48 protein-coding genes, 2 tRNA genes and 3 rRNA genes (2 of these 53 running past the window's edge) are annotated in these 57671 nt (G+C 38.6%); 8 read left to right on the forward strand and 45 right to left on the reverse strand.

Going from position 1 to position 57671, the window contains the following annotated elements; all coding sequences use genetic code 11:
- The 6 genes from alaS to gnd form a co-directional block, all read right to left on the reverse strand.
- Positions 1-953, reverse strand: the beginning of a protein-coding gene (gene alaS / locus LEGAS_RS06635; RefSeq protein WP_013231778.1) for an alanine--tRNA ligase. It extends 1729 nt beyond the left edge of the window; 953 of the gene's 2682 nt are visible here — the first part of the coding sequence; it begins with the start codon at positions 951-953; its stop codon lies beyond the left edge, outside the window.
- A gap of 255 nt (positions 954-1208) precedes the next feature.
- Positions 1209-2543, reverse strand: a complete 1335-nt coding sequence (locus LEGAS_RS06640) for an aspartate aminotransferase family protein (protein ID WP_013231779.1) — start codon at positions 2541-2543, stop codon at positions 1209-1211.
- Positions 2544-2600: 57 nt separating this feature from the next.
- Positions 2601-4031: an APC family permease gene (locus LEGAS_RS06645; protein WP_010390439.1), complete on the reverse strand. Its 1431-nt coding sequence runs from the start codon at positions 4029-4031 to the stop codon at positions 2601-2603.
- A 103-nt stretch (positions 4032-4134) separates the two neighbouring features.
- Positions 4135-5517 carry a gluconate:H+ symporter gene (locus LEGAS_RS06650; protein ID WP_010390442.1) on the reverse strand — a complete coding sequence of 461 codons (1383 nt, stop codon included), beginning with the start codon at positions 5515-5517 and terminating at the stop codon, positions 4135-4137.
- A gap of 123 nt (positions 5518-5640) precedes the next feature.
- Complete coding sequence (gene gntK, locus LEGAS_RS06655) at positions 5641-7179, reverse strand: gluconokinase (protein WP_013231780.1); 1539 nt, start codon at positions 7177-7179, stop codon at positions 5641-5643.
- Positions 7180-7287: 108 nt separating this feature from the next.
- Positions 7288-8196 (reverse strand): phosphogluconate dehydrogenase (NAD(+)-dependent, decarboxylating), encoded by a 909-nt coding sequence (gene gnd, locus LEGAS_RS06660; RefSeq protein WP_010016539.1) that lies wholly within the window; start codon positions 8194-8196, stop codon positions 7288-7290.
- Positions 8197-8397: 201 nt separating this feature from the next.
- Here gnd and LEGAS_RS06665 point away from each other — a divergent pair, with 201 nt between their 5' ends.
- Positions 8398-9246: a MurR/RpiR family transcriptional regulator gene (locus LEGAS_RS06665; protein ID WP_013231781.1), complete on the forward strand. Its 849-nt coding sequence runs from the start codon at positions 8398-8400 to the stop codon at positions 9244-9246.
- 55 nt (positions 9247-9301) lie between these two features.
- Here the strand turns inward: LEGAS_RS06665 and udk are convergent, their stop codons facing one another.
- The 4 genes from udk to ccpA all read right to left on the reverse strand — a co-directional run bounded on the left by udk (position 9302) and on the right by ccpA (position 13738).
- On the reverse strand, positions 9302-9937 hold the full coding sequence (udk, locus tag LEGAS_RS06670) for a uridine kinase (protein ID WP_013231782.1): 636 nt from the start codon (positions 9935-9937) through the stop codon (positions 9302-9304).
- The gene (budA, locus tag LEGAS_RS06675; RefSeq protein WP_013231783.1) at positions 9937-10650 is read right to left on the reverse strand and encodes an acetolactate decarboxylase; all 714 of its coding nucleotides are present in this window, start codon (positions 10648-10650) and stop codon (positions 9937-9939) included. The genes udk and budA overlap by 1 nt, the downstream gene beginning before the upstream one ends.
- A gap of 100 nt (positions 10651-10750) precedes the next feature.
- The gene (locus LEGAS_RS06680; RefSeq protein WP_013231784.1) at positions 10751-12610 is read right to left on the reverse strand and encodes an acyltransferase family protein; all 1860 of its coding nucleotides are present in this window, start codon (positions 12608-12610) and stop codon (positions 10751-10753) included.
- Positions 12611-12730: 120 nt separating this feature from the next.
- Positions 12731-13738, reverse strand: coding sequence for a catabolite control protein A (gene ccpA, locus LEGAS_RS06685; protein ID WP_013231785.1), 1008 nt, complete (start codon positions 13736-13738; stop codon positions 12731-12733).
- A 208-nt stretch (positions 13739-13946) separates the two neighbouring features.
- Here ccpA and LEGAS_RS06690 point away from each other — a divergent pair, with 208 nt between their 5' ends.
- On the forward strand, positions 13947-15044 hold the full coding sequence (locus LEGAS_RS06690) for an aminopeptidase P family protein (protein WP_013231786.1): 1098 nt from the start codon (positions 13947-13949) through the stop codon (positions 15042-15044).
- Positions 15045-15102: 58 nt separating this feature from the next.
- Here the strand turns inward: LEGAS_RS06690 and LEGAS_RS06695 are convergent, their stop codons facing one another.
- The 11 genes from LEGAS_RS06695 to LEGAS_RS06745 form a co-directional block, all read right to left on the reverse strand.
- Positions 15103-15837, reverse strand: a complete 735-nt coding sequence (locus tag LEGAS_RS06695; RefSeq protein WP_013231787.1) for a CPBP family intramembrane glutamic endopeptidase — start codon at positions 15835-15837, stop codon at positions 15103-15105.
- A 2-nt stretch (positions 15838-15839) separates the two neighbouring features.
- Positions 15840-16046 carry a hypothetical protein gene (locus LEGAS_RS06700; protein ID WP_010382901.1) on the reverse strand — a complete coding sequence of 69 codons (207 nt, stop codon included), beginning with the start codon at positions 16044-16046 and terminating at the stop codon, positions 15840-15842.
- A gap of 1 nt (position 16047) precedes the next feature.
- Positions 16048-16875, reverse strand: a complete 828-nt coding sequence (locus tag LEGAS_RS06705; protein WP_013231788.1) for a Cof-type HAD-IIB family hydrolase — start codon at positions 16873-16875, stop codon at positions 16048-16050.
- A gap of 49 nt (positions 16876-16924) precedes the next feature.
- Positions 16925-17377, reverse strand: a complete 453-nt coding sequence (locus tag LEGAS_RS06710) for a SprT family protein (RefSeq protein ID WP_013231789.1) — start codon at positions 17375-17377, stop codon at positions 16925-16927.
- Positions 17378-17453: 76 nt separating this feature from the next.
- On the reverse strand, positions 17454-17939 hold the full coding sequence (locus LEGAS_RS06715; protein WP_013231790.1) for a GAF domain-containing protein: 486 nt from the start codon (positions 17937-17939) through the stop codon (positions 17454-17456).
- A gap of 279 nt (positions 17940-18218) precedes the next feature.
- Positions 18219-18467 (reverse strand): acyl carrier protein, encoded by a 249-nt coding sequence (locus tag LEGAS_RS06720; protein ID WP_010382894.1) that lies wholly within the window; start codon positions 18465-18467, stop codon positions 18219-18221.
- A 53-nt stretch (positions 18468-18520) separates the two neighbouring features.
- Positions 18521-19567 (reverse strand): phosphate acyltransferase PlsX, encoded by a 1047-nt coding sequence (plsX, locus tag LEGAS_RS06725; RefSeq protein WP_013231791.1) that lies wholly within the window; start codon positions 19565-19567, stop codon positions 18521-18523.
- Positions 19568-19745: 178 nt separating this feature from the next.
- Positions 19746-21131, reverse strand: coding sequence for an amino acid permease (locus LEGAS_RS06730; protein WP_013231792.1), 1386 nt, complete (start codon positions 21129-21131; stop codon positions 19746-19748).
- A gap of 416 nt (positions 21132-21547) precedes the next feature.
- Positions 21548-21621, reverse strand: a tRNA-Lys gene (locus LEGAS_RS06735).
- A gap of 160 nt (positions 21622-21781) precedes the next feature.
- Positions 21782-22363, reverse strand: a complete 582-nt coding sequence (gene rpoE / locus LEGAS_RS06740; protein ID WP_013231793.1) for a DNA-directed RNA polymerase subunit delta — start codon at positions 22361-22363, stop codon at positions 21782-21784.
- Positions 22364-22388: 25 nt separating this feature from the next.
- On the reverse strand, positions 22389-22829 hold the full coding sequence (locus LEGAS_RS06745) for a YwiB family protein (protein WP_013231794.1): 441 nt from the start codon (positions 22827-22829) through the stop codon (positions 22389-22391).
- Between the two features lie 152 nt (positions 22830-22981).
- On the opposite strand from LEGAS_RS06745, the gene LEGAS_RS06750 reads away from it, so the two are divergent.
- Positions 22982-24337 carry an HD domain-containing protein gene (locus LEGAS_RS06750; RefSeq protein ID WP_013231795.1) on the forward strand — a complete coding sequence of 452 codons (1356 nt, stop codon included), beginning with the start codon at positions 22982-22984 and terminating at the stop codon, positions 24335-24337.
- 66 nt (positions 24338-24403) lie between these two features.
- On the opposite strand, the gene LEGAS_RS06755 is transcribed toward LEGAS_RS06750, so the two are convergent.
- From LEGAS_RS06755 to LEGAS_RS06790, 8 genes are all read right to left on the reverse strand, one after another.
- Positions 24404-26764: a Xaa-Pro dipeptidyl-peptidase gene (locus LEGAS_RS06755; protein ID WP_013231796.1), complete on the reverse strand. Its 2361-nt coding sequence runs from the start codon at positions 26762-26764 to the stop codon at positions 24404-24406.
- Positions 26765-26860: 96 nt separating this feature from the next.
- Positions 26861-28141: an MFS transporter gene (locus LEGAS_RS06760; RefSeq protein ID WP_010382882.1), complete on the reverse strand. Its 1281-nt coding sequence runs from the start codon at positions 28139-28141 to the stop codon at positions 26861-26863.
- 238 nt (positions 28142-28379) lie between these two features.
- Positions 28380-30911 carry a M1 family metallopeptidase gene (locus LEGAS_RS06765; RefSeq protein ID WP_013231797.1) on the reverse strand — a complete coding sequence of 844 codons (2532 nt, stop codon included), beginning with the start codon at positions 30909-30911 and terminating at the stop codon, positions 28380-28382.
- A gap of 87 nt (positions 30912-30998) precedes the next feature.
- Positions 30999-31940 (reverse strand): phosphoglycerate dehydrogenase, encoded by a 942-nt coding sequence (locus LEGAS_RS06770; protein ID WP_010382875.1) that lies wholly within the window; start codon positions 31938-31940, stop codon positions 30999-31001.
- 2 nt (positions 31941-31942) lie between these two features.
- Positions 31943-32905, reverse strand: coding sequence for a sugar kinase (locus LEGAS_RS06775; protein ID WP_010382874.1), 963 nt, complete (start codon positions 32903-32905; stop codon positions 31943-31945).
- A gap of 24 nt (positions 32906-32929) precedes the next feature.
- On the reverse strand, positions 32930-34207 hold the full coding sequence (locus LEGAS_RS06780) for a hypothetical protein (RefSeq protein WP_029510737.1): 1278 nt from the start codon (positions 34205-34207) through the stop codon (positions 32930-32932).
- A gap of 8 nt (positions 34208-34215) precedes the next feature.
- Entirely contained in the window at positions 34216-34959 is a 744-nt protein-coding gene (locus LEGAS_RS06785; RefSeq protein ID WP_010382870.1) for a sugar phosphate isomerase/epimerase family protein, read from the reverse strand.
- A gap of 10 nt (positions 34960-34969) precedes the next feature.
- Positions 34970-35227: a hypothetical protein gene (locus tag LEGAS_RS06790; RefSeq protein WP_010382869.1), complete on the reverse strand. Its 258-nt coding sequence runs from the start codon at positions 35225-35227 to the stop codon at positions 34970-34972.
- A gap of 111 nt (positions 35228-35338) precedes the next feature.
- Here LEGAS_RS06790 and LEGAS_RS06795 point away from each other — a divergent pair, with 111 nt between their 5' ends.
- Positions 35339-36325: a LacI family DNA-binding transcriptional regulator gene (locus LEGAS_RS06795; protein WP_013231798.1), complete on the forward strand. Its 987-nt coding sequence runs from the start codon at positions 35339-35341 to the stop codon at positions 36323-36325.
- A gap of 80 nt (positions 36326-36405) precedes the next feature.
- A complete protein-coding gene (locus LEGAS_RS06800; RefSeq protein WP_013231799.1) occupies positions 36406-38538 on the forward strand; it encodes a cation:proton antiporter in 2133 nt (710 codons plus the stop codon).
- A gap of 132 nt (positions 38539-38670) precedes the next feature.
- Here the strand turns inward: LEGAS_RS06800 and miaA are convergent, their stop codons facing one another.
- The gene (gene miaA / locus LEGAS_RS06805; protein WP_010382865.1) at positions 38671-39552 is read right to left on the reverse strand and encodes a tRNA (adenosine(37)-N6)-dimethylallyltransferase MiaA; all 882 of its coding nucleotides are present in this window, start codon (positions 39550-39552) and stop codon (positions 38671-38673) included.
- Positions 39545-40300 (reverse strand): glycerophosphodiester phosphodiesterase family protein, encoded by a 756-nt coding sequence (locus tag LEGAS_RS06810; RefSeq protein ID WP_010382864.1) that lies wholly within the window; start codon positions 40298-40300, stop codon positions 39545-39547. The genes miaA and LEGAS_RS06810 overlap by 8 nt, the downstream gene beginning before the upstream one ends.
- A gap of 88 nt (positions 40301-40388) precedes the next feature.
- Between LEGAS_RS06810 and LEGAS_RS06815 the strand changes: the two genes are divergently transcribed.
- The 3 genes from LEGAS_RS06815 (at position 40389) to LEGAS_RS06825 (ending at position 43158) form a co-directional block, all read left to right on the forward strand.
- Complete coding sequence (locus tag LEGAS_RS06815; protein ID WP_010382862.1) at positions 40389-40571, forward strand: DUF3042 family protein; 183 nt, start codon at positions 40389-40391, stop codon at positions 40569-40571.
- Between the two features lie 326 nt (positions 40572-40897).
- A complete protein-coding gene (locus LEGAS_RS06820) occupies positions 40898-41467 on the forward strand; it encodes a redoxin domain-containing protein (RefSeq protein WP_010390156.1) in 570 nt (189 codons plus the stop codon).
- 14 nt (positions 41468-41481) lie between these two features.
- Entirely contained in the window at positions 41482-43158 is a 1677-nt protein-coding gene (locus tag LEGAS_RS06825) for an FAD-dependent oxidoreductase (RefSeq protein WP_010390160.1), read from the forward strand.
- 134 nt (positions 43159-43292) lie between these two features.
- On the opposite strand, the gene LEGAS_RS06830 is transcribed toward LEGAS_RS06825, so the two are convergent.
- From LEGAS_RS06830 to LEGAS_RS06895, 14 genes are all read right to left on the reverse strand, one after another.
- Positions 43293-44075, reverse strand: a complete 783-nt coding sequence (locus LEGAS_RS06830; RefSeq protein WP_010390162.1) for an alpha/beta fold hydrolase — start codon at positions 44073-44075, stop codon at positions 43293-43295.
- A gap of 78 nt (positions 44076-44153) precedes the next feature.
- The gene (gene lpdA / locus LEGAS_RS06835) at positions 44154-45563 is read right to left on the reverse strand and encodes a dihydrolipoyl dehydrogenase (RefSeq protein WP_010390164.1); all 1410 of its coding nucleotides are present in this window, start codon (positions 45561-45563) and stop codon (positions 44154-44156) included.
- A 2-nt stretch (positions 45564-45565) separates the two neighbouring features.
- On the reverse strand, positions 45566-46873 hold the full coding sequence (locus tag LEGAS_RS06840) for a dihydrolipoamide acetyltransferase family protein (protein WP_010390166.1): 1308 nt from the start codon (positions 46871-46873) through the stop codon (positions 45566-45568).
- Positions 46866-47846 carry an alpha-ketoacid dehydrogenase subunit beta gene (locus LEGAS_RS06845; protein ID WP_013231801.1) on the reverse strand — a complete coding sequence of 327 codons (981 nt, stop codon included), beginning with the start codon at positions 47844-47846 and terminating at the stop codon, positions 46866-46868. The genes LEGAS_RS06840 and LEGAS_RS06845 overlap by 8 nt, the downstream gene beginning before the upstream one ends.
- Before the next feature lies 1 nt (position 47847).
- A complete protein-coding gene (locus tag LEGAS_RS06850; protein ID WP_013231802.1) occupies positions 47848-48984 on the reverse strand; it encodes a thiamine pyrophosphate-dependent dehydrogenase E1 component subunit alpha in 1137 nt (378 codons plus the stop codon).
- On the reverse strand, positions 48977-49987 hold the full coding sequence (gene lplA, locus LEGAS_RS06855; RefSeq protein ID WP_010382601.1) for a lipoate--protein ligase: 1011 nt from the start codon (positions 49985-49987) through the stop codon (positions 48977-48979). The genes LEGAS_RS06850 and lplA overlap by 8 nt, the downstream gene beginning before the upstream one ends.
- 136 nt (positions 49988-50123) lie before the next feature.
- Positions 50124-50525, reverse strand: a complete 402-nt coding sequence (locus LEGAS_RS06860) for a rhodanese-like domain-containing protein (RefSeq protein WP_010382602.1) — start codon at positions 50523-50525, stop codon at positions 50124-50126.
- Positions 50526-50578: 53 nt separating this feature from the next.
- A complete protein-coding gene (locus tag LEGAS_RS06865) occupies positions 50579-51283 on the reverse strand; it encodes an adaptor protein MecA (protein WP_013231803.1) in 705 nt (234 codons plus the stop codon).
- A gap of 69 nt (positions 51284-51352) precedes the next feature.
- Positions 51353-51787, reverse strand: a complete 435-nt coding sequence (gene spx, locus LEGAS_RS06870) for a transcriptional regulator Spx (protein ID WP_013231804.1) — start codon at positions 51785-51787, stop codon at positions 51353-51355.
- A 126-nt stretch (positions 51788-51913) separates the two neighbouring features.
- A 5S ribosomal RNA gene (gene rrf, locus LEGAS_RS06875) occupies positions 51914-52030 on the reverse strand.
- A gap of 88 nt (positions 52031-52118) precedes the next feature.
- Positions 52119-55032 (reverse strand): 23S ribosomal RNA (locus LEGAS_RS06880).
- A gap of 193 nt (positions 55033-55225) precedes the next feature.
- A tRNA-Ala gene (locus LEGAS_RS06885) sits at positions 55226-55298 on the reverse strand.
- A gap of 116 nt (positions 55299-55414) precedes the next feature.
- Positions 55415-56964: ribosomal RNA gene (locus LEGAS_RS06890) — 16S ribosomal RNA — on the reverse strand.
- Together the 16S, 23S and 5S rRNA genes with 1 tRNA gene alongside form the textbook arrangement of a ribosomal RNA operon.
- Positions 56965-57349: 385 nt before the next feature.
- Positions 57350-57671, reverse strand: the 3' portion of a protein-coding gene (locus LEGAS_RS06895) for a hypothetical protein (RefSeq protein ID WP_013231805.1). 47 nt of this gene lie beyond the right edge of the window; the window shows 322 of its 369 coding nt (coding positions 48-369); its start codon lies off the right edge, out of view; its stop codon occupies positions 57350-57352.

A 57671-nucleotide genomic window follows, 5' to 3' on the forward strand; every position in this document is an offset into this window, starting at 1 on the left:
CGACGCAGTAAACGTCGAATGACATAACCACGTCCTTCATTAGAAGGTAGTGCCCCATCGCCAATTGCAAATGTCACCGCACGAATATGATCGGCAATAACCTTAAAGCTTGTATTACTTTCTGAGTTAACAAGACTATCATACTTAAAACCATCTGACAGAGCTTCTGTTGCTTTAATAATTGGTAAAAACAAGTCTGTATCAAAGTTAGTACGCCCTTTTTGGAAAACCGAAACCACTCGTTCAAGGCCCATACCAGTATCAATATTCTTATGTGGTAACTCTGGGTATTGGGCGTTATCTGTCAAACCTGGTAGATGATTAAACTGTGAAAAGACAATGTTCCAAATTTCTAAATACCGTTCATTTTCGCCACCTGGATACATTTCAGGATCGTTGTCAGGTAAATCCTGAAAATCTTTACCGCGATCAAAGAAAATTTCTGAATCTGGTCCTGATGGTCCCTCGCCAATATCCCAAAAGTTATCTTCTACTTCATAAATATGTCCTTCTGGAATATCTGTTTTTTCTTGCCATATTTTTTTAGCTTCAGTGTCTTTAGGATAAACTGTGACATATAAAAGTTCTTTATCCAAGCCATACCACTTAGGACTTGTTAATAATTCCCACGCCCAAGGAATACCTTCTTCTTTAAAATAATCACCAATTGAGAAATTACCCATCATCTCAAATAATGTATGGTGTCGTGCTGTTTTACCGACATTCTCAATATCATTAGTTCGAATGGCCTTTTGTGCATTGGTAATTCTTGGATTTTCTGGCACAGCTGATCCATCAAAATATTTTTTCAAAGTCGCAACGCCTGAATTAATCCACAATAAAGTTGGATCATCTTGTGGAATAAGATTTTTTGAAGGCACAATTTCATGGCCCTTTGATGCAAAAAAGTCTAAAAACATTTGACGAATTTGTGAGGAATTGAGTTCTTTCATAATTAATTTCTCCTTAATTTAACTATAAAAAGACCATAACAAAGTGCGGACGCGTGACCGTGGTACCACCGCAATTTGTAATGATCTTTAATCTTTACCTTTAAATCTCATAACGCTGAGGCGCGGTAACTTTTCAGTTACAATATGACCTGAGAGCACAAAATTCACGACGTGTGTTTTACATTAACCAACACATTTCTAATTTGACGTTCTAAAAATTTCGCATATTCAGATTTCATAAATTATTATAGCACATTACCAACCAATATGATTGTCAGTTTCTGGCAAAGTCAATTGGCCGTGTGCTAACTCACTAAATGCCTGTTCCATGATATTAAAAGCATGAGTTAATTGTTTTTCTGTTATCACCAATGGTGGTTGGAAACGCAAGGTGTTACCACGTAAACTAATCATAATCGCGCCCAATTCAAAAATGCGATAAATTAACTTTGTAGTTGCCACATTATCCGGCATACCAGAACTGTCTATAATATCAATTCCACCGTTCAATCCATATAATCGCACATCGCCAATAAACGTATAGCGCTTTGCTGCTTGTTCAAAAAATTCTTGCGCTAGTAATCCTAATTTTTCAGAACGCGCCACCAGATGCTCTTCTGCAATGACATCTAGTGTTGCCAATGCCGCTGCAGCGGTAACAGGATTACCTGCGGTTGTATAGACGTTAGCTGGTGCTGACAAGCTTGACATAATCTCAGTACGGCCAATAACAGCACTTAATGGCAGGCCACTGGCAATTGATTTTCCAATGCTCATCATATCTGGTGCAATACCAAAATGGTCAATCGACCACATCTTTCCTGTCCGTCCTAAACCTTGATTAACCTCATCAACAGCAAAAACAATGCCATTTTCTCTAGTAAATTCATAAACTAATGACATATACTTTTGTGGTGCCTTAATAATACCACCATCACCTTGAATCGGTTCAATGATGACTAGAGCAACTTCATCTGCAGGTAAATAAGTTTCAAATGGTAATTTAAATTGTTTAAATAAGCGTTCCGAAAAATCATCGTCCGATTCTCCGAGTAATCTTTGCGTTTGATCTGGAAAAGGCACTTTAACAATTCCTGGTAAAAGTGGCCCAATATGACGTGCCATATTTAAACTCACGCCAGAAATAGACAATGCACCATATGTTGATCCATGATAAGCACCAGTAAAGCTCACAATATATTGTCGACCCGTGAATCCTCGAGCAAATTTAATCATCGCATCGTTTGCATCTGAACCTGAATTACCAAAGGCAACTTGTTTATCAAAATTTCCAGGTGCCAATTCAGTCAATCGCTTCGCTAGAGCGGCCGTCGTTGTATTAGCAAAATAGGCCGGTGTATACTGAATAAGTTTTTTTGCTTGGGCAGTAATCGCTGCCACAATTTTTGGATGTGAATGTCCAGTATTAGTTGCACTAGCACTGGCTAAAAGATCAATATAATCACGACCATTTGCATCGGTAATTATTGCTCCTTGACCATGATCAATGACTATATCAAAATATTTAACTCGAGTTGCATCTGCTAAATGCATTTTTTCTTCATTCAGAATATCTTGATTTTTTGACATGCAATTCCCCCCTTTTTGCTTACAATAAAAGTCCTGATTTCGCAGGACTTTTGACATTTATTTGCGTGATATTTTACTGTGTTTAGCACCGTAAACAGCGTAAATAATTAAACCAATGACAAACCATCCAAAAGCATAAAATTTTGCTTGATTGTCTAATTCATAGAAAATAAAGCCAGATCCTAATGCTGATAGCGCTGGCATTACTGGATAAAATGGCATTTTAAAGCCTGGTTCTTGAATGTCTTTGCCTTCACGCGGACGCAATGCATAAATCCCAAGTGAAACAATTATAAATGCAATCAATGTACCGGCAGAAATCAAGCCAGCTAACTCTGTAAAACTAAATACAGAACCAATCAAAATTGCAATAATCGATAATACTAACAAAGCATTGTTAGGAAGACCTCTATCATTAACTTTTCCTAAGAAACCAGGTAATAAACCATCTCTACCAAAAGCATACAATAATCGTGAACCAGCAAGCATCATACCGATAATTGCTGTAAACATACCAATCAAAGCCACAATTGATAACAAATTAGACGTAAATTCATGCCCAGAATGCAATAATGCCCATGCAGCAGGAGCCGCATTATTAGCGTATTTTGAATAATGGAACATACCAACTAAGACCAATGATACTGTTACAAAGAGGATTGTTGCAATAATCAAAGAACCGATAATGCCACGCGGCATTGTTCTTTTGGGATCCTTCGCCTCAGCTGAACTGGCAGCAATAGAGTCAAAGCCAATATAAGCCAAGAAAATTTGTGAGGCGCCAGCAAAGATACCTGACCAACCACCAAAGTCTGTCCCAGCCTTATGAGCTGGAATAAATGGTACATAGTTACCTGGATGAATGGCTGTTAAACCAACACCAATGAATATCAAAATAACTAATACTTTACCAACAACCAATACATTTTCGACACGAGCAGTTGTGTTTGTCCCGCGCCACAATAAGACAGCTACGATTAAAACTGCAAATAACGAAGCAATATCAACCACTCCGCCATGTCCAGCAGCAAAAGATCCTGCTAAAGCAGATGGTAAGACGAGATTATGTGATCCAAGAAATAGTTTAAAGTTTGCTGACCAACCAGATGCGACAAAGGCAACGGCAATAAAATATTCCGCTAAAAGCGCCCAGCCAGCAATCCAGCCAAATACTTCTCCAAAAACAACATTTGCCCAAGTATAAGCTGAACCAGCAAATGGTAGAGCGGACGCAAATTCAGAGTAAGCAAAAGCGGCCAGTCCAGACACAATGGCAGCAATAACAAACGAGATTGCAACCGCTGGTCCAGCATGATTCGCAGCCACGATACCAGGCAGTGTAAAGATGGCAGTTGATACAATTGTACCAATCCCCAGTGCCAACATTTCTTTAACCCCTAGTGTTTTACGTAGGTGTGCATCACTAATAGCAAAGCTCGATGGGCTCGCTTTATGAAACCACCCAGTTTTTGTTTTTGATTCCGACATATATTTATTCCCTCCAAAGGTTACAAAAGTTACTTGATAATATTAACATTTTCTAATCTTATTGTCAATAAAAAAACAGAATCGAAATTCTGTTTTAAGCACTTTATGCAAATATAGCCGTCATTATTAAAATAATTATTAGTCCAGTCACTGAAATGATCGTTTCAAGCACTGTCCAAATTTGAAAAGTCTGTTTAACTGATAAATCAAAAAACTCTTTAAAAATCCAAAAGCCGGCATCATTCACATGTGAAGCAATGAGTGAACCTGCACCAATAGCTAATGCCACGAATACTGGTAATAGTGTATTACCTGGATTAGCAGCTAAAATACCTGTCACAATACCTGCAGCTGTCATACCAGCTACCGTAGCTGATCCAACTGAAATACGTAAAATTGCTGCAACACCCCAAGCAAATAGTACAACAGCAATGGGGCTCATGGCGCCACCAGACTGGAATGTCGATGCAATTTTATCTGACAAGCCTGATGTCACCAATACACCACGCAGTGCACCGCCACCACCAACAATTAACAAAATACCAGCAACTGCTGCCATACCGGCATTCAGTGACTTGCCTACTTCAGTCATCGACTTATGTTGCCAAATACCCATTGTAAATATTGCAAAAATCAAAGCAATCGTCATTGCAACTGCCGGATTAGCAGCAAATTCAATAATTTGATCCATCAGAGTAGGATTTTTAGGCGTCACACCACCTGTATAAATCAATTTATAAATTGTGGCAATAATCATAAATATTAACGGAAATACCGACGTTAACACAGATAGCCCAAAGTTAGGTGTTGCCTTTAAATCATATTCTTTCACAGGGCCCACTGCGGCAATTTCAGTTTTAAATTGAAATGCATCAGGCGCATACTTTTGTGCCAATTTTGTAAATAGTGGTCCTGCAACAATGGCTGTGATAACTGAGACAACTAATCCAAAAATCAGCATCATACCAATATTAGCACCCAATGCTGATGCAACTGCTGTCGGTGCTGGCTGAGGTGGCAGAAATCCTTGTGCAGATGATAGTGCGGCAGTCATCGAAACACCCAAATAAAGTAATGGTACCCCTGATTCAATCGCAACAGCGAACACAATAGGAATTAATAATACCATTCCCACACCGAAAATCATTGAAATACCAATAATAAACGAAGCAATTAATACTGCCCACTGTAATCGCTTGACACCAAACCAATCAATCAAAGTTTTAGCAATACGATATGAACCACCGGCATCGGCAACTAGTCGCCCAATCATGCCACCAAAAATAAAGATAACAGAATTAGGTCCCAAAATATTTCCAACACCTTGTGATCCTAATACAGCATCTGGAATTTGCATAGGTTTCATCCCAAGTAGCAAAGCCAAAATAAAAGCTGTAATAATTAATGAAACGAATGTATTTAATTTGAACTTAGCTATTAAGAGCAATAAGATCAAAATTGATACAATCAACATGACAAATTCCATGTTATTTATATAACGCGTATCCTTAACAACGCGTTTTCTCCTAAACAATTATTTATTATAAGTCGAGATATAATGAATCAAAAATGAAAAGATTAATTGACTCATTTATTATTCCGTATTTATTTACTTAGCATGTTTTCTTTGATAATTTGCAATATTCTCATATTCAGTCTGTAACTGTCGAGATAAACGAATGAAAATAGGCGCTAATTCACGATAGGCATCAAAATTTTCAGGCATTGGTTGATAAGTATTTGAATGACCAACATACTTTTCAATTTCGTATAAGTCATCAATTTTTCCCAAAGCTTTTTGTGCCATAATCACTGCAGCTAACGCCCCAGACTCAAACGCTTCTGGCACAGTAACAGGTTGTTCAAAAATATCAGCAAACATTTGACGCCACAATGGTGAGCGTGCGAATCCACCAGTTGCTTGAATTGACTTGAGATCACCAACAACTTCTTCTAACGCTAAGCTAACCATATAAATATTAAATGTGATACCTTCAAGAACTGCTCGCAACATGTGTGCTCGTGTATGTGCGTGATTTAAACCAAAGAATGAGCCACGAGCGTTTGCATCCCAAATGGGTGCACGCTCGCCACCTAAATAGGGATGAAAAATCAAACCTTCAGAACCCGCAGGAACACGCGAAGCAATCTGTGTCATTAAATCGTAAGCATCCGTTCCAAGCAAAGCAGCCGTTGATTTTTCGGCATCAAACATATTGTCGCGCGCCCATCGAAAGACATCCCCACCATTGTTAACAGGACCGCCAATTACCCAATGGTCCTTATCCAAAGCATAAGTAAATGTCCGACCTTTTGGATCAATCACCGGTTGATCTGAAACGACGCGAATAGCACCCGACGTTCCAATCGTAATTGCTGCAACACCAGGTTTAACCGCATTAACACCTAAATTAGATAAGGGGCCATCACCTGCACCATAAACAAATGGTGTACTACTTGGTAGGCCCGTAATCACAGCATACTCTGTCGCCATTTCAGTTTCATATTCATATGGCTCAACTGGTGTTGGTAATTGTTTTTTATGCACACCAGTAACTTTTAAGGCTTGTTCGTCCCAATCAAGATTGAAAATATTAAACAAGCCAGTGCCTGAAGCCAAAGAAATATCCATTTTATTTGTACCAAACAAGCGGTGGAACAAATATTCTTTGATCCCTAAGTAATGTGCGGCACGATTATAAATATCAGGGTGTTCTGCTTGCAACCATAGTATTTTTGATAAAGGTGCCATGGGGTGAATTGGTGTCCCGGTTTTTTTATAAATTTCGTCACCAATACCCGATTCTTTTAATTTTTCTGTGTACTTTACAGCACGTGTATCAGCCCATGTAATAACACGAGTTAATGGTTGCCAATTCTCATCAAATGCTATCAATGAATGCATAGCCGATGAAAATGAGACGGCAGCAACCACATCCTCCTTCTTAAAGTGGGCTTCACGCACAATGTCATGCAAGGCATCCATTAGCGCATCAAAGATTTCATCTAAATCTTCTTCAGCCATATCTGGTAAGTCACGGTATAACGGATATGCTTTGCTAACAGTTGTCACAACTTGATTCTGATCATCAAATAAAACTGCTTTTGTCGCTGTTGTACCTAAATCGACGCCAATCATATATTCCATAATTTTTCCTAACTCTTTGCTAACCGCTAAACAATATTCACTCAAAACAGAAAAGGCTCCCTTAGCGGGAGCCTCTGTTCAACTATTGAACAGCATTTATATCATTAATTATTTAGAAGAATCCATTGCGTGTCCGCCAAAGCCGTTACGCAAAGCTGAAACAACCTTACCTGTAAAGGTATCATCTTGTAATGAACGGTAACGCATTGCAAGAGACAAATAGATAACAGGTGCTGGCACGCCAAGATCTAATGATTCTTGAACAGTCCATTGACCTTCACCAGATGAGTGCATACGACCAGCAATGGCGTCTAACTTAGGATCCTTGGCAAACTGTTCTTCGGCTAATTCCATCAACCATGAACGGATAACTGATCCGTGGTTCCACAATTTTGAAACTGCTTCATAATCATAATCAAATTGTGACGCTTCCAAAACTTCAAAGCCTTCAGCGATTGCTTGCATCATACCATATTCGATACCGTTATGAACCATCTTCAAATAATGTCCAGAACCAAGACGACCTGTATACAAGTAACCATCTTCTTCAGCAATTGATTCAAACAATGGTTCAATAATCTTCCAAGCTTGGGCATCATCGCCACCAATCATGAAATTACCACCATTACGGGCACCGCTCATACCACCAGATGTTCCAGCATCAAAGAACTTGATCCCAGCAGCAGTTGTGCGTTTGTTTTGTTCCAAGTTATCCTTATAGTTAGAGTTACCACCATCAATAATGATGTCGCCCTTGTCCATCTTTTCAATCAAAGTATCGATTGTTGAGTTTGTTGGGATACCTGCTGGTACCATTACCCAAACAGCCTTTGGTGAAGGTAACTTTGACAACATATCATCGATGTCTGATGCACTTTCAACTGATGATGAATAGTCGGTTGCTTCCTTAACGAAATCAGCATTCAAATCAAATGCTACAACTTCATGACCATTATCAACAGCGTTCTTAACTAAGTTCAAGCCCATCTTACCAAGGCCGATCATCGCAAACTTCATGTTTCACTTACCTCTTATTTTTTGTATTTTTGGTACATACTCATTATATGAAAACTATTTACATATTGCAACCTATTATTGTAAATAATTTTCTAATCTTGTATACTTAGTGTATTCAAACGACATTGCAAATGGTTACTATATTGTAAAAACATCGTATTTTACCCCTTTCAACTAAACTAATTTAGGAAATATTAAACTATGTCACGCAACATTATAGCGCAACTTCGTGCTCAAAAAAAACAATTCAATACAACCGAAAACAAATTAATTGATTATGTCATTCGAGAAACTAATCTTGCAGGAGAGTCAACTATTCAAGAGCTTTCTCTTGGATCCGGTGTGTCTACTGCAACTATTTCTCGTTTTGCAAAAAAAGTTGGCTTCGATTCTTTTCGTGATTTTTCTGTTGCGTTGGCAAGCACACCAGTATCAACGACATCTGACTTTTTTGGTGAAATTACTGATGAGGATGATACTGCAGCGATTGGACAAAAAGTTTTTGCTGGCGCAACTAATGCACTAAATGCGACCATTAATAATTTAACACCTGCCTTGCTAGATGATGCCAGCCATTACTTGATTCAAGCTAAACGTGTTGGTTTTTTTGGCATAGGCGGCTCGTCTATTGTAGCTTTTAATGCTTACCACAAGTTTTTACGTACGCCACTTGATGTTATAGCACATCCTGATTATGATATCCAACTGATGCAAGCAGTCAAATTAGATGCAGATGATGCTGCAGTTGTCATTTCTCACTCAGGTCGTAATAAAGATACCTTACTTATTGCTCAAAAACTAAAAGAAAACGGCGTTAAAGTGATTGCAATCACTTCTTTTGCTGATTCACCTTTATCTAAAATAGCTGATCTAGTTTTACTCTCACTTGCTGAAGAAATCAATTTTCGAAGTGAATCTATGAGTTCTCTTATTGCTCAAATTACTATTATTGATACTTTATTTACAATTGTCGGTTCACAATTATCTAAAAACACACAGAATGTTGTTGATACTATGCGCAATGTTATTGAAGAAACACGTTCACACTAAAAAAGATTGCCCAATGTGGACAATCTTTTTTTAGTCATGTCATGGCTATAAGCCATCATTTAGCATGCTTAATCATTGCCTTGGCTTGATTTGCTAACATATCAATTGCTACTAAATTTTCGCCCCCTTCTGGGACAATAATATTTGCGTAGCGTTTCGTTGGTTCAACGAATTGATGGTACATTGGTTTAACAGTCGCCAAGTATTGTTCAATCACACCATGAACAGTGCGACCTCGCTCTTCGATATCACGTTCTAAGCGACGTAAAAACCGGATATCATCATCTGTATCAACAAAAATTTTCATATCAAGTAAATCGCGCACACGCGCATCGTTAAATAGTAAGACCCCATCAACAATTACAACATCCGCCGGCCCAACACTTTCAACTTCTTGAGAACGTGTATACTGCTCATAATCATATATTGGTTTATTGATAGATTCATGCCGTGATAAGCGACGTAAATCCGAAACAAATAAATCTGTCTCGAAAGCATCTGGGTGATCATAGTTGGTTAATATACGTTCAGACATTGGTTTTTCAGATTGGTTTATATAATATGAATCCTGTTGCAACAAAATTGCAGAAGAACCATCCGCTGTTAAACGGCGCACTAGTTCACGACTAACCGTTGTCTTGCCCGAACCAGATCCACCTGTAATACCAATCACTAATGGTTTTTGAACCATTATTGTTTTCCTCCTTCACTGGCTTCAATCCCAGCATGTAAACCATCTATGTCAAGTGACATGCCTCGAAAGCCCGTATTTTCAATTGGAAAATGCTGCACAAATTCGTCAAATATTTGTAAGGTACCACTCACATTGATTGCCGAAAAATCCAAAACATGTCCCGCAAAAGATTTATCATCGGACAAAAAATGTAAATGCCAGCCAGCTGCTGTTGGTCCATTAAATATTTCAGGTGCATAATAACCCATTAAAGTACCTGATATATCTGCCACCTCAAATTCTGGTTGATTTGTGGCAACTTCTAATAGGTTTGGAAATGGTGGTACTTGTTGTGGCGCAATGCGAACGTGCATCCGCGAAAAATCAGCATGAAATTTAACTGATGAAAAAATATTTTGTAATTGTGCTGATTTTAATTTATCACTCAGTGTTTCAAAATCAACCTGATCAAAGGGTAAAGTTTGGGTTGGCTTATAAAAATGAATTGATGCAAATGGTAATAACGTGTCTAAGTCTGTAATATGATTAACTTGGCCATCACTTTGTGCCTGATAAACTTGACCTTCTAAAATAATTACTTCGCCATTGAGTCCAGTCAGTGTACCCATACCCGTGTCACCATGTTTTAAAAGTTCACCAGCTGTTATTGTTCCCTGAAGCTGTTTACCCATAAGCATTGCTAACGTACCATGTTGATATAAACTAGTCATTTTTTATTTTTTACGTGTGTATCTATCTACACACTTCCTCCATACTTATATTCTCTCTCATTCTAAGCGAATATAATCAGACTGTAAAGACCTAGACATGTTATTTAATATGATTTACGTGGCTAACTTTCTCCACTAGTAAGCGCACATAGTTACGATCGCCTACTGCGCCTGGATGCACGCCATCATCAGCGAACCAGTCAGTGTGTTGTTCAGCAAGTTCGAACCAGTTAATCACATGTAGATTTGGATAATATTTTGCAGCTTCCAATAGCATTTTGTTATTTTCATCTTGCCATGAACGGCTCTGGACAAAATTATTCATCCAATAAACTTGTCGTTTTTTACCAAAAATCTTCATTATTTGGTCTAAATCTGTCCGTTTAATGTCGCCATTTGTTCCTAATCCAATCAACATGTTTGGCGCAAGTTTCCCATTTTTAGCTAATTGCTCAATAATTTGAGGCGTCTGATAAGATTGCCGACCAACTTCGGCATCAACTACCATATTATTGTTTACTTCTTGCAAATAAGGCGCCGCATCTAGCATAACGGAATCCCCAACTGCTTTAAATGGCAAATCTTTAAAAGCAAGATATTGTTCTGATTTTAAACCATAAGTTGACACAATATTTTTTTGATCAGTTGTCAATGTTGCCTTTTTTTGTTTTTTAGAGGTAGATGTCTGCCCTTCTTTTTCAGCCATTGCATTGCGCTTAGCCACTTCAATCTCATTCTTTTTCAATGTTTTTTGTAATTTTGTTTCTGGTAACGCAATGCCCGCACGATGATCAATTATCCCATTTCCTAGAAACAACATATATATCAAAATAACAATGACACCACCAAAAAAGCGATTACGTGATGCTACAAACCAATGTGCGATATTTTTAAATGACTTGGTGTAACGGAAAAATTTCTCAACATATCGATAGCTCAACTCACTAATACCAAGAACTATTAATATCTCAATCATCATGTTTAAGAAAGATGTTTTATAGTTTGGCACAAATTTTTCATAAAAAACGAATACTGGTAATTGATAAAGGTAGATACTGTAGCTGCGTTTACCAAGATAATTTAAGAATCTGTTATCAAATATTTTTGAAAACCACGAAGCTGGATGCGCAACAACTGCGATTAAAACAGTAATCACAATAGTGAACAGATACATTAAACCTTGATAAGTCCCATTTTTTTGCCCATTTAGCCACAAAAACCCACCAATCATAATTATTAATGAAATGGTTCCTGTACTATTAAGTAAATTTCGCGCTTTATTATTTACTACTGGTCGTAATGCAGTTGATGGCCAAATAAATGCTAACGCAGATCCTAGCAAAACTGCAAATAACCGTGTATCTGTGCCATAATATACGCGATTGATTGCATCTGGTTGATACAAAACAGCCATTAAAATCGCACTTATTCCTGAAAGAAGCAACAAAGATAGAAAAACATATGTCTTTTTAAAGCGCAACTTCAACACACCCCACACAACAAACGGCCAAACAAAATAAAATTGTCCTTCGATTGATAATGACCACAAATGTGTAAACGGTGAAGCACCACCAAATTGCTGAAAATATGATTGCCCATTATTAATAGCCCAAAAATTATACACATAACAAAGATTAGTAATCAATACATGTCGCAAGTTGTAAATAAGTTGTTGATCAAACAACAAAATAATTGTAGTACTGATCAGTAACATACAAACCAAAGCCGGATAGAGACGTTTTAGTCGTCGAATATAAAATTTTATAGGTGCAATAAACTGAGTCTTGTCATATTCTTGAATCAAAAGATCTGTGATTAAATATCCTGAGAGCACAAAAAAAAGTGGCACACCCAGCCAGCCCCCAATAATTTTAGTTGGCATCAGATGGAAGAGTATCACACCAATAACTGCAATCGCACGTAACCCATCAAAGCCTGTAATGTAACGTCTTTTTCCCATTTGAAAAATAAGCCTTCCCTAGTATATTTACTCAAAATAAAAAGCAAACCACTTTTACCAGTTTACTTTTTTTACGCTTAAATGTCAATTGTTACGGTTATATTTCTCTAACGTATAATTTTAATTAAGTGTCGTGCCACGTCGTTCTAAAGTATGCGGTAGTTTAACCTGTGTGAGCTCAATCGTTTCATTATTCATTAGCTTTGTCAGCATTCTCATAGCAACAGCACCAATATCATACTTAGGTTGTCCTATTGAAGTGATTTGTGGCCGTGTTATAATCGTAAATTTAGTGTCGTTTGATGTGATAATTTCAAAGTCTTCAGGAACTTTTTTACCATGATCACGCAAATAGTTCATGATACCAACTGCAACCTCATCATCATATGTAAGCGCTGCTGTCGCACCCGTAGCCAGAATTTTTTCAGCAACCTGAAGGCCTGCCGCATAATCTTGATGCGTTGAAAACAGTAAAGAGTCGTCAAATTCTATTTGCGCTTCCTCAAGTGCCTTTTTATAGCCGACTAAACGATGCATGCCGTTAATTGCATGTTCTACTGGTCCGGTCACGATGGCCACACGATCGTGACCATTTTTAATGACCGCTTCCATGGCCTCTTTAATGGCTTCTACATAGTCAATGTTGACACTTGGTAATTTTTTTTCACTGTCAACAGAGCCTGCCAAAACAACTGGTGCATTGACTCCAGAAATTGTATTAACAACTTCATGATCCAGCTCGTTTCCCATGAAAATAATACCATCAACTTGCTTACTTGCCAAATTATTCACAGCCATTGTTTCACGTACTGGATCTTCATCAGTATTTGTTAACAGCACATCATAATGATACATATTTGCCACGTCATCAATGCCACGCGCTAATTCCGAATAATAAACATCGGTTATGTCTGGCATAACAACACCAATTGTCGTTGTTTTTTTCGATGCCAGCCCACGTGCAACAGCATTGGGATGATAACCAAGTTCCTCAATTGCATCTAAAACCTTACGCTTTGTTGAGTCTCGTACATTACTATTACCATTAACAACTCGAGAAACTGTTGCTAAAGATACGCCGACACGGTGGGCGACATCATAAATTGTTGCTGAATTTTTTTTCTGCATAATTGACCTTCTTTGTTATTTTTTATTCAATTAAAAATCCTCATAATTGACCCCTTCCTATTATATCAAAAAAAAAGCAAATTGCAAACGCTTACAATGCCATTTTTACAAGTTTTCATCATTGGTTTCTGTTTGTTACAAGAAAAGATAATTTTTATTGTAAGTGTTAAAATATACTTAATAAATAATTTAAAAAAGGATCTATCTTATGAATGAGGAAAAAATAGTAACATTAACAACTTGGCTTGAAGGAAAAGCACTTACTGGCGCTATAATAACTGATTTTCATAGCATTGCCTATTTATCCGGATTTGAGTCAGATCCTATTGAACGTGTACTGGCACTCGTACTCTTTTCAGGAAAGCCACCTTTTTTATTCGGTCCGGCCTTGGAAGTCAACAGCATGAAAGAGAGTGGTTGGCGTTTTCAAGCATTTGGTTATGAAGATCACGAAAATCCTTGGGAGAAACTTGTAACTCATATCAAAGATGCAACATCAGGTCAGTCTTTTGCACTTGAAGCCGATAACCTATCAATTTCACGCTATCATGCGCTACAATCGGCTTATCCATCAGCCTCGTTCAATAGTGATATTACTGATCAAATTAACCATCTAAGGCTGATTAAAACCCCATCAGAAATTAAGCATATGGTTGCTGCTGGTCATGATGCAGATCGTGCATTTGACATTGGGTTCCGCACATTAACTGAAGGCATCTCAGAATTAGCAGTTGCAGCAAAAATAGAATATGATCTCAAAAAATCTGGCGTCCCTGCCATGAGTTTTGATACATTACTACAATTTGGTGATCATGCTGCCGACCCTCATGGCGCCACCTCAACACGTCCCCTACAACAAGGAGATATGGCACTGTTTGATTTAGGTACAATGACAGAAGGCTATGCTTCTGACGCCACTCGTACAGTAGCCTTTGGAGATGTCAGCAGCCAGGCTAAAGAAATTCATGCAGTGACACTAGAAGCCCAGCTAGCCGCCCAATCACAAGCAAAAATCGGCATGACTGCTAGCGAACTGGATAAAATTGCGCGTGATATCATTATTAAAGCAGGTTATGGTGACTATTTTGTACATCGTCTAGGTCACGGTCTTGGATCATCTGTTCATGAATTTCCATCAATCATGGCTGGCAATGATCTTATACTACAAGAAGGCATGGTTTTTTCAATTGAACCAGGTATTTATATTCCAGGTGTTGCTGGCGTCCGAATTGAAGATTCAGGCTACATGAGCCATGATGGCTTTGTTTCCTATACTCATACATCTAAAGAATTATTAAAATTTTGATTAATCAATATAAAAGATGTCCCTAACTAAAATATTTTAGTTAGGGACATCTTTTATATTACATAGCCTTACTAATTGCCATAATGAGCAGTGGTAACATTGTAATAGCATTATTGATAAAATGAATCATGATACTATCTTGTAAGTTACCAGTTTTTTTGTATACCACCGCCAGCACTATACCCATACTCGTATAAATCAAATAACTCAATAAATCAGCCAGGTTGGTCGGTATCTGGCCCATATGTGGAAAGGCAAATAACAGGCCGGATAAAATAATGCTGGCCCACCACCATGATCGGCGAAAAAAATAATTAATGACTAGCCCTCGGAAAATGATTTCTTCAACAATAGGTGCCAAAAAAACCCCATATATAACCACACCAACCATCGTCACATTCAAATTTGAAGTTAATTTTTCAATAGCTGTTTGGTTTGCCGTTGTCGAAACACCGGTTAATTTTATTCGTAAAAGATTAATAGTTGTTTCTAAAACTATCATGACAAGAAAAGCACCCATAATAAACCAAATATGCTGCCAATATCTTATATTTGGTTTATGGAAAATAGGTTTTATCGTGGTTTTTTTTAACAAGCGATAAGCGTAATAACCAATTACACCATATATTAAAAACATTAGCAGGACAAAAAATACTTGTCGTGCAACAGAATTTTGTAATGTTGCAATACCTAATAGTACTGGCGCTATCATGATTAACAAAGTGACAATAATAAAATTTATCATTCTTTGAAAAAAATATTTTGGTTGCGGTTCGTGCGTTAAATCAAGCAAATCTACTTGTCCTCTTCTTCATTTAAGTATTGCTTACGCGATTGCCAAAAAAGCCAGGTAAATCCAACATTAACCATGACAAATAAAATGATTGTCAAACCAATTGTGACACGAGCAGGCCAATGTTGACTATCACTCAGCAAAAAAATGCCTAGAAATAGTATCAGTGTTATCACGCCAAGTATGACACGAGCAAACCAATTTTTCATATTAAATCACATAATTCTCAATAAAATCAGCAACTGCCGCATCATTGTTAGTCGTTGTTAATATAACATCAGCAATATCTTTAATTTCTTGTTTGGCGTTGGCAACAGCAACGCCGACACCTGCTGCTTTAATTTGTGCAGCATCATTTAAATTATCCCCTAAAGCAGCTGTATTAGCATGGTCAATATGTAGTATATCTGCCAATTCTAATCCAGTTACACCCTTATCGACCCCTTTAGGATTAAATTCAACATAACGGTTTGAACTAAATGTCAGCAAAACTGATAGCGCTAACTCATTTGTTACGTTATCAGCAATTTTTTGCCGTACGGCTGGCTCACTATGTTCAAAAATAACTTTCATAATTGGTTTTTCATTAGCTAAAAAAGTTAAATCATCACTCGTTATTTCAGTATATGGTACTTGTCGTTCGCTCATATATTGCTTATCAGCAGGTGAGATGTTATAAATAAATAATTTATCTAATGTGTAAATATGTGTATCAACGTCATCTTGAATTTGCCCAAGCTCAAAAATTTTTTTTGCTAAATCAAGCGACATATTGTGCTGGGCAACAACTTCTTCTTTACCATCAGGTTCAATAGCAATAATTGCCCCACCATTATATGACACAACATATTGTCTTGCCTGATTTAAACCTAACGTGTTCAACGTTCCAGTAACTGATTTATATGACCGCCCAGTATTTGGCACAAAATAACCACCATTTTGCGTAAACTTTTGAATCGCATCAATATTTTTTTGATGGATGGATCCATCATCGTTTAATAGTGTTTCATCAAGATCGGATAAAATCAACTGAATCATGTTATTCTCACTTTCGTATTTTGTCTACACTCATTATACCTGAAGACGGTCATTTATTGCTAGTTTGGCCCAGAAAGCGTATTTTTCCACCACACTGACCACAGCAATAATTTTTTTCTTGAAAACGTCGTTTTCGTGTCATATTATGTCCATTTTCACAGCAATATAGCCAAAAACATTGTCTTATTTGTTCCTGTTTTAAAGATGGCGCAAAGCGTGACCCACCCACTTGTGCAAGTAATTTTTTGAAATCTAAATCTTTATGTTGATATCCTCGTTGTTGTATGTGCAAATGATAATGAACTAATTCATGTTTAACGATACCTTCAAATTCTGGTAAATTAGCCATTTTTAAATTAAATTCCAAATCATGACTGACCAATAAATAGCGACCCCCGGTCGTTTTTAACCGTGTATTAAATCTTGCAATATGCTTGAATGGCAACCCAAAATATTTTTTTGAAATTTGCATGACAAGTACTTGCAGTTCATATTGTGTCATCACATACAGGCAATGCGTCTTATCAGATGTTTCCTGATCATTTTGCTTGATTTGTTCAACGTGATTCATCACCTAGCTAAATAGCGTTGACGTACTGTAACAATGTTTGAACAAAATGTTCTAAGTCAGTCTGTTCTTGTTTACCAAATCGACTGAGTTCTGTTGAATCAATATCCAAAACACCAATTTTTTGACCGTTTGCAGTGGTAATTGGTATCACAATTTCTGCATTTGAATCAACATCACATACAATATGTCCAGAAAAAGCACGCACATCTGGTACAACAATTGTTTCCTGCGTAGTAAATGCCTTGCCCACAACACCTTTTTCAGGTGTAATCAGAGCAGTGGCTGGTTTGCCTAAAAACGGCCCTAAAGCTAACGTATTCGTTTCTGAATGATACAAATAAAATCCCGCCCAATTCACTGCAGAAACGTTTTGAAATATAATTGCGGCAGCATTAGCATAATTAGCAAGAGTATATTCCTCACTAGTTTCACCTTTGATCCACGTGTCTAATAACTGCGAAATTAACGGCGTATTTCTTTGAATTTCTGACATATTCTAATCCTCAAATTTTTTCAAGTTTTTGTAGTTGCGCTTCAATTGATTAAAAAAACACTTCCGCACAAATATTTCATTTGTACAGAAATGCTAAACATGACATAGCGCTAATGATTTAGCATAACCGTTCAATCACAACGCCAACATGTTCATCATTCAGACGGACAGTGCTTTGTTTAAACAACATACTTTTTTGACACAATAGTTTTATTCAATGAACTTTCAAATTAGTATAAACTTATTTTTAGTAAGTGTCAATTAGGTTGTACCTATCTTTTAAATTTGATGTGCCACAATATAATCAACAGTTTGTTGCAATGTGATTAAGTTTTCTGAATCTTCGTCTGAAATGCTGATATTAAACATATCTTCAACTTCCAAAATCAATTCAACAAAATCAATAGAATCTGCATCAATGTCAGTCAAAAAATTTAAATCAGGTGTAACGGCAGAACGTTTTATATTGAAACGTTCTGCAATCTCGTCAGCCATCATATTATAGATTGCTTCTTTTTCCATAGCCATTACTGGTTCTCCAATATTTATTTAATCAATTATCTCAAGTGAATAGTATACCACTAATCAGTGAGTTGTGCATGCAGCACTTCTTTACCAGATTGGAGTTCCTCTTTGTGTGCTGTGATATACGTCTGTATATCTAGCACTAATTGATTATCAATCATTGTCTTGATTTGTCCCATAGTATTAGCCACAGCGTTCGCTTTTGCTGAACCATGTGTCTTAACCACTGGTGCTTTGACGCCCAAAATCACAGCACCACCAGCTTCATTGTAATCCAACTTTTTTTGAACCTCTCGAAAGGCTGGTTTAAGCAACGCACCGCCGATTTTACCTTTAATACCAGAGGATATAATAGCATTTTTAATTTGTTTCAACATCATTAATGCTGTACCTTCTGTTGCTTTCAAAGCGGCATTACCTGAAAAGCCATCAGCAACCACAACATCAGCGGTACCTTCAAGTAATTCACGTGCTTCGATATTACCAATGAAATTAAATGATGGTGCATTTTTCATTAACATATGTGCTGTTTTATGAATTTCATCACCTTTATCTTCTTCTGCCCCATTATTGAGCAGTCGAACACGCGGATTTTTGATACCTAAGACATGTGTTGCGTAAAAGCTGCCCAAAATGCCATATTGATATAAATGTGATGGTTTATTTTCTGCATTTGCGCCTAAATCCATAAACACAAATTGATCATGAGGCCCATCAAAACTTGGCAATGCTGATGCTAGTGCAGGACGATCAACACCTTTGATGCGACCAATCAAGAAAATTGCACTTGATAATAGCGCACCTGTATTGCCAGCACTAAATAATGCGTCTGCACGGCCTTCTTTAACAGCCATAGCAGCCTGTACCATCGATGAATCCTTCTTACGGCGCATCGCCTTCACAGGCTCGTCACCCATCTCTATGACCTCAGTCGTTGGAATCAATTCAATGCGTTCCCAATTTTGGACTAAGGGCTTAACCTTATTTTCTGTACCATACAGCTGAAATGCAATATCTTTATAGCGATCGCGTGCTTGTTCAATACCTTTAACAATTTCTAGTGGCGCAAAATCACCACCCATTGCATCTATTGCTATTTTCATAATTTTAGAAATGCTTGTCATCATCTAATTAAACAGTTATCATTCTAATTTTTGATTACCATTGTTATGATAATCAAAAATAAAGTGTACCGTCTTTATTCATAATGCCAAACATATTTCCTCCGTGTTTAATATTTACCTATTTTATCATTTATATCAATAACATGCTGTTAATTTGCTACTTATTTTTAGCATGCCTTTTACGTGTCAACAAAAAGATAATCGACATGATAATCAGAAATCCCAAACCAATAAATAGTGGTACTCGTGTATCCGGATTGATTACCATGTATACAAGCGTAATCAGCAGCATTATCATGGCAAAGTAATTTGTGTAAGGCGCTAAAGGCATTTTGAACGGATGCTCAACTAGATGTTGCTCATTTTCACGTCTAAACTTTATTTGACTCCACAAAATAATGAACCATGGTACCATACCAGGCAATGTACTAGCAGAATACACTAACACGAAAATATTTGAGCTACCACGCCAGAAAAAAGGTAATACTGCATTTAGTATGATTCCCAGAAAAATACCACCTGAAATGGCTAAAATTGGTAATGTGGGGACATGATGTTTTGATAATCCTAAAAATTTTGGTGGTAATTCTTTATTCAGTGCCAAGGTATACAACATACGACTCGAACTGAAAATACCAGAATTCAGCGCTGACATTGCTGCGGTCAACATCACAAAATTAATGATTCCAGCTGCTGCTGTAATACCAACACGTGAAAAAGTTTCCACAAACGGCGAACCGACTTGATCCAATTGATTCCATGGATATATTGTAATAATAACGAAAATTGCCCCAATATAAAAAATTAAAATTCGGGCAACAATTGATCTAATTGACGCCACAATTGCATGCTTTGGATTCTCGGTTTCACCGGCAGTAATACCAATCACTTCGATACCTTGATATGATGTCATAACAATTGATAAGGCAAACATAAATCCTTTAAACCCACCTGCAAAAAAAGGCCCATGCTGCCAAAGATTAGAAAAACCAATAGGTTGCCAATGATTACCAAAACCAAACAAAATAACCATTAGGCCAAGAACAATCATCAGAATAATCGTCACAACTTTAATCATGGAAAACCATGATTCCATATTCCCATAAGCTTTGACAGTGGTTAGATTTGCTAACGTTAGCGTTACCAATACAACCACTCCTGTTACCCAACTCGGAATTCCAGGAAACCAGAAGTCCAAGTACAAGCCAACTGCAATCGTCTCTGATATGCCAACTGTGAGCCACTGAAATACGTTTGCCCAGACTGTTAAATAGCCTGCTAGTGGATGAATGTATTTTGTTGCATAGTTTGCAAAGGATCCGACAGATGGATCAACATACAGCATCTCACCTAACGCACGCATGACCAGATAAAGCACAAATCCTGCAAGTGCATACGCCAATATAACGGAAACCCCTGTCCACTGAATTGTTGAAGCTGATCCCATAAATAGACCAACACCGATTGTCCCACCAAGGGCTATCATTTGCATTTGGTGGGACGATAAGTCTCTATTTAATTCTCTGTTTTGTTTTTCTGCCATTAGCAGTACTCCTCCAACATGTTTCTCCTATAATTTAAAGCTATCGGCGTAAAAAAAAGCGCCCCTAGAACTTAATCTAGGGGCGCTTTTGCGCGGTACCAACCCAATTTTAGACGTAAATATACGCACTCCTTAAAACAATTAGGTTAACGACCAATTACTCCGATGGTAATTTCAGCTTTTAGCTTATTCATACCAAACCTCAACGGTAGTCTTTGCTAGTTCCCTCCATCATTCTCACCATACATGATGTCTCTTATTCAAGGGTAATCTCACAAAATGTCCGTCTCAACGCCTGTATCTAATAATACTATGTTTTATCTCTTTGTGCAAATTTTTGAGAACAAAAAAAAGCAAGTAACCGAAGTTACTTGCTTTTAATGGAATATCCCAAGGTCTCCTGATTGTTAAATCAGTGCTCCCTCTCGGACTCGAACCGAGGACCTTGGGATTAAAAATCCCCTACTCTAACCAACTGAGTTAAAGGAGCAAACAATGCCGTAGCACATTTATATATATTACAGACATTCTTCTAAAAAAGCAACCTTTTTTAGAAAGTTTATTAATTATATTTGTAATTTTTAAAACAAACGCTGATGTACCAGTGTTTAATTGCAAAAAAAAAACGCTTCCGCGAATTTTCAATACAATCATTTTTCGATATCACCGTCGCTCAAATCATCTAAATCATTTGTGCCGGTAAGTTCTGTCAAATTTTCATCAATCGATTCATCATCGCCAACAGCAACATCTTCGTCATCGTCATCTTCGTCATCATCTGCAACTTCAGAATCATCAGCACCATTTTCATCGTTACTAACTTCACCGAAATCTTCATCTTCTGGATCATCATCATTGTAATCAATGACGTCATCATCTGTAGATGCATCCGCAAAAACGTTGACTTTCTTTGTAACTTTTTTACGCTTTGGTGTATCATCATCATCATCAATTTCATGAATTGATTCATCAATAGCATCAACGGGATACCAAGCTCGTAAGCCCCATTCATTGTTTCCAAGGGAAATAAATGAACCATCAGTATTTAAATCTGTATAAAATTGTGAGAGACGTGACTGGAACGTCTCGGCATCAACTGCCAAAAAATCCTGAATTTCTTGTACTAGTGAACTAAACGGCATAACGTTTTTATGTTCCGCCAAAATTTCAGAAGCAATTTCAACCAACGCTAATTCTTCTTTTGGGTGACTGCTTAATTGTGTGAGTGCCATAGTGCACGTCCTTTCGAGTTTCTAACTAATTAAGTTTACTAGATTTTTGCGTAAATTGCAACAAAATATCGTATTGCCCTATAATTGCATCGTTTGCGTAAAGATCATAGCTAATATTTGCCAAACCTGATAGCTGTATCACATCCAGTTGACTTGATAAGGCTGTTGTATATGTTTCTAACTGCATCTGTCCTGCTGGTGTCTGATAGTGCGCCGGTAATCGTTGTCCCTTTGAGAAAGAAAGCTTTGTCAACACATCACCACTCCGATTTAATCGCGCACGCTCACCTGCTATTTTAAATAACACTTTTGTTTGATTTTGACCGGCAATGACTTCCACATAACGCAAAAAAAATTCCCCATTTTTTATTAATACTTCCCCTGTTGTGTCAAATTCAAAAACTTCAGACTCGCCCGCTTGATTGATTGTTGTTTTTAAATAAATATTGACGTTATCATTTGCCATTCTATTTCTCATTTCAACTGTTTTAAAGTAAAATTCATTGTTAATGTGCCAAGTAAATACACTATTTCACTCTTCTGACGCATTAATACAACTTTTGTTATTATTTTCTTTAGAAATCAATTATAATATAAGAAAGACAAAAAGGGCAGAATATGTTAAAAGATAAATTATTGAACGAAAAAGTACTCCGTGATCCTATTCACAACTTTATTCATATTCAAGATCGAGTCATTCTTGATTTAATCAACACAAGTGAATTTCAACGCTTACGACGTATTCAACAGCTAGGTATCACAAGTGCTGTTTTTCATGGTGCTGAGCATTCACGATTTGGTCATTCTGTTGGTGCCTACGAGATTGCTAGACGTATCACGGAACACTTTGAACAATACTATCTGTCTCAAACACCTGATGATGGCTTATGGCAAAAAGACGAACGGTTAGTAACCTTAGCAGCAGCTTTACTGCATGACATCGGTCATGGTGCATTTTCACACACTTTTGAACACCTATTTGGTACAGATCATGAGGCAATTACACGCGAAATCATCACAGGCGATACAGAAATACATACAGTATTGGCCAGTGTTGCGCCAGACTTTCCCAATAAAGTTGCCAGTGTCATTGCTAAAACCTATGATAATCCACAAGTTGTGCAATTAATTTCTAGCCAACTAGATGTCGATCGTATGGACTATTTATTGCGTGATGCGTATTTTACTGGTACGAAATATGGTGAGTTTGATATCGATCGTATTTTAAGAACAATGAAACCGACTAAAAATGGCATTGCTTTTGACATTGCGGGTATGCACGCTGTTGAGGATTATGTTGTTAGCCGTTATCAAATGTACCTGCAAGTATACTTTCATCCCGTATCACGTGGCATGGAAGTGCTGCTTGAGCATTTATTGCAGCGCGCACGTGAATTATATCGTGCCAGTGGAACACATGAAAAAGACTTTGTTGGCCCACTACTGACACCATTATTTAATGATACGCCTCTAAATATTGAAGACTATTTACAAATTGATGACCATGTTTTTATGACTTATATTGCTATGTGGCGCCATCACCCAGATCCAATTTTATCTGACTTATCACAACGTTTCCTAGATCGACGGCCATTAAAATCTATTATTATTAATGATGAAACAGCCCCGCTGCTAGAAGATCTAGACCAGCTAGTTGGCATTGCCGGCTATAATGCTAATTACTACACAGCACGTAATGATGCCTTTGATCTACCTTATGATGATTACAAGCCCAACGTCGCCAAACCACGAACGCAAATCGACTTTGTATTAGATGATGGCTCACATAGAGAGTTATCAGAGTTATCGCCACTTGTTGCTGCCATTAAAGGAAAAGTGTCATTTGATAAACGATTCTATTTTCCAAAAGAGATGTTAAATATTGAACCTGACGAATTATTTGCGGATACTTTTAAAACATTTCGTAGCTATATTCACAATAATTCACTCACGACGCCAAATCCCGAGAGTTAAAAAATAACAGGTTAACTGAAATTGCCCAGCATTCACTAGGAGGTCGAGTGAATGCCGGACAATTTTTTATTGGGGTAACGTTAACTGACTATTTTCATAATCAATTGTGTAAGTAATATCCTGATTACCTCGTATCGTCATTTCAAAATCGGTGGCATAAATAATTAATCCTAATCGATGTCCCGCACGCAATGTGTACAATGTTGGTTGCAATTTAAGGGTTATTGAGACATATTCATTGGCGACTAATGCATCGTTTTGCCAAGAACTTGTGCGATTTTGCAAATTAATATGCCCAATAGTAATCATTTTGTGATTCGCATTTTGTAACTCAAATTCTTGTAACGCGACTTTGGCAAAATTAACGCCACGATCAACCATGACATTTTGATTAGTCGGGTGAGGCTTTATATAATCGTCCTCACCATAATCAATTAACATCGCACTGACCATCCCAATATTTTGCGATGATTTAACGCGCAAATGTAGAATACTTTCACCATTAATGACTTGCGTTTTTGCGATAAGATCACTTCTAAAATGTTGTTGTGTGTGTGCTAATTCTGGTACTTTTTGCAAAGTTTGATCACGCCAATGATTGAAATTCGTTGTATATTTTTTAAATAATACCTCAGGCAAATAATCCGTAAAGCTCCCTTCACCACCTGCAGGCGCTATGGTTAGTTGATTTGCTGCTAAATAATATGTCTTCTCATTTGCTGATATGCCCCAACCATTTAATTTATGCCAAGTTTGCGCTTGTGTGTTATCTTGCCAAGTCACTGTTGGTAAAATTGCTGTGGCGTTAATATCAAGATCTAATAACTTATCAGAAAACCACAAGTTGATTTGATCAGCAAAATCAAGCGACCGATTATTGTTAATGTTAATATGTTGTCCTTGATGCAAAATTAATTTATGTTGATGACCTTGTCCCTGCAGTGTTTGCCACAAACGATAAATTTGACGTGGCTTCACATTCCAATCGTTTAAGCCATGAACAGAAATGATATCTACCTTAATGTTTTTGGCCTGATTCAGATAATTTCGTGCATCCCAATAACCATCATAATTGCCATTTTGACGATCTTGAAACTGTTTCGTGTTATTCTGATAGGCATGCCAAGATTCTTGTGTGCGTGACCAATCAGCAGAATCCTGCATGCGACTATAAACTAATTCAGCTAACACATCCATGTCTTCACCTGGAAAACCACCAGGTGCAATCACTAAACCATTATCTCGATAATATTGATACCAATCAGAAATTGCCGCCTCAGAAATAATCGTTTTCAAGCCCTCAACACCCGTTGTGGCTACTGCGGTAGCTAACGTGCCTAAATAAGAACGACCAGTCATGGCAATTTTATGATTGGCCCAGTCGGCACTAATTGCAATCTGGCTTGTCCTGTCCGTGAAAGCTACACGATTGCCCGCTAGCCACTCAACGACGTTCTTCATCGACTCAACCTGTTCTGGTGAACCAGTGTCTTGCATGCCGTCAGAATGCCTCGTACCAATACCAGCAGCGTAGGCTACCGCAAAACCGCGTGATAGAAAATAATTGTTTAAGTCCCAAGCGCGACCTGCAAGATCTGTAAAGGTTTTTGTTGCAGTTGTTGTTACACCCGCAATTGCTCGTGGTAAAATTGTCTGGCTGTCTTTCAAGTCATGATGAGAAGTTGGCATGTCAGACACTTGCGTTGGTGTTTTATATGTCAACGGTTGATTAACGTCATGAATTTTCGCATCGTTTTCTTTCACCATCATTCCCTGATAATACGGTGATGCTGTAAATAAAACCGGTAATTTTTCAAGAGATCTTGGTCGTTGAATATCAACTTGCACAAGATCTAGTTGACCATCATTATCCGAATCGACTGATGTTTCTACCCAGACGGTTTCTTGAATTAAATCTGTCGTATCGTAAGTCACTAAGGACTTACCATTAAATAAGATACGCTGATTGGTGGCTTTAAAATAACCATGGCTTGCTAACTCGTCAACAAACATTAAGCCATTTTTCGTATGTGTGTTTAAAAGGACATACCACGCGTGATAAATATCTGATACGTCAGTTGTGGCAAGCCCAGTATTTTTAAAGACCTGTCGCCCATCAAAATTGGTCGCCTGCAATTCGTCGTCAAAGCCTAATAACTGTGCAGCAATTGTATAAAAAATAGGTATCGTCAACGGTTGTTGGCTTCTCAAAAAATCTAATATTGTTAACTCTAATGTGGCCAAATGATCGGTTAGCCAGTTATCTTCTATGGCATGACTATGGTACTCAGGCAAAGCCTGACGTATTAAATGATTCAAAATATCTGCCTTTTCCCATGTCTCATCATAAAAGCCAATTGTTGATAATTCAGATATTTCAGTTGCTTTATCCACTATTTTTTTGCCGAATTGTTGTATATTTGTCATTTTAACATGCCTTTCAATAATTATTCTCATTATACACCCATTAAGACGGCATCAAAAAATCCACAAATCATTTTGATTTGCGGACAACAAGATTCATTAATTTGTCTCTTGATACTGACTATTGGCCCCCAGTTTTTTAAAGTCTGGGATTGTTAGCATGAATGCCAAACTAATCAAGTACATAATTGTCAAACTCAACATAACTGCGGCGACATCATAATTATCCATGATCCAACCTATAACAACTGACGAGAAAGCGCCTAAAGCACGGCCCGATCCCATGAGCGTGTTAGCCGCCGTTGCTCTGATTTCTGCTGGGTACAGACGACTAATAACGGCACCAAAACCACCGTACATGCCATTAGAGAAAAAACCAACGATAGCGCCCAATATGGTTAGCGTCCACATATTATAAGCAAACGTAAACGTGTAAATCATGATAGCAGAACCAACCAGGAAAATAGCAAACGCCTGTCGTGGTCCAATTCTATCTAAAATATTCCCAAATGTCATCATTCCAACAGCCATTCCCAAAATAATTGGGATCATACCCAGATTCACATAACCTGCCGTCACAGTTGCAGTTATTCCCAACTGCTTTCTCATGATTGTTGGTAACCAATTCATCAAGCCATAATACCCAGACGTTTGGATAGTTAACATAATAATCAACACAAGTGACGTGTAAGCACGTTTTGGTGTATTGGCGATAAACTTAAAGCTGAATTTTTTTCGACCTGATTTATAATCTGATTTAAGTTGTTCAAACGCTGGCGTTTCTTTTAAATGACGACGAACAATATAAACGACGATTAGTGGTAGGAACCCAATCATGAATAAACCACGCCAACCAAAGGCTGGCATAATGAGCGTTGCTAAAATTGCTGCCAAAATAGCCCCAACTTGACCCCCAATTGCTGTAATTGAGCTCATTCTGCCGACACGATTAGCACGAAAACTTTCAGCAATCAATGCCATACTGACACCGTATTCACCACCAGTACCCATACCTAATAAGAAACGAGAGGCATAAATCGTGTGTGCATTATCTAAAAATGCTAGAATAACTGTCGCAAATGTCACTAACATCACGGTATATGACAAGACGCGCACACGACCAATGCGATCAGCTAATATGCCAAACAGAACACTACCAAGTAATGCACCCCAGTTAGACATGGCAGCGATAATACCACCCTGCGCGCCAGTAATGTGCAATTCAGCAATCATTGGTGCCAAGGCAAATGATAAAAATGTTGCGTCCATGTGATCTAATGTGAATCCTAGTGTTGTAGAGCCAAGGACCACTTTTTGTTCGCTAGTCATCTTGCTTGACATTAAATTGTCTTCTTTGTTACTTGTCTGACTTTGTGTCATTATAATTCCCTTTCAAAATGATTGCTCACTGGCAACCTTTATTTTGTCCGTTAAATATTAAACCATAAAAAATAGCAAGAAGCAATTAAACGTTTGACATTTTTATTAAAATACAGACATCTGTTTCTTTTTTAATCAAACTAAAACAGCTAAGTACTTCATGATTTTATCATTATCTTGATTTTTTATTTTTTTCTACAATAAAAAAAGAACCAAAATCATGGTTCCTACTTCGTGCTTATATATTATCAACTATTACTTGGTTCACTGCATTCCTTTCAGATTCGATTAGTGCCACACGACCACTAATCACACGTATATCCATTTTAATTTCACGGGTTAAGCCAGGTTGATCAATTTTTGGTTCAAAAAACAACCTAAACTCTTCTAAACGTTCAGCTGTCTTTAAAATACTAGCTACCACAGTAATATAGGTTGTAAATTCCATATCACCACCAACTTTAGATTCTAACCAATCCCAATCTTGGCGTAACCAATCCCAAGCAGCTTGTTGACCATGTGGATTACGCAAAACACTCCCAAACCATCCCCGTAAATCTTGTGGTTTAATCACATCTGAATTTTTAAATGCCGTCACTAATTGACTCATAAGTTGTGGATCTGTCACACTCGTAATCGCCGCACGCAAATCTTTTTTGTAACTTGCATCAGAGGACTTGCGATAATTTAAGAACAACGTATCAAATAACGCCTGATTGCCGTAATTTTTAACTTCATTACGGATAATAAACAACCGTATTTCTGCTTTTAAATTCTGCAAGTCGCCCTCATGTGTTTTGAATAACTCATGTGCTTGTGTAGTTGCTTCTGTATTTTCAGCAAATAACGCCGCAGCAACAATATAAGGACGCGTTAATTCATCATCAAGTGACTCATTATTTTTTGCATGCCAACCTAACCGTTCAAATTGCTGACGACTCAATTTATCATAAAACTGTTTCAAGTTTTTTTCTTCATCAGAATCAGGTGTCATAAACTGACGTAAGTCTTGTGCAACAGCATATAGCGCATCATTAACAATCTTGGATTCACTATTAGCAAAACGTAAGAGTAACGGTACAATTTCTGAAAATGCGATTTGTCGTCCCTGAGCAAGTATATGCATATCTTGAATGATTTGACGTTGTGTAATCGCATCTAGTTGGTCAACATTAGTTAAAATATCTTGTAGGAGAGTGGCGTCATATTTGACAATAAAATGTGACTCATTTCTCATGTTGAGATAAAATGCTTCGCCCGCATCTCGTCTTAACGTCACATAATCACCTAGAACAACCTTTTGTTCAGCCATTATTTTTGGCGCTACTTCATAGTTACTGTTAATAGGAATTTGCCACAAACGATTGGCAGCTTGTCCTTCTCCGATAAAGAATTGTTGCTGTGTTAAAGTTAACTGACCATCAATCACTTCGGCAGAAATGACTGGATATCCTGGTTGTTCTAACCACGAATTCATGATAGCTGCAATATTTTGCCCGGAGGCCTCACCCAAGGCTTGCCACAAATCAGCACCAGTGGCGTTATTATATTTATGTGCAGCAAAATAATTCTTCAACCCTTCACGCAAAGCATCATCGCCAATTAACGCACGTACCATGACAAGCATACGTGCACCCTTTGCATAAACAATTGCGGCATCAAACAGTGAATCAATTTCAGCTGGATGATTTACTTGAACATGCACAGCTTGCACGCCATCGGTTGCATCACGATGCAATGCTGCTGGTACATCAGATATCTGGAATAATTCCCAAATATGCCAATCAGGTTCAAGCGCGTCAATCGCAACATATTCCATCATGTTAGCAAAACTTTCATTTAGCCACAAATCGTCCCACCATTTCATCGTCACCAAATCACCAAACCATTGGTGCGCGAGTTCATGAGCAATCACTGTTGCCACAACCTGTTTAGCTTCTAATGCCGTATTGTCTGGATCAAGTACCAAATACGCTTCACGGTAAGTGACCAAGCCCCAGTTTTCCATGGCGCCCGCTGAAAAGTCAGGTAATGCCAGTTGATTTGATTGTGATAATGGATAAGGTGTTTGATAAAAGTCTTCAAAAAATTCAATTGAACGTTTAGCGATATCTAATGCAAAATCAAGTGTTTTAGGATCATGTGCCTTTGTCGCATAAACACCAACCTTAACCCCACTGTCCGTTTGCGTTTGCTTTTTTTGTAACTCACCGAATGCAAAGGCAACTAAATAAGTTGACATTTTGACCGTGGTATCAAAATAATGGATATCATTTTCAACGCGTAGTTCTGGCATATTAGCCAATATCGTTTCGTCTGCCTGTTCATCAAACTTAATGGCTAGATCAAATGTTGCTTTAGCCTCTGGCTCATCAATACAAGGAAAAGCTTGGCGTGCAAAATTAGTCTCAAACTGTGTCCCAATAATTTGCTTTTTTTCGCCGTCAATTTCGTAGTAAGAAGGATAAATACCCATCATCGTATCAGTTAACGGTGCGGTGTAGTCAATGGTTATCTGTATTTCCCCAGAGTTTGGTAATGTTATATTAAGTGCATCGCGTTCACTATCAAGCATAAAGGGTACTTGCTGACCATCAACTTGTACAGTACTAACAGACAAATCTTTTTGATGTAGGGCAATTTTTGAAGTTTGCGCTATCCCTGAAATCGTTGTTTTCCCACTGATTTTTTTTGCCGATCGATCGATATCCAAATATATATCATAGTGATTCGGTTGAAATGAATTATAAAATCGTGTTAATTTAGCCATAATTTCTCCTTGGAATTGTTAGAATAATTCCATTATACACGTTTAAAATAAAAACGTCCCTCATCAAGAACGTTTAAAAAACAAATATTAATTTAACTGATTCACATTAGCTTCTGGCATTTTTCCCTGCAACACACGCACAATATCTTTTGTTGCATCAGTTGCCATCTGCGCCTTTGTCTCAATCGTGTTAGACGCAATGTGTGGTGTTAACAAAACATTGTCTAAACCAACTAAAGGATTGGTTACCGGCAATGGTTCTTCTTCAAAAACATCCAGAGCAGCACCAGCAATGTCACCATTTTTTAAAGCAGTCACTAACTCTGACTCAACAATAATCACCCCACGAGCCATGTTTATCAAATAGGCGTCGTTTTTCATCATTTTAAATTCAGCTGAACCAATTGAATGTTTTGTTTCAGGTATTGCCGGTAAATGAACCATGACATAGTCAGCAGTTTTAAAAATCGTTTCACGATCAACAATTTCAACGTTATTTGTTGATTTTGCAAATGGATCATAAGCAATTATTTTAACATCAAATCCACTTAACTTTTTGGCTACTTGTTGGCCAATACGACCAAAACCAAGAATACCTACTGTTTTGCCTGCAACATCACGACCAGGATGCGCCTTACGGTAGTTCCAGTTGTCATCATGAATTGCTGCTGAATTTTGATACAAGTTTTTGCTAATCGCTAATAATTCAGAGACAGCTGTTTCAGCAACTGAACCAGACAAAGCTTTGGGTGTATTCACCACGTAAATACCACGTTTTGTTGCTGCATCAACATCAACCGCATCATAACCAACACCATTACGGGCGATCACTTTTAAATTGGGCATGCTGTCCATAATATCACCATCAAATGTCTGTGTACCAATCAAAACTGCAGACGCTTGCGCGCCTTCTTGTTTCATTGTCTGACGTTCACGTCCAGAACCGATGACAACCTCAAAACCGGCCTCAGTTAAAATTTTCTTACCAACCGATGGTACATCATCTGGTAAATATACTTGCTTTGTCATGTTTAATCCTCTTTCTGTTCTGATACTAAATATTGTGTTAATTGATCGCGTGTTGGATAGCCATCATTGTCACCAGTTGTTTGCACCTGTAAAGCGCCAACCGCATTTCCACGTTCAACTGCTTTAGCCATTGGTAACCCCTCAATTAGCGCCGTAATCAACCCTAGTGCAAAGCCATCCCCGGCACCAACCGTGTCGACTACCTTCTTAACATTAAATCCTTTAACTATGTAACTATCACCGGACTTATTTTTGACATACGCACCTTCTGGCCCAAGTTTTACCACTACGGTCTGCGTTCTGTCGCTATTAGCCAAGTAAAAGTCGGCAATTTTTTCGGGATCGCGTGATCCCATCAAAATTTCACCTTCATTAATACCAGGTAAAACAATTTCACCATATTTAGCTAAATCATTAATTGTTTCAATCATCACCGCCTGTGATTCCCACAGGGCTGGACGTAAATTAGGGTCAAATGTCGTTTGAATTTCATGTGCAATCAGTTGTTCAGCGAAGTAACGAAATGCTTCTCGTGCCTGCATTGAAATAGCTGGAAAAATACCTGATAAATGTGCTATTTTAACCCCAGTAAAGTCAATATGATCAATATTTGATTTATCAAAATGTGCCGCTGCCGACCGACGTCGGAAATTAAAGGTGGCTGGATCTCCTTGATCAACTAACTCTTTTAACTGAAAAGCAGTCCAGTTATCGTCATCAGTTGAAATATAATGATTACCAACATGGTATTTTGATATCTCTTTGATTGCAAACTGTCCTAATGGGTCGGCACCCACTTGCGAAATGTATTCAGTACTATGTCCTAAACGACTAGCACCAATCATAACATTAAGTTCAGCACCACCCAAAAACTTATAATAATTAATGCTATCCACTAATCCCGCATTTAAATCAGTTGATGTAAAAGTAACAATTGGTTCACCTAATGTTAAAATTTCACTCATTTTATTCTCCTTAAATTAATCGTCTTAATGTCCAAAAAAAGCAAACACTAATAATTCATTAACAATCGACACTAGCCACATCACTGGAATACCCATTTTTAAATACTCTTTTGTTTCAAGTTTAGAATACGTTAATGCCCATGTGTTCCATGATTGTGTTAAGTCGATTGAAACTGCCATAATACTTGCTGTGTACAGTAATGGTAACAAGAAAATTGGTGGAAATGTCCCAGTTGCCGCTAAGACTGCTGCTGTTGCCGCACCAGCACCCCAAACATGAAGCGGCCCACGGAATAAGGCTAATGGTGCCAAAATGCCTACTGCTATGGCCAAAACTAAGGGACTATGCGGCAAGATCACTTCAATAATGCCTTTAAAATGAGGAACATTAACCGTAGCAGCACCGGCAAACATAACCAGTGCCATCAAAAATATAATTAAACCAGAAATGTCATTAATTGCTTGTGAAACTGTTTTATTGATAAATGCAACCAAGCCAGTATAAGATTTCATTTGGCCAGTTAAAAGTAAAGCAATAATTGTTGCTAACAACAATGCTGGAATGGCATCCCAATGAAAAAACATATTTAGGGCAACTGGTATGATGGGTACAATAAAAGTGATTGGATGTGTCTTTTTAAATTCAACCTGACTATTGGTAGCAATCGTTTCAATTTTACCGTTTTTAATACTTTTACTATTCACTAAAATAAAAATAATCACACCAATCAATTGAACACTCATGGCTGCTAGACCAAAAATTAAATATTTACCAGAGAAACTAACTGATGGAAAAAAAGCTTTAATTTGATTAAACAAGACCACATTAATATACATTGGCGCACCAATAGCCATCGTAAATGCTGGAATAGCCACCTTTTTAGGGACACCAATGGACAACAGAATTGGAATCAAAATAACCCCAATTGCAATAACTGATCCGACACCATAAGCTGAAGAAAAAATAAGGGCTGTGACTAATACAACTAATATTGCCGCGAGAATCGGCGCCTTCCGACCAACTTTTTCAGTTTGAGCAGAAATGGATCCGGCAATACCAGAATCCACTAATACGCGACCAAACCACGAGCCAAACACGATGTATATAATTGTCGGCCCATAATTAAGTGCTGGTTTTGCTATGACATCTTGAATCACGACATTAAAAGGAACTAGACCGATGATTGACCATAGTAGCGCCATAATGAAGAAACCAATCACTAAATTGCCGCCTTTAACAATGTAGTAGATGAAACCGACAAACGTCAATAACAGTAAAATACTAATAATAATATTGGTCATCATATACCTCAACTAAACACTTTAAGTGCTTGGATACCATCAAGAATGGTCTGTTCATTTGCAGTTGGATACTCAATAGCTACTGGCACATTTTGCGGCAATATATGCAAGATTTCTGGCCATGCAATTTCGCCTTCGTTTAATGGGACAGTGACTACCTTATCCCCCAGACCTTTATCATCTTTCACATGAATATATTTGACATATGGTGCTAACTGCTTTGCTGCTGTCAGCTCATTTTCCCCCACATAACGCCAATTTCCCATGTCATAAACATAGCCAATTGCAAGATCTGCTGCATGCGCTGCTGTCATGAACTTTTCAATAGCGTGCATTTTACCAGATGTCTGTGTTTGGTCGTTTTCAATATTTGTTTGAATGCCAAGTTTTAATAGTTTATCTATTGCCGCAATGTCTTCTGGCAATAAGGTTTCAAAATCTCCCGTATTAAACTTGATAACACTAACACCTAACTGAATCGCTTCATGATAATACTGACTCAGCTTTGGATTAACGCGATGATTAACAAACAAGTCATCGGGTACCGAATAGAAAAGACGCAGATTTTCTGATTGAGCATAAGCTGCGATAGCCGGTGTTTCTGCAATGATATCATCAAAATATTCACGTCGTAACTCAGCAGATTGAATTCCAAAACCAACGACTTTTTTTAACATATCTAACTGTTGCCCGCCATTTTCACGATCTGATGCGAACACTAAATGATTCAAAACAATTTGTGATTTTTTCATAAGATACTCCTTAATATTTGTTTAAATCTGCAACATGTTTCAATAACGCGTCAAAACCTAAATCTGATAAATCAAGTGGTTGTGATTTATCAAAATTCTGACTTTCAATTTTATTGAATTTTTCAACAAGAAAATAAGCAGAAAGATAAGCTGCTAACTCTTTTTTAGCCATACTCTCAAGTTCTTTTTCATCAAAGTCAAAATTGACAGATGCAATGAACTGTAGTGCAAATTTCTCAGGATTGATACTCATTTTTTCTTTTGCCATCATTTGTCCTTTTTTAGTTTATCGTTTTCGGAAACCGGTTTACAAGATCTATTGTAAACGCTTCCAAATTTTTGTCAAGCCCTTATTTTTAATTTAGCGTATAATGTCTTCATGGATAAAAAAATCACAATTAACGATATTGCTGCAAAAGCTGGCGTTTCAAAAACAACAATTTCTCGTTATTTAAATGATAAATTCGATAATATGTCAAAAACAACAAAAGTTCGTATTGAAGAAACAATTGCCGAACTTGATTATCGCCCCAATAGACAAGCACAAGCCTTAAAAGCACGCAATTCTTTTTTAATTGGCGTCTCTGTAGCCGATATTTCTAATATGTACACCTCTCGTTTGCTAAAAGGTATTGGTGACTATTTTCAAAAAACACATTATCAAGTTTTAATTATGGACGCTGACAATAATATTGATCGCGAATTAAGTAATTTAGAAAAAATGATGACCGAACAAGTAGATGGTATAATTTTGCAGCCACTAGTTCATCAACCCGATCACTATCAGTTTTTAATCAATAAAAAAACACCAGTGGTGCAAGTCGATCGTTACACCGAACCGTTTACTTGGCCTGCTGTCGTGTCTGATAATTTTCAAAAATCAGTTGACCTCGCTAAAATATTTAAAACAAAACATTACGATACAGTTATCGTATTAGCCAATCGTATTACTGGTGTATCAAGTCGTATGAATCGCTACAATGGTTTAAAAGCGGGTCTGACTGGGAGTCAGATAACAGTTCACTTGATTGAAATCGATGATTCCAATTGGCAATCAATTCTAAAAACTACCTTAGCCACTTATCAGCGAACAGCTCTTTTTGCACTGAATGGGCAAGTGCTATGGTCTGTTGTCCGTTTTTTAAAAACACAACAGATACGTGTACCCGAAGATATCGGATTGATTGGCTATGACGATGATCGATTTGCAGATATGATTTCCCCTGCAATTGCTTCTATTTCACAAAATCCTCAAGAAATCGGGCGTACCGCTGCTGAAAAATTGAATTTGATTATAAACGAACATGGCCTTCTGCCCAAAAACATCCGGATCCCGTCTACAATTCAACTACGCGATTCATTATAATGAGTTAAACGACGTTTGCGTTTTGCCATGACTCTTTAATTTGACATAATTTGCCCGCTACAAAATTCATAAGGAGCAACATGACTACTTTATATACACTAGCTTTACTATTGATTGGTGTTATTGCAACCAATATTATTAAAGAATTCATCCCCAAAATACCTGAAGCCTTTATTTTAATTGCTGTTGGTGTTGTCATGTCATTTACATCAATTTTTAAAAACTTTGAACTGGAACCTGAATTTTTTATGTTAATGATTATCGCGCCAATCATGTTTATTGATGGTCAAAAACAATCATTTGCTAAAATCAAACAACGTTTTGAAGGTATTTGGCTATTATCAGTCGTTTTAGCCGTGATGACAACGCTTATTGTTGGTATTATTACCAATCACATTGAAGTCACTTGGACACTGCCCTTAGCTATTACATTGGCTGCTATTATCACACCCACCGATGCTGTAGCCGTTAAATCATTAACAGCAGGCACTGATATGCCTGAAGGTGTTGGTGAAGCCCTAGAACTCGAGTCACTTTTTAATGATGCTACTGGACTAGTGATGTTAGATTTAGCACTGTCTGTTTTATCACAAGGCACTTTTTCAGTTGTGCATGGATTAGAACATTTTTTCTTTGTGGCAATTGGTGGTGTCCTTGTTGGTACAGTTCTAGGCTTTCTCATTGTAACCTTACGCGTTAATTTACAACAACGTGCGTCAAACCCTGAAACGACGATCATTCCTATTAGTTTATTAACCCCATTTGCTGTTTATTTACTCGCTGAACACATAGGAACTTCTGGTATTTTGGCAGTCGTGGCAACTGGTATGGTTCATAATTGGGAATCAAGCCGCCTACGTTTAACTTCGACAACTGTGCAATTAACCTCGCGGACGATTTGGCAAACCATTGCGGATGTATTAAATGATATTGTTTTCCTAATTTTAGGTATTTCGTTACCAAGCGTATGGTTATCAATCACAAAACTTGGTGTGTCTGCTACATTACAACTCACAGCTTTGAGTGTCTTGATTTATGTCATCATGCTGATTTTACGATACTTTTGGGCCTTACGTGACAATAATAATAAACAGAATCGCCGTAAATCAAATAGTTTCACACTATTTTTTGGTGATCGTAATAATAAACAGCACAAATTTTATGCTCGTATTTTTGCTATTAGCGGTGTGCACGGCACTGTGACGTTAGCCATGGCTTTTTCTTTACCTTATAAAATTGCAGGTCATGCATTCCCCTACCGTGAAACACTCATTATTGTTGCAACTTTAGTTATTTTAATCAGTATGCTTGTTAGCGCCATTGTTTTACCGTTACAATTACCTGCAAAAATCGAATCCTATACAGTAACTGATCTCAACCAAACCCGTGATAAAATGATAGATTACGCTTCACTAAAAATTCTTGATCATGTATCAGATCATAATATCCGTGAAACACTGTCAACACAACTTCAGTCACAAAAAAATAAATTATTCATGATGGATGATAGAAAAAATGCTTCACCACAATTTCTTGAACTACTAGCAGATACACAAGATTTTGCTTTGGCGTATATTCACAGTGATTCTATCACGCAAACTTACAGCCCAAACGTAATTGGCATATACGCTAAAGTTCTACAACGCACACGCAATAATGGTCCAAAGCAGACTATGTCATTCAAGCATCAACTCAAACGTACTTTACGTCGATATGCACGCGAAACAACTTGGCACATCGCAAATGGCGTTATTACACGTGCGCAACGTGAGCGCTTCCGAAAAAATAAATTAGCAACTGATAGCACATTTGCTGCAAACATTAAAAAATGGACTGACACACGTGATGAACTCATTGCGCTCAACAACGATTTGACTCACGCTACAGACATTTATTTAGATGATAAGTTACGTGAACGTCTTGATGCCAAACACAATGATAATGATCATATTTATTTCGTTCGTGAGGCAATGAATCGCTTCTTCAACCGTGTGAAGCGTGATTACAAAGACGAATCTGCGCCGGTTAGTAGTGCACTTTACATTCAGGCATTCCAATATGAGTATGACTTCGTACAACAAGGTGTTTCTGGCGGTTCTATTGTCCAAACAATGGCTAGTACACTTTTCAAAGAAATTAACCAAGCACAAATGTTACAGTTAGATCAAACCGAACAATTTGATACAGACGATTATACTGAATCAAAAATATAATGTTTCGTCATAAAAAAATAATGACATCCATCATAATCAAACATGGATGTCATTATTTTTTTAAACAGCAATATTAGCGTTTTTACACGTTCAATTCTGCTAAACAATACACTGCCAACTAAATCATCATTTTTATATCCACGATTCAATAAGCATAGACAATTCTGCCTTTGCTACTTCCCCATTAATCCAAATCAATCCTGGAATTTGATGTCTAAGATAGGTTAGTTGACGTTTAGCATAGCGTCTTGAGTCTTGTTGCATGTCTGCTATAGACTCATTTAGCGTTGATTGACCAATTAAATATGGGAAAAATTCTTTATAACCAATAGCTTTCCCCGCTTGACAATCCTCACCACCGGCATCTAAAATAAGCTGCGCTTCTGCTAACAAACCCGCATCAATCATTTTCTGAGCTCGTGAATTAATCCGCTCGTATAACATATCACGTGGCCAATCAATACCAACAACTAGTGACTCATATTTAGGACGTATCTGTTTTATGCTATGTGCACCATGGCGGGCGATTTGAATCGCTCGAATGACACGTTGCTTATTATGCTGATCAACTTTTTCTGCCAAGGTGCTATCAAGAATTTGTAATGTCCGCATCAGTTCAGATAAATCGCGTTGTTTTAAATCGTTGACCTCCTGTTCGTCACTTACTACAAAATCAAGTGGTTGTTCACCAAGTAATGCTTTGACATAGAATCCCGTCCCACCTGTGATAATCGGTAATTTACCACGTGATACAATATCAGCAATTACCTCATCAGCGCGAGCAATAAAATCAGCCACAGAGAATTGGCTTGTCATATCAACGATATCTATCAAATGATGTGGTACTAATGCACGTTCAGCCTTTGTCACTTTTGCTGTACCAACGTCTAGCTTACGATAAATTTGCATCGCATCGGCGGAAATAATTTCGCCATTAAATTTTTGTGCCATGGCAATGGATAAATCACTTTTACCCGACGCAGTCGGACCCGTAATAACAACCAGTTTAGTCATGTTCATCCCCCTGAATTTCTCGACGTATCTTGGTGGCTAATGCCACTTTATTTGTAATCATACCTCGTAAACCAGCCTTAAAAACACGTCGCATATCAGCTTCGTTATCAACAGTCCAAGTTCTTATATGCATGTTAGGTCGCCAAAAAATCCTTGGCTTATTTTTTAAAATCCGAATATCTGAATGAATATAGTCAAAAACACCTCGCCATTTTAACCAATAAACGATCGGTGTCGCCCAATATACTAATGCTGCAATATCTGCCTTTGGTTGTAATTGCCGGACAATTTTTAATGAATTCAAGTTGAAACTTTGGTACAACACATGATATGCCGGTTTATATATGTCAATTTTGTCCAATATTTCTTTCTCGATACCCGGATAAGAAACATGATCTGTTTTTATTTCTAACATCAGTGTCTGGTCAAACTTTTGTGCCCGCAAAAAAGTTAAAAACTCATCAAAAGTTGGAATAGTTACACCAACCATTTTTGGTTCTTTATAAATACCAGCATCTAGCGACTTAATTTCAGCTAAAGTCATGTCTTTAACAAATCCCGTACCATTTGTCGTGCGATCAACTTTTTCATCATGAATAACTACCAGATGTCCATCTAAAGTCCGATGAACATCCATTTCTAACATATCTGGTTGATAAGCCAAAGCCGCTTCAAAAGCCGGCAAAGTATTTTCCGGTGCGACAGCACGGTAGCCACGATGCGCAATAATTTGTGTTTTAATAGTCATAAGTTAATTATACTAAATTCATTTACAAATGCGTCAAAATAGTTGATAATAGACTTTAATAAAACTTAAGAAAGAGGTTGTTACTATTATGAAATCATTTAAGTCAGGCGTTATTGTTGGTATTTTAAGTTCAGCTGCTCTAGCTGCTGCTACGGCACTTAGTTATCGTCACACAATTATTAAGCCGGCACAACAAGCAGAAGAACATCATGAAGAAGTTTCAAAACAAGCAATTCGTCGCAGTGTTGCGGCACACCAATCACGATACTAAGAACAAAAATAAAACCACGCGTTCATCAATAAGTTTTGATGAACGCGTGGTTTTATTTTTGTTTAATAAGTTATTCTTCTCTCATGAGTGTATGCAATAATCTGACAAAACATAGTTTCAAATTGCTATATGGCGGCTTTGAACCCCTTTAATTGTTGATTAAATATCTCATGTTAACCCAGAAATCAAATGTCTAACTCAATTACACGATAACTTTTAACGAACTTAATTTTTTTATTCTCGTAACAATAAACTGACATTTTTTATTAGTAAAGTAGTATAATGAAATTAGTTTAGAATGATTGTAATTTAAAAGGAGGAAAATCATGATAACTAACTTTATTAACCAAGAAATCGCCGACTTTTCTGTCAACGCATACCATAACGGTGACGTTACTTCAGTCACAAAAGAAGATACTTTGGGAAAATGGGGCGTCTACTTTTTCTACCCTGCCGATTTCTCATTTGTTTGCCCAACAGAATTAGGTGACTTAGCTGATCACTACGTTGCTTTCCAAAAAGCTAACACCGAGATTTATTCAGTTTCAGAAGATAGCGAATTTGTCCACAAAGCTTGGGCTGAAGCTACTGATACAATTGCTAAAATTAAATATCCAATGCTAGCCGATCCTGCTGGCAAATTAGCACGCTTCTTCAACGTTCTTGATGAAGAAGCTGGCTTAGCTTTCCGAGCTGTTTTCATTGTCAACCCTGAAGGCAAGATTCAATCATACACCATCAATAATATGGGTATTGGTCGCAATGCTGAAGAAATCTTACGTACATTGGAAGCTGCACAATTTGTTTCTGAACATGGTGATCGTGTTTGCCCTGCCAATTGGCATCCAGGTGAAGACACAATTACGCCAAGCCTAGATTTAGTTGGCAAGTTATAATATAGGGCTCAAAGATGACAAAAGACCATATTTATGACACAATCATAATTGGTGGTGGTCCAGCCGGTTTATCTGCAGGTATTTATGCTGGGCGTGCTACCATGGATACGCTTATAATAGAAGGGGATCAAATTGGTGGTCAAGTCGTCACAACATCAATAGTTGCCAACTATCCCGCAGTTGAAACGATTGACGGCACTGAACTCGTTAACAAAATGCAACAACAGGCAAAAGATTTTGGTGTTAACTTTGTAGCAGACACTGTCCTAGATTATAATTTCAATGAACCATACATCAAAACTGTTACTGGAAAAAAAGATGTTTACAGTGCACGCAGTATTATCATTGCAACTGGTGCTAAACCACACGAAGTTGGTTTTGAGGGCGAACATGAGTTTCGTGGGCGTGGTGTTGCCTATTGTTCAACTTGTGATGGCGAATTATTTAGTGGATTGGAAGTCTTTGTCATCGGTGGTGGCTATGCTGCCGCTGAAGAAGCAGACTATCTCACCCGTTTTGCTCGACATGTCACCGTTGTTATGAGATCTTCTGATTTTACTTGTGCCCCATTGACAGCTGATCGCGCACGATCGAACGATCGTATTACAATCTTGCCATATACTGAAGTTGTCTCTGTTACAGGTCAAGATTATTTGTCTGAAGCACACTTCATCAATAATCAAACACACGAAACAACCACATATCATCTTGCGCCAGATGATAATACCTTTGGTATGTTCATCTATGTTGGGACAGACCCACAAACAAAGTTGTTTAAAAAAGATATTACCCTTGATGAAAATCAATATATTTTAACTAATTCAACAGGTCAATCAAATATACCTGGGGTTTTTGCAGCCGGTGACGTGATTTCAAAACCTTTACGTCAAATTGTTACTGCTGCTTCTGATGGTGCTAACGCTGCTACCAGTGCTGAATTATACGTCACAGCGTTAAAAAAATCATTAAATATTGCGATTTCACGACAAGTGCCGAATAAAAAAGCACGCACGACTTTGAGCCAAACAAGTGCCATAGAAGAAAGACAACCTGCTGTGACGCAAAATCGCAAGAGCCATTGGTTTGCAAATGAATTGGTACAACAGCTCCAACCCATTTTTAATAAGTTAGAGCAAGATATTGTTTTGTCACAATTAACAAATAATTCCGAAAAAAGTCGGGAACTCACGGCATTCTTGCAGGAATTCAGCGAATTGAATTCACACATTCAATTCGTATCAAAAACTATTGATCAATCAACGGCTCACCATTTACCATACTTTAAACTAATGACAGCAACTGGCTTAGACACTGGTATTCAATTTAGTGGTATTCCGACCGGCCATGAACTTAATTCCTTGGTTTTGGCTATTTATAATACTGCTGGTCCCGGTCAAACTATTGATAGCCAACTTGTTGAACGGATCAAAAAATTACCTAAAACCGCTATTGCTATTGGCGTATCGTTGACGTGTCATTTTTGTCCTGATGTTGTTGCTGCTTGCCAACATATTGCGGCCCTTAATCCACACGTTTCTGCTGAAATGATTGATTTACAACTTTTCCCTGACATACGCGAAAAGCATCATATTATGAGTGTTCCAGCCATGATATTTAATCAAAGTGACCAAGTTATCTTCGGTAGCCAATCACTTGAAGACATTGTAACAGCCATCGAAACGACAAATTAGTTCAAAAGATATTTAAATCAATGTATCTTGTATGAATTAGTTTCAAAAATGCTGCATAATTTTGAATAATTCCATCCCCAAAAATCAAAATAGTGACTAAATCTAGTTTATTAGTCACTATTTTTATTTTGATTTTATAATGTATGAATAAAATTTAGAATGATTTGATTAAAATCATCTGGTGCTTCAATATGCGGAATATGTCCAACACCATCAAAAACATGATACTGCCCATAAAGTGCCATTTTTGATGCAAATTTTGCATGATCTGCTGACCACAATGGTGATTCGCCACCTGCCAAAAACAAATGTGGTACTTGTTCACGAATTACCACGTCACGCCAATCTTGTATGGCACTATTTAATAGTAATGGTGCGTTTAGTTGAAAATCAAATGGTTGGTATGCTTGGCTTAGTGCACCTTTAATTTCTGTTGAAATTTTTAAACACGTGAGTTTTGTATGAGGTAATTTTTCAATAGCAGGGAGAACTGTGCTAATATCAGCATTAAAGATGCCAAATGGCCAATTATCATCACGCAACATTGTTGGCACTTGATCTTCCGTGATTACAGCTCTCACATTATTATCCCCATACAGTGATAAATAAGCCCAAATTGTACTTGCTCCCATAGAATGACCAAGTAATACTGGCTTTTTTAATTGCAATGCCGATATAAGTTCTGCTAAATCTTTCCCATGTCGTGAAAGACGCATTCCGTAATTAACCGTGTCACTTTTACCATGATTACGTCGATCATAGGTAATAACCTGTAAACCGCTAGCCACTAACACATCAGTTTGTGCTGTCCATGTTGCCTGATTACCGGAATAACCAGCAATTAGGATCACAGATTGCCCCTGTCCCTGCATTTTATAGTCAATAGTCACATCATCAGTTGTTGTAAATTTTGCCATATTTATCCTTATCTAAATAAAGTTGTCACTATCGTGGCAACTTTATTTTATCATGCTTATATAAAAGAACATTATGATTCAAATATGAATTGGTAAGCCATCAGCTAATTCGGCAGTATCCATAATTGCTTCTCCCAGTGTTGGGTGTGGATGAATTGTTAATGATATATCATTTGTAGTTAAACCATTCTCAATTGCAAGGGATAATTCAGAAATCAAATCTGACGCATTTGGTCCAACAATTTGACCCCCAAGTAACGCATGTGTCTCTTTATCACTAATGAGTCGAATAAAACCAACTGTCTCATCCATAGAAATAGCACGTCCATTGCCAGCAAATGGAAATTTTGAAATTTTGGCATTAAGATTTTGGTCTTTTACTGAATCTGGTGTTTCACCAGTTGTGGCTAGCTCATAATTGGTGTACGCCACGGCAGGCAGTGAATAGTGTAAATCATGGGCTTGTGGGTCTTCTGCAATTGCACCAGCCGCAATTTTTGCTTGAAAACTAGCTTTATGTGCAAGCTGTGGACCTGCGGTAATATCACCAATCGCATAGATATGTGCAACACTTGTCTGCATATTATCAGCAACTTCTATCACACCATGATCTGACAATTTAATATCTGTATTATTAAGTCCAACATCGTCCGTATTCACACGGCGACCAACCGCCACCAATAAATAATCTCCGGTGATCGTTTGTTCCTTACCAGCAGCTTCATAGGTTAATGTCACATCATCTGTTGTTTGTTCTGCTGATTTAGCAACTGCAGACGTCACAATTACACCACCACGGCTTGTGAAATCATTTAATACCGGCTTAGTCATTTCGTGATCAAAGCCGTTTAACGTGTGATCTAAACCTTCAATGATTGTCACCTGCGTTCCCAAATTAGCATAAGCCCCACCTAACTCAGAGCCAATCACGCCACCACCCACAATAATCAACTTTTTTGGTATATCAGTCAAACTCAAAACACCAGTTGAATCAATAATTCGACCACCAAATGGCATGCTAGCTAATTCTACTGGACGCGAACCAGTTGCCAGAATAGCATTATTAAACTGCAATAATTCATGGCCGTCTTCTTGTAATACGTTTAGTGTCGCATTATCATTAAATCTTGCTTCGCCTTTAATGATTTCCACATGATGTTTTTTAAGCAACATTTCAACGCCACTAGTTAAAGTATTAACAACTTTATTTTGTTTCCAATCTTGAACCTGATGCCAGTCAAGCTCTGCCCCAGTCGTCGTTAAACCAAAAGGTGTTGTCGCTGTTGCTGTACGATAATGATGACCAACATTAATTAAAGCCTTTGATGGTATACACCCAACATTTAGGCAAACACCACCAATCGCATCCCGTTCAATAATAGTAACTTTTTGGCCTAACTCAGCCGCACGAATCGCAGCAACATAACCACCAGGTCCAGAACCAATCACTACTGTATCAATTTCACGCGCTTGTGCACCAACAACCATGATTACACCTCCATTAACATATAAGCCGGATCGGTCAATAATTGCTTCAAATAGTTCATAGCTGATTGCCCAAGCATGCCATCAATTAGACGATGATCATAGCTCAGTGATAGCTTCATATTTTGACCAATTGTAAGATCGTCATTTTCATTGACAATAGGTTCTTTCAAAATTGAACCCAGCCCCAAGATAGCGACTTCTTTACCATTAATAATTGGGGTGAACCATGTGCCCCGTGCTGATCCTAAATTAGAAATCGTAATCGTCCCACCTTGCATTTGCTGAGGGCGAATGGTTCCAGTACGAACTGCTTCAGCAAGTTCAGAAATCTCTGAAGCAATGGTCAAAATTGACTTTTGATCCGCATGTCCAATCACTGGTACATACAATCCTGATGCTGTGCTAACTGCTACACCCATATTAACATCATCATGGTAGATGACTTCTTGTGTTGCCATATCTAAACTAGCATTCAATTCTGGGAATTTTTTTGCTGTGGCAGCTAATGCTTTCACAACATATGCTAAATATGTCAAGTGAATGCCATCATTAGCGGCTTGCGTTTTAAATATTTGACGATGAGCCACTAACTTACTAACCTCAACTGAATCAAAATTAGTAACCGATGGAATATTGGCATTTTGTGTAGTCATTGCTTTAGCAATTGCCCTACGTACTGCTGTTAATGGTTGACGACCCTCTCGTAATGGTTCAGGTGCAGCCAGAGAAGAACTATTATTCGTGCTAAGCGCTTCTGTTGTTTTAACTACTTGTTGTGCATTAATCTCCGGTGTTGTTTCACCAACATCTTGGAATTTTTCAACATCAGACAAAGTAACGTGTCCATGACGACCACTAGGCATAATTTTTGTAAGATCAATTCCTTTTTCATAAGCCAAATGACGAACTGAAGGCATAGCTAAAACATGACCATTAGCAACGTGTACGATGCTTTCTGTTTGCGGACTCGTCACTGTTTCAGTTGGTACAGTAGGATTTTTTAATGGTACTTCAGAAACTTGCTTCTTATCCACCTTATCCGGTTCTTGACCACTTGCAGCTTCACCACTGCCATCACCATCAAATTCAATTAATGAATCACCAACTTCAACAGTTGTACCTGCTTCGACAAATAATTTCGTCACTTTACCAGCGTAAGGTGATAAAATTTCTTGAATTAATTTATCATTTTGAACTTCAGCAACAGGGTCATCCATAGCCACTACATCTCCGACCTTAATGAGCCATGATGTAATATCTCCCTCAGCCATGCCTTCACCAATATCAGGCATTTTAAAAATCTCAGTCATAATTCACAACCTCCATTACCTTGGCCACAACATCATCAGATTTAATCATCCAATCATTTTCTGCTTGTCCAAAGGGATAAACTGAATCTGGTGCCGCAATACGTCCAATCGGTGCTTTCAAACTCAGGATAAATCGTTCAGAAATTTCACTCATAATACTTGCACCAATACCTGCCATGCGTTGTGCCTCTTGAACAACAACAACCCGACCAGTTTTAGTAACCGTATCACCAATACCTTGAATATCAAGAGGCGACACCGTGCGTAGATCTAACACTTCTGCTGAGATACCATTTTTATCTAGCTCTTCTGCCGCTTTCAAAGCAACTGGCACACCGCCGCCGTATGAAATAATTGACACATCCGAACCTTCATGGACAACTGCCGCTTTATCTAACGGTGTTGTATAGTATCCTTGGGGCACGTCACCTTTCATTGAACGATACAAATGTATATTCTCCAAAAAAACAACAGGATCATTAGATTCAACTGCACTCAAGAGTAATCCTTTTGCATCCGCTGGATTAGCTGGCATAACTACACGAATTCCAGGAATCTGTGCCACTATGCCTTCAAGATTATCTGCATGCATTTCAGGTGTCTTAGTGCCACCACCATAAGGCGATCGTACAACAATGGGCATATTACGTGTACCATTAAATCGATATCGATTACGAGCCATTTGACCAGCAATAGAGTCCATCACTTCAAATACAAAACCGAAAAATTGAATTTCCATGATTGGCCGATAATCTTGTGTCGTCAGGCCAATGGCTAATCCACCAATACCAGATTCTGCTAGGGGTGTGTTGAAAACACGATCTTCACCATATTTTGCTTGCAACCCATCTGTTGCTCGGAATACACCACCGTTTTTACCAACATCTTCACCAAAAATTAAAACATTATTGTCTTTCTCTAACGCTAAGTCCATCGCTTCACGAACCGCATCAATATAACTTTTAACAGCCATGTTACTTTCCCTCGCTTTCAAACTTGGTAATTTGCTCAGCCATCGCATAGCTTGGTACTTCAAGTGTGTTTTTGATAAAGTCAGAAATTTTCTGCTTAGAAACCTTATCCGCTATTTTAATTTGATCATCAATAAGTGCATTGACCTCAGCAATATAAGCTGTTTCTTTATCTTCATCCCAAATACCTTGACCAGTCATATATTGACGCATTCGGATTAATGGCTCTTTTTTCCAAGCAGCGTCAATATCGGCTTGTGTACGATAGCGTAATGGATCATCACCAGCAGTAGAATGTGCCTCTAAACGGTTAGTAAGCGTTTCAATTAACACAGGCCCTTTGCCACTCGTTGCCCAAGCCCTTGCTTCCTTTGATGCCAAGTAGACTGCAATGGGATCGTTCCCATCAACAACAATACTGGGTACACCTGCAGCCCAACCTTTTGCGGCCAAATGCGTTGCTGCAGTTTGCAACGCACGGGGTGTCGAAATAGCAAAGCCGTTATTTTGTATAAAGAAAACCGCATTCGCTTTATAAGCACCTGCAAAATTTACGCCTTCATAAAAATCACCTTGCGATGAACCACCTTCTCCTGTATAGGCATAAGCAACCGCATCTTTTTGACGCTTTTTCATACCAAGAGCAATGCCCGCTGCTTCCACGTATTGCGCACCAATAATAATTTGTGGCATCCATGAATTAACCGGTTTACCTTCTTCAGTTGTAAATACATTACCTAATGCATGACCACGTGACCATAAAATTGCCTTCCAAATTGGCCAGCCTTTAACAACAATCTGAGGAATATCGCGATACCCTGGCATTAACCAATCTTCATCTTTAAAAGCATATGATGAAGCCATTTGAGAAGCTTCTTGTCCAGCAGTTGGTGCAAAAAATCCAAAACGTCCTTGTTTTGCCAATTTGGTTGAACGAATATCTAATTGGCGACTTAGCAACATACGCTTCATGATATTTATAAAATCTTCCTCAGTTAACTGAGCTCTTTGCAAAGATTCACTATCAACAATTTCACCATTACTGTCTAAAATATGCAATACTGGAAACACATCATCTTGTATTTGCATTTGATTATCAAAATCAAGAATTTCCTTATTTGCTACAACGACATCACGCATTAGTTTCTACCTCATCTTTCTGAAAAAACGTCTCTAACAACTCATTATTTGTAATGCTGCCAAAGTACTGACCATCTTTATTTTTCTCTAAAATATTAGCAACATATTCATATGTGAATGGTATGCCAAGCAATTGTGACTTCATCTCTCGCCAATCTCGAACCCCCAAGAAGTCACCCGTAAAATTAAGATCTGTTATCTTACCATCATGCACATCAATCTGAACATCAATACTGCCACCACTAAATTTTGCATGGTTATTATACATAAATTGTGGACTTTGACCATAATTCCATGACCACTGAGAAAATTTTTTATCTCGTAACATTAAAATATCAGATTTTTGATTAGCATTTAGTTTGTATTCACCATCTTGCCCCTCATTTGTTAGGTAATAAGATAATTGGTCAATAAACTTGTCAATCGTTAAATCTTTTGGCGCGTAATCCTTGATGTTACCAACACGAGCGCGAACCGATTTAGCCGCTTTAGAGATGAATTTTTCGTCCGCAACGTTTAATGAGCGAACCATTGCGTCCACGTCAGTATCCCAAAGCAACGTACCATGATGCATCAAATACCCACCAGCATAACGCTGTGCATTACCTGACACCTTTTTCCCTTCAATTTCCAAATCATTTCTGCCAGATATATCTACATGGATCCCAAGTGACTCCAATGCATCAGCCATGGGTTGAACGAATTGATGAAAGTCGACCCGTGCACTGCTAGATACAGGTACAAAAAATGTAAAACAAATATTTCCTAAATCATGATAAACTGCGCCACCTCCAGATACGCGTCGCACAACTTCGACGTTGTGCGAATCAACATAGTCAGAATTAACCTCAGAAAATGTGTTTTGATTCTCACCAACAATTACAGCACGTTTATTTTGCCATAATGAAAACACAGGTTCCTTTGGTTTTAAATTTTTCAGTAACCAAGCATCCATCGCAATATTTGTATAGGCATCTTGATTAAAATAATTAATATAGCGCATGACTAATACTCCTTTTATTGTAACCGCTTACATATTACACCTTTTATTATACACTTTTTATCTGAAAAAATTTACTATAATTTTTCAGACAAAAAAACACTTAGACTTTTCTAAGTGCAGTTTAGCTTAATATTAGTTATTTTGTAGTTTTGCCATCATATTGACTAAAACCACCACGTAAAATAAATATTTTACTTTTATGATAGCCCTGTTTTTTCAAAGATTTACCGACTCGGGCCACATCACGTAATCGTTCATCATACAAGAAAATATCGCGATCTTTTCGTAAGCCAGATTTCCCCTGTGAAAAATTAGCCATCGGTATATTGCGAGCACCCATTATATGCGAACGTTTGTATGCAGCAGATTCTCTCACATCAACAATCTGCCCATTTTCATTTGCAACTTTTTTTGAAAAATCAATTGGTTTAAGCAATACAGCACTAGTTTTTGCAGATAAAAGCACCCATAGCCAACTTCCTAAAGCGACTAAACCCCACACAACAACAACTATAATGACAGTTGTTACTAAATTCATAACGTATCCCTTCTAATAGCGCAGATTTTATATTACAATAAAAAACTACGTGCTCATCTAAAAATATTTTTTATTTGGACAAGTGCATCTACACGCATAACAATTTCGCCATGCTCATGCAGCACATCTTTTTTTATATTACTTTCTGAAGCAAATTCAATGGCAAAAGATTTCTCATCCGCAATCTTTTCCGGTGCCATTTTATCAGTAGAAAATGTCAATACAAGATAAAACACACCGTTATACCGATACAAATCCGACAAAACATTTTTCATTTGATCTATTTTTGAAATCGCAATGATCGCCTCAAAATTTGTAATCTTCAAAATCAATTCAGAATTTGTCACAACATCAGAATTTGTTGCTACTTTTTGAGATTTGGCAGAATTTGAAGTAATTAAGCTATTGTCATTTTGTTGTAAATCAGTGCGTCTTTCATCGGTAATATCGTCGATGGTCTCCAATTTATTTTTGGTGTAACTCATCAAATTATTAATAACATCACCTACTTGATTGTCATTGTCTAATCTTGAAATAAATAATTCCAACCCATTACGATTTGGTAAAATCTGAAAGCTTACCTGATCATCATCACTAAAATCATGGTCAACATCAACTTCAGATAAAATATTATAAAAAAAAGATTCTATTTTATCGTGATCTCCTAGTAATTCCATAACAGAAATGCCGCGTTCCTTTAAATCAGTATTCTCAATCATAACACGAATTGTATTATCATTAATTCTTTCCATTTCCATAATTTAATAGCCGCCTTTCATTTATTTTTAGGAATATTATGACAAAAATAGTTAGAAAACTGAACCATCCTAATCACGCTCAACTACTAAATCCTTTGCTTTTTCTCCAAAATCAGCTTTAAATGTTGCACGAATAAGTTCACGCTGACGTATATCACGGGGTAAAAAACGACGGATTTCGTCATCATTGTATCCAACTTGCATACGATGATCATCCATAATAATTGGTCGTTTCAATAAAGAAGGATTATCCACTATTAATTCGATAAACTTATTAATAGACATACTGTCAAGATCCAAATTTAATTTAGAAAATATCTTTGAACGCTTAGAAATAAGCTCTTCCGTTCCATCTTCAGTTAATCTCAGTATTTCCTTAACTTCCTCAGCACGCAATGGCTCTTTATTCACATCACGTTCAATATAAGGAATATTATGGTTTTCTAACCACAATTTTGCTTTTCGGCAAGAAGTACAACTTGGTGATGAAAATAATGTAATCATAGCCATAGAATATTGCCTCCTTAGATACTAATAAGCTAATTATAACAAATTTTCTTAAGAAAGTATATGGCCCTCAATTATCAAGACACAAAAAAAGTACCCTTCTCAGAGTACTCTCTATGTACGGCACCGCATCTTCCTATCCTCGCAGCCAGCGATCCGGCAACTACTTTCGGCGTGATAGAGCTTAACTTCTGTGTTCGGAATGGGAACAGGTGTGTCCTCTATGCTATCAATACGACACCTTTGAGTTTTACACTCAAAACTAAATAGTATCAAATTCTTCTTCTAAATTTTGCCACTCATATCTCTTGAACTTCCGTTCTTGACTTTGGTTAAGTCCTCGACCTATTAGTACTAGTCCGCTTCATTGATCACTCAACTCCCACTTCTAGCCTATCTACCTCATCATCTCTAAGGGGTCTTACTTCTTTCGAATGGGAAATCTCATCTCGAGGCGAGTTTCACACTTAGATGCTTTCAGCGTTTATCTCTTCCAAACATAGCTACCCAGCAATGCTCCTGGCGGAACAACTGGTACACCAGCGGTTTGTTCACCCCGGTCCTCTCGTACTAAGGGCAACTCCTCTCAAATTTCCTGCGCCCGCGACGGATAGGGACCGAACTGTCTCACGACGTTCTGAACCCAGCTCGCGTACCGCTTTAATGGGCGAACAGCCCAACCCTTGGGACCGACTACAGCCCCAGGATGCGATGAGCCGACATCGAGGTGCCAAACCTCCCCGTCGATGTGGACTCTTGGGGGAGATGAGCCTGTTATCCCCAGGGTAGCTTTTATCCGTTGAGCGATGGCCCTTCCATGCGGAACCACCGGATCACTAAGTCCTACTTTCGTACCTGCTCGAGTTGTTGCTCTCGCAGTCAAGCTTGCTTATGCCTTTACACGCTACGAATGATTTCCAACCATTCTGAGCAAACCTTTGAGCGCCTCCGTTACCTTTTAGGAGGCGACCGCCCCAGTCAAACTGCCCGCCAGACACTGTCCACGATCACGTTAAGTGACCAGTGTTAGAATGTTCATACAACGAGGGTAGTATCCCACTTTTTGACTCCGACTAGACTGGCGTCCAATCCTCTTCGTCTCCTACCTATTCTGTACAAGCAGCACAAACATTCAATATCAAGCTACAGTAAAGCTCCATGGGGTCTTTCCGTCCTGTCGCGGGTAACCCGCATCTTCACGGGTATTTAAATTTCACCGAGTCCCTCGTTGAGACAGTGCCCAGATCGTTACGCCTTTCGTGCGGGTCGGAACTTACCCGACAAGGAATTTCGCTACCTTAGGACCGTTATAGTTACGGCCGCCGTTTACTGGGGCTTCAATTCGTACCTTCGCCGAAGCTAAGCACTCCTTTTAACCTTCCAGCACCGGGCAGGCGTCAGCCCCTATACTTCATCTTACGATTTTGCAGAAACCTGTGTTTTTGATAAACAGTCGCCTGGGCCTATTCACTGCGGCTCATCTTTTACAATGAGCACCCCTTCTCCCGAAGTTACGGGGTCATTTTGCCGAGTTCCTTAACGAGGGTTCTCTCGCTCACCTTAGTGTTCTCCACTCGACTACCTGTGTCGGTTTGCGGTACGGGCAGTGTAATACTCCCTAGAAGCTTTTCTCGGCAGTGTGACATCACAGACTTCTCTACTTTATTTCGATCCGCATCACAGCTTGTTCTTATCAGAAAAAAGCATTTCACTCTTTCCCAAACTTACTGCTTGCACGCACATTTCCATCAGTGCGCTTCTGTTAGCCTCCTGCGTCCCTCCATTGGTCAAACGCATTACTACTGGTACAGGAATCTCAACCTGTTAGCCATCGACTACGCTTCTCAGCCTCGCCTTAGGTCCCGACTAACCCTGGGAGGACGAGCCTTCCCCAGGAAACCTTAGTCATTCGGTGGACAGGATTCTCACCTGTCTTTCGCTACTCATACCGGCATTCTCACTTGTAAGCGCTCCAGTAGTCCTTACAGTCTACCTTCTTTGCCCTTACAACGCTCTCCTATCGCGTGCTTTACGCACACCCGCAGTTTCGGTAATATGTTTAGCCCCGGTACATTTTCCGCGCAATGGCACTCGACTAGTGAGCTATTACGCACTCTTTAAATGGTGGCTGCTTCTGAGCCAACATCCTAGTTGTCTATGCACTATCACATCGTTTTCCACTTAACATATATTTAGGGACCTTAACTGGCGATCTGGGCTGTTCCCCTTTCGACGGTGGATCTTATCACTCATCGTCTGACTCCCATTCATACATAGCTGGCATTCGGAGTTTATCAAACTTTGGTAACCCGAGATGGGCCCCTAGGCTTAACAGTGCTCTACCTCCAGTATGCTTATAATGAGGCTAGCCCTAAAGCTATTTCGGAGAGAACCAGCTATCTCCAGGTTCGTTTGGAATTTCACCGCTACCCACAGTTCATCCGAGCATTTTTTAACATGCACCGGTTCGGACCTCCAGTAAGTTTTACCTCACCTTCATCCTGACCATGGGTAGGTCACCTGGTTTCGGGTCTACAGCATCGTACTATTCGCGCTATTCACACTCGCTTTCGCTGCGGCTCCGGTCTTTCCACCTTAACCTCGCACGATACCGTAACTCGCCGGTTCATTCTACAAAAGGCACGCCATCACCCATTAACGGGCTCTGACTTCTTGTAGGCGTCGTGGTTTCAGGAACTATTTCACTCCCCTTCCGGGGTGCTTTTCACCTTTCCCTCACGGTACTGGTTCACTATCGGTCACTAGGGAGTATTTAGCCTTACGGGATGGTCCCCGCAGATTCCGACCGGATTTCACGTGTCCGGCCGTACTCAGGATCCTGAAAGAAGTGTGCTTTATTTCGCGTACGGGGCTATCACCCTCTTTAGCCAAGCTTCCCAACTTGTTCTGCTATAAAACACTTTTGTAACTTCTATTTATCAGTCCTACAACCCCAGAATGCAAGCACTCTGGTTTGGGCTCTTCCCGTTTCGCTCGCCGCTACTTGGGGAATCGATTTTTCTTTCTGCTCCTGCTGCTAATGAGATGTTTCAGTTCACAGCGTGTTCCGTCAATAATCTATGTATTCAACTATTGACAACTCTTTGCGAGTTGGGTTTCCCCATTCGGAAATCTCTGGGTCTTAGCGTACTTACCGCTCACCAAAGCTTATCGTAGTTAGTCACGTCCTTCATCGGCTCCTAGTGCCAAGGCATCCACCACGCGCCCTTATTAACTTAACCGTCACAACCAAAGTTGTGCTTTAAGTTTATGAGTTGGTCTTCTTTCAGACCTGCGTTTTTTTCCATTCCTGTTACAGAACTTCTTTATTGCTTTGTTTCTCGGCTTAATTTATTAATAATTTTACTTATCTTTAAAAGAATTTGTTACTATTCAGTTTTCAATGTGCAACTCCGGCAGCTTTGACACTGCCTATGGAGAATAGCGGGATCGAACCGCTGACCCCCTGCTTGCAAAGCAGGTGCTCTCCCAGCTGAGCTAATTCCCCATAGGTGTCATCTTTGACCATGATCCCTATGTCGGTATCACACTCAAAACTAAACAAAACTTTGAACTTCTTGAACTGGCAATCTAATGCCCCTGCTACTTTCCGTTTATCCTTAGAAAGGAGGTGATCCAGCCGCAGGTTCTCCTACGGCTACCTTGTTACGACTTCACCCCAGTCATCTGTCCTGCCTTAGACGGTTCCCTCCTTACGGTTAGGCCACCGGCTTTGGGCATTACAAACTCCCATGGTGTGACGGGCGGTGTGTACAAGACCCGGGAACGTATTCACCGCGGCGTGCTGATCCGCGATTACTAGCGATTCCGACTTCGTGCAGTCGAGTTGCAGACTGCAGTCCGAACTGAGACGTACTTTAAGAGATTAGCTCACCTTCACAGGTTGGCAACTCGTTGTATACGCCATTGTAGCACGTGTGTAGCCCAGGTCATAAGGGGCATGATGATCTGACGTCGTCCCCGCCTTCCTCCGGTTTGTCACCGGCAGTCTCGCTAGAGTGCCCATCTGAATGCTGGCAACTAACAATAAGGGTTGCGCTCGTTGCGGGACTTAACCCAACATCTCACGACACGAGCTGACGACGACCATGCACCACCTGTCACTTTGTCTCCGAAGAGAACACTTCTATCTCTAAAAGCTTCAAAGGATGTCAAGACCTGGTAAGGTTCTTCGCGTTGCTTCGAATTAAACCACATGCTCCACCGCTTGTGCGGGTCCCCGTCAATTCCTTTGAGTTTCAACCTTGCGGTCGTACTCCCCAGGCGGAACACTTAATGCGTTAGCTTCGGCACTAAGAGGCGGAAACCTCCTAACACCTAGTGTTCATCGTTTACGGTGTGGACTACCAGGGTATCTAATCCTGTTTGCTACCCACACTTTCGAGCCTCAACGTCAGTTACAGTCCAGTAAGCCGCCTTCGCCGCTGGTGTTCTTCCATATATCTACGCATTCCACCGCTACACATGGAGTTCCACTTACCTCTACTGCACTCAAGTTAACCAGTTTCCAATGCCTTTCCGGAGTTGAGCTCCGGGCTTTCACATCAGACTTAATTAACCGTCTGCGCTCGCTTTACGCCCAATAAATCCGGATAACGCTCGGGACATACGTATTACCGCGGCTGCTGGCACGTATTTAGCCGTCCCTTTCTGGTATGGTACCGTCAAACTAAAGTCATTCCCTACTCTAGCTGTTCTTCCCATACAACAGTGCTTTACGACCCGAAAGCCTTCATCACACACGCGGCGTTGCTCCATCAGGCTTTCGCCCATTGTGGAAGATTCCCTACTGCAGCCTCCCGTAGGAGTTTGGGCCGTGTCTCAGTCCCAATGTGGCCGATCAGTCTCTCAACTCGGCTATGCATCATTGTCTTGGTAAGCCTTTACCCCACCAACTAACTAATGCACCGCGGATCCATCTCTAGGTGACGCCGTAGCGCCTTTTAACCTGGTATCATGCGATACTAAGTTTTATTCGGTATTAGCATCTGTTTCCAAATGTTATCCCCAACCTTGAGGTAGGTTATCCACGTGTTACTCACCCGTTCGCCACTCACTTGAAAGGTGCAAGCACCTTTCGCTGTGCGTTCGACTTGCATGTATTAGGCACGCCGCCAGCGTTCATCCTGAGCCAGGATCAAACTCTCAATTTAAATGAATTTAAATTCATCGCTTGAAGATGTACTCTTCGATTAAACTGACTAATTGTTATATCTCTATAACGTTGATCCGTTTTATTTGTTTGTTACGAATTGACTTCGCAAATTTGTTTCTTTAGCAATACTTTCGTACCACTAGCAACAGATTCGTTTGTTCAAAGTTTTGTTCAGTTTTCAATGTGCTACGCGCTGTCTCTCGCTTGAGACAACTATATTATCTTACCACGCTTCGCTCGCTCTGTCAACTACTTTCTGAAACTTCTTTTTAAAAGCTCTTCAAGTTCTTGTTTCCTGACACTTCGTCGCGCCTGTCAGACAACTATTATTACTATACGCCCTTTTTTCCCTTTGTCAATACTTTCTTTCTTCTTTTTGCCCCTCATTCCTCAAAACGCACAAACGCCCGCGTTTGCACGCTTTCCAATAATTTGTGTAATTTATTAGCTGGTACAAACATAAGCTTATGATCAAGTTTGCTTTCTATAGTACTCATGTCAGACACTTCAAAAGCATATAAAGACATCAGTGTGTTATTGTTCTTAACACTTGTAAGCTCTCCTAAACGCCATTGATCAAAATCTATTGGTCCCAATGCTTTAAATGCACGTAAGACCGCTCCCAGCGATGTATCATGATTATGACGATGCATCTTTGCTGTAAAAAACTGGTAGTTTTCACTGTTTTTTTCGACTAAAAAATAT

Origin of the sequence: Leuconostoc gasicomitatum LMG 18811, from assembly GCF_000196855.1 — a bacterium.
Lineage (GTDB): Bacteria > Bacillota > Bacilli > Lactobacillales > Lactobacillaceae > Leuconostoc > Leuconostoc gasicomitatum.

What these genes read in the sequence shown, in the direction of transcription:
- LEGAS_RS06790 (WP_010382869.1), bottom strand. Translation starts at nt 35,227, where the DNA reads ATGGCAAAAGAAAAAATGAGTATCAATCCTGAGAAATTTGCACTACAG.
- ccpA (WP_013231785.1), bottom strand. Translation starts at nt 13,738, where the DNA reads ATGCAGAAAAAAAATTCAGCAACAATTTATGATGTCGCCCACCGTGTC.
- LEGAS_RS06760 (WP_010382882.1), bottom strand. Translation starts at nt 28,141, where the DNA reads ATGACACAAAGTCAGACAAGTAACAAAGAAGACAATTTAATGTCAAGC.
- udk (WP_013231782.1), bottom strand. Translation starts at nt 9,937, where the DNA reads ATGGTTCAAAAACCATTAGTGATTGGTATTACAGGTGGATCTGGTTCG.
- lpdA (WP_010390164.1), bottom strand. Translation starts at nt 45,563, where the DNA reads ATGGTTGTTGGTGCACAAGCGCGTGAAATTGATACAGTAGTGATTGGT.
- LEGAS_RS06755 (WP_013231796.1), bottom strand. Translation starts at nt 26,764, where the DNA reads ATGACAAATATACAACAATTCGGCAAAAAAATAGTGGATAAAGCAACT.
- LEGAS_RS06765 (WP_013231797.1), bottom strand. Translation starts at nt 30,911, where the DNA reads ATGGCTAAATTAACACGATTTTATAATTCATTTCAACCGAATCACTAT.
- plsX (WP_013231791.1), bottom strand. Translation starts at nt 19,567, where the DNA reads ATGAAAATAGCAATAGATGCAATGGGTGGTGATTTTGCGCCACTAGAA.
- gntK (WP_013231780.1), bottom strand. Translation starts at nt 7,179, where the DNA reads ATGGAATATATGATTGGCGTCGATTTAGGTACAACAGCGACAAAAGCA.
- LEGAS_RS06820 (WP_010390156.1), top strand. Translation starts at nt 40,898, where the DNA reads ATGATAACTAACTTTATTAACCAAGAAATCGCCGACTTTTCTGTCAAC.
- LEGAS_RS06710 (WP_013231789.1), bottom strand. Translation starts at nt 17,377, where the DNA reads ATGACACAATATGAACTGCAAGTACTTGTCATGCAAATTTCAAAAAAA.
- LEGAS_RS06800 (WP_013231799.1), top strand. Translation starts at nt 36,406, where the DNA reads ATGACTACTTTATATACACTAGCTTTACTATTGATTGGTGTTATTGCA.
- LEGAS_RS06785 (WP_010382870.1), bottom strand. Translation starts at nt 34,959, where the DNA reads ATGAAAAAATCACAAATTGTTTTGAATCATTTAGTGTTCGCATCAGAT.
- LEGAS_RS06825 (WP_010390160.1), top strand. Translation starts at nt 41,482, where the DNA reads ATGACAAAAGACCATATTTATGACACAATCATAATTGGTGGTGGTCCA.
- LEGAS_RS06845 (WP_013231801.1), bottom strand. Translation starts at nt 47,846, where the DNA reads ATGGCTGTTAAAAGTTATATTGATGCGGTTCGTGAAGCGATGGACTTA.
- LEGAS_RS06840 (WP_010390166.1), bottom strand. Translation starts at nt 46,873, where the DNA reads ATGACTGAGATTTTTAAAATGCCTGATATTGGTGAAGGCATGGCTGAG.
- rpoE (WP_013231793.1), bottom strand. Translation starts at nt 22,363, where the DNA reads ATGGCACTCACACAATTAAGCAGTCACCCAAAAGAAGAATTAGCGTTG.
- LEGAS_RS06730 (WP_013231792.1), bottom strand. Translation starts at nt 21,131, where the DNA reads ATGGCAGAAAAACAAAACAGAGAATTAAATAGAGACTTATCGTCCCAC.
- lplA (WP_010382601.1), bottom strand. Translation starts at nt 49,987, where the DNA reads ATGCGCTATATTAATTATTTTAATCAAGATGCCTATACAAATATTGCG.
- gnd (WP_010016539.1), bottom strand. Translation starts at nt 8,196, where the DNA reads ATGAAGTTTGCGATGATCGGCCTTGGTAAGATGGGCTTGAACTTAGTT.
- spx (WP_013231804.1), bottom strand. Translation starts at nt 51,787, where the DNA reads ATGATTACATTATTTTCATCACCAAGTTGTACTTCTTGCCGAAAAGCA.
- LEGAS_RS06665 (WP_013231781.1), top strand. Translation starts at nt 8,398, where the DNA reads ATGTCACGCAACATTATAGCGCAACTTCGTGCTCAAAAAAAACAATTC.
- LEGAS_RS06745 (WP_013231794.1), bottom strand. Translation starts at nt 22,829, where the DNA reads ATGGCAAATGATAACGTCAATATTTATTTAAAAACAACAATCAATCAA.
- LEGAS_RS06865 (WP_013231803.1), bottom strand. Translation starts at nt 51,283, where the DNA reads ATGGAAATGGAAAGAATTAATGATAATACAATTCGTGTTATGATTGAG.
- LEGAS_RS06795 (WP_013231798.1), top strand. Translation starts at nt 35,339, where the DNA reads ATGGATAAAAAAATCACAATTAACGATATTGCTGCAAAAGCTGGCGTT.
- LEGAS_RS06650 (WP_010390442.1), bottom strand. Translation starts at nt 5,517, where the DNA reads ATGGAATTTGTCATGTTGATTGTATCAATTTTGATCTTATTGCTCTTA.
- LEGAS_RS06860 (WP_010382602.1), bottom strand. Translation starts at nt 50,525, where the DNA reads ATGAATTTAGTAACAACTGTCATTATAGTTGTTGTTGTGTGGGGTTTA.
- budA (WP_013231783.1), bottom strand. Translation starts at nt 10,650, where the DNA reads ATGACTAGTTTATATCAACATGGTACGTTAGCAATGCTTATGGGTAAA.
- LEGAS_RS06700 (WP_010382901.1), bottom strand. Translation starts at nt 16,046, where the DNA reads ATGAAAAATTGGTTTGCTCGTGTCATACTTGGCGTGATAACACTGATA.
- LEGAS_RS06815 (WP_010382862.1), top strand. Translation starts at nt 40,389, where the DNA reads ATGAAATCATTTAAGTCAGGCGTTATTGTTGGTATTTTAAGTTCAGCT.
- LEGAS_RS06645 (WP_010390439.1), bottom strand. Translation starts at nt 4,031, where the DNA reads ATGTCGGAATCAAAAACAAAAACTGGGTGGTTTCATAAAGCGAGCCCA.
- miaA (WP_010382865.1), bottom strand. Translation starts at nt 39,552, where the DNA reads ATGACTAAACTGGTTGTTATTACGGGTCCGACTGCGTCGGGTAAAAGT.
- LEGAS_RS06810 (WP_010382864.1), bottom strand. Translation starts at nt 40,300, where the DNA reads ATGACTATTAAAACACAAATTATTGCGCATCGTGGCTACCGTGCTGTC.
- LEGAS_RS06715 (WP_013231790.1), bottom strand. Translation starts at nt 17,939, where the DNA reads ATGTCAGAAATTCAAAGAAATACGCCGTTAATTTCGCAGTTATTAGAC.
- LEGAS_RS06850 (WP_013231802.1), bottom strand. Translation starts at nt 48,984, where the DNA reads ATGCGTGATGTCGTTGTAGCAAATAAGGAAATTCTTGATTTTGATAAT.
- LEGAS_RS06720 (WP_010382894.1), bottom strand. Translation starts at nt 18,467, where the DNA reads ATGGCTATGGAAAAAGAAGCAATCTATAATATGATGGCTGACGAGATT.
- LEGAS_RS06705 (WP_013231788.1), bottom strand. Translation starts at nt 16,875, where the DNA reads ATGATTCAGTTGATTTTATCCGATCTTGATGAAACACTATTAAACGAT.
- LEGAS_RS06780 (WP_029510737.1), bottom strand. Translation starts at nt 34,207, where the DNA reads ATGACCAATATTATTATTAGTATTTTACTGTTATTGACGTTTGTCGGT.
- LEGAS_RS06640 (WP_013231779.1), bottom strand. Translation starts at nt 2,543, where the DNA reads ATGTCAAAAAATCAAGATATTCTGAATGAAGAAAAAATGCATTTAGCA.
- LEGAS_RS06775 (WP_010382874.1), bottom strand. Translation starts at nt 32,905, where the DNA reads ATGAGTGAAATTTTAACATTAGGTGAACCAATTGTTACTTTTACATCA.
- LEGAS_RS06770 (WP_010382875.1), bottom strand. Translation starts at nt 31,940, where the DNA reads ATGACAAAGCAAGTATATTTACCAGATGATGTACCATCGGTTGGTAAG.
- LEGAS_RS06750 (WP_013231795.1), top strand. Translation starts at nt 22,982, where the DNA reads ATGTTAAAAGATAAATTATTGAACGAAAAAGTACTCCGTGATCCTATT.
- LEGAS_RS06830 (WP_010390162.1), bottom strand. Translation starts at nt 44,075, where the DNA reads ATGGCAAAATTTACAACAACTGATGATGTGACTATTGACTATAAAATG.
- LEGAS_RS06680 (WP_013231784.1), bottom strand. Translation starts at nt 12,610, where the DNA reads ATGGGAAAAAGACGTTACATTACAGGCTTTGATGGGTTACGTGCGATT.
- LEGAS_RS06690 (WP_013231786.1), top strand. Translation starts at nt 13,947, where the DNA reads ATGAATGAGGAAAAAATAGTAACATTAACAACTTGGCTTGAAGGAAAA.